Source organism: Rhodococcus gordoniae, from assembly GCF_001646655.1.
In the GTDB taxonomy this organism is placed as follows: Bacteria; Actinomycetota; Actinomycetes; order Mycobacteriales; family Mycobacteriaceae; genus Rhodococcus; species Rhodococcus gordoniae.
In genome coordinates, this window is the sequence record NZ_LPZN01000044.1 from 1 (window position 1) to 57,231 (window position 57,231).

Below are 57,231 nucleotides of genomic sequence, written 5' to 3' on the forward strand. Positions count from 1 at the left end.
TCGCCGCGAGTACTTCGACCTTCTTCTGTTGCTCGGCAAGCAGTTTCGTCCCGGCTCCCCGGCGATCACGGAACCATTGTTCGACGTCTCCGAAACGGGTGGTGTCGAACAGTCGCTCGAGCAGCCTGCCGCGCTCCTCGCTGCCTGCGCGCAGGAACCGGGCGAAATCGCCCTGCGGCAGAAGCACCACCTGGAAGAACTGTTCGGCGCTCATTCCCAGCAGCGACTTGACGACATCGCCGATCTCCGGGATCCGCGACAGGTTCTCCCCCGAACCGTCGAGCCACGTGAGAGTGGCTTTGGCCTGTTGCTTGATCGTGCCGGTGCCGCGCAGCTTCGGGCGCTCGAACTCGGGGCTGCGTTCGATACACAGCCGGCGACCCGCGATGGTCGCTTCGAGCCGGACCTTCGGCACCGCACCTACACGCGCGTGGTCGGACAGCAACCGACGGCCGTCGGCACGCGCCCCGGGGACGGTGCCGTAGAGCGCGAATGCGACCGCGTCGAGGATCGACGTCTTACCCGCGCCCGTCCGACCGTGCAGCAGGAACAGGCCGTCGGCGCCGAGTTCGTCGAAGTCGATCTCGACGGTCTCGGCGAACGGACCGAAGGCCGCGATCTCGAGGTGGTGCAGTCTCATGCCGACACGTCCGTTCGCCACGACGCGCCGTTCTCGTCGCCGATACCGCGACGGCGGTCGACCTCCCTCAGCGCGTCGTCGATCCAGTCGCGCTCGCGCTCGGACGGTTCGGAACGCACATCGGTGAGGAACGACGCGGCGATGTCGCGGTCGCTGCGCCCGCGCACCTTGTCGCGATAGCTGCCCTCCGTGGACCCGGCCGGTCGCTGCCATTCGACATGCACGGCACAGGGGAACCGCTCCTGCAGGCGACGCATGGCATCGAGCGGGCGGATCGCGTCGGTCAGCACCGCGGAGACGTAGTGATCCTCGACCCCGGCATGCGCCGGATCGGCGAGCAGATCGTCGAGTTCGCCTTCGAGACGGGTGAGTTCGCGGATCACCGGAAGGTCGACACGCTCGACGGACGCCGCACCGGATGCGTCGAGATCGACGACGAACACCGCCTTGCGGTGCGAGCGCTCGCCGAAGGAGTACGGCAACGGGGATCCCGAATACCGGACCGTCTCGCTCACCGTCTGAGGAGAGTGCAGATGACCGAGTGCGACGTAGTCGGCGCCGTCGAACGACGACGCGGCGACCGTCTCGACGCCACCCACGGAGATGGACCGCTCGGAGTCGCTGGGCTCGCCGCCGACGACGAAGGCGTGGGCCAGGACGACGGTGCGGGCGTCGCGACCCGCGGCGTCGGCGTGCACGCGTTCCATCGCCGCGTCGAGGATCTGCTGGTGCGAGCGGGCCTCCGGGACACCGAGCTCGGCCCGGGTGATCTCGGGCTCGAGATACGGGATGCCGTAGAAGCAGACCGGGCCGTGTTCGTCGTGCAGGACGACCGGGCTGCCGATCTGCGACACGCGGGTGATCAGGTGCAGACCGCCGTGCGCTGCGAAGGCGGCCCCCGCCCCGAGCCGGACCGGCGAATCATGGTTGCCGGAGGTGGCGACGATGATCGCCCCCGCTTCGCGGATGGCCTCGAGTCCTGCATTGCACACGGCCACCGCATCGGAACTGGGGATGGACCGGTCGTACACGTCGCCCGGCACGACCACCACGTCGATCCCGCGTTCGGCCACGAGATCGGCGACGGCCCGCAACGCACGCGCCTGGTCGGCGAGCAGGTCGACACCGTGGAAAGTGCGGCCGATGTGCCAATCGGAGGTGTGCAGGATCCGCATGGCACAGACGGTAGAGGAGAGGACCGACATCCCCGGATGTCGGGTGGATGTCGCCTCGATGCGGCATCATCCGCCCCATGACAGCACTCACGGCACTCGGCCTGCTCGTCGCACTCGGTCTCGGGGTGGTGCTCGGCTGGCTGCTCCGAGCCTCCCGCGACGGCGAACGCGCAGTCCGTGCCGAGGCCCGGCTGGCGGCCCTGCGCGACAACGAGGAGCAGTTGCGCCAATCGCTCGCTGCGGTGAGCGAGGACGCCGCCAGGCGGCAGTCCGGTGCCATCGGCGACCAGGTGTCGCGACTCGTCGGCCCGCTGAACGAGGCGGTGGGGGCGCTCGCCCGGCAGGTCGAGCACGTCGAACACAACCGCGTGCACGCCTACGCGGGGTTGAGCGAGCAGGTCGAAGGCATGCACCGCGCGTCGCAGCTGCTGTCCACACGCACCCAGCAGCTGGTCACCGCTCTGCGCGCGCCGCAGGTGCGCGGACGGTGGGGCGAGATCCAGCTCGAACGAGTCGTCGAGCTCGCCGGGATGGTGCGGCACTGCGACTTCGACACCCAGGTGAGCAAGGACGGCATGCGCCCCGACCTGGTGGTCTACCTCGCCGGGGGCAAGCAGATCGTCGTCGACGCGAAGGTGCCCTTCGCCGCCTATCTGGATGCCGCCGAGTCCGAGGATCCCGACGAGCGCGACCGTCACCTCACGCGCCACGCACGGCAGCTGCGCACCCACGTCGACCAGCTGTCGGGCAAGGCCTACTGGGAGTCCTTCGACCCGACGCCCGAGTTCGTCGTGCTGTTCGTGCCGGGCGATCCGTTCCTCGACGCCGCGCTGGGTGCCGATCCCGATCTGCTCGAGCACGCCTTCGCCCGGAACGTCATCCTTGCCACCCCGACCACGCTCGTGGCCCTGCTGCGCACCATCGCCCACACCTGGCGGCAGGAAGCACTCTCCCGCGATGCGGCGACCATCCACCGGCTGGGCCGTGAGCTGTACCAACGGCTCGGTGTGGTGGGTTCGCACCTCGACCGGCTCGGCAACCAGCTCGGCAAGGCGGTCGATTCGTTCAACCTGACGGTCTCGTCGATGGACACCCGGGTGGGAGTGACGGCCCGCAAACTCCACGACCTGGAGATCTTCGACGGCGAGGTGCCCGAGGTCCAGCGTGTCGACGCGTGGCCGCGTCGCAGCACCCTGACAGAACGAGCCGTCGCGGACGGTCCTGTCGACGAAGCGAGCTGACATCGTCACGCTAATGTCTACGTTGTGTCTGCAACCCAACGTGCACGTTCGGCGGTGCCGCTCGACATGCGGTCGTTGGTGCCTACGGTGCCCGGTGTGCCCTGGTGGGGTGCCGTGGCGATCGCAGCCGGAACGACGCTTCTCGGGGTGCTGCTCGACAGCGCACGCGGGAACGAACTGACCACTGCGTTCACCGTCTTCTATGTGCTCGGCTGCCTCGCGGCCGTGGTGGCGGTGCGCTATCGCGGACTGTTCACGGCCATGGCCCAGCCGCCCCTGCTGCTGCTCCTCGCGGTGCCGATCGGTCAGGAGCTCGTCTCCTCCGGCAGCACCGGTGGCTTGAAGGATCTCGCGCTCAACGTCGCCTATCCGCTGGTGAACCGTTTCCCGGCGATGCTGCTGGCAACCGTCCTGGTCTTGGCCATCGGCGGTTTCCGGATCTTCGCGACCCGCCAGAACACCGGGGTGCGGGCCCGGGCGCCGCGCGAGCGCGCGAAGCCGCGTGCCCCGAAGGACCGCCCGTCCCGAGCCGCGGACGACCGTCCGACCAGGCGCGCGACCCGGGGACGACCGTCGACCGCCACCCCGGGCCGGGGGGCGCCGGCCGCGAAGGCGTCGGTCCGGGAGGTCGCCGACACCCGTCCGCGTCGCCGCGCCCGCCCCGAGCCTCCGGCGGCCGAGCAGCCCGCTCCTCGTGCACAGCGTGTCCGCGCCGAAGGATCTGCTCAGCGTGCTCGCGCTTCCCGACCTGCCGATCCGGTGCAGCCGGAGAGGCGCGAGCCGCGGCGCCGTCCGGCACCCGAGCCGGAACCCGGCCGGCCACCCGCACCCGCACCCGCACCCGCACCCACGCAGAGTTACGAGCCCCCGCGTGTGCGGTACCGCGACCGCTACGAGGACTGACCCGCACAACGACGAAGACGACCGGTCACCTGCCGATTCACGGCGGTGACCGGTCGTCTTCGCTTCAGGGACTACCTGTTCAGGAACGACGCGACGCGCGCAGTTCGCGCGGCAGGGCGAACACCAGGGTCTCGTTGGCGGTCGTCACCGACTGCACGTCGTGGAAGCCGCGCTCGTCGAGGAACTGGACGACGCCCTGGACGAGGATCTCGGGGACCGACGCACCCGAGGTGATACCGACGGTCTCGACGCCCTCGAGCCAGGCCGGATCGATCTCCTTGGCGTAGTCGACCAGGTGGGCCGCCCGGGCACCTGCACCGAGGGCCACCTCGACGAGTCGCACGGAGTTGGACGAATTCCGCGACCCCACGACGATCACCAGATCGCACTCGGGCGCCATCGCCTTCACCGCGACCTGCCGGTTCTGGGTGGCGTAGCAGATGTCGTCGCTCGGCGGATCCTGCAGCTGCGGGAACTTCTCGCGCAGGCGCTGCACGGTCTGCATCGTCTCGTCGACGCTCAGGGTGGTCTGGGACAGCCAGATGACCTTCTCCGGGTCGCGCACGGTCACCGAGTCGACGGCGTCGGGGCCGTCGACGAGCTGCACGTGGTCGGGGGCCTCACCTGCGGTTCCCTCGACCTCCTCGTGCCCTTCGTGACCGATGAGGAGGATGTCGAAGTCGTCGCGGGCGAAACGCTTGGCCTCCTGGTGGACCTTCGTCACCAGCGGGCAGGTGGCGTCGATGGTGCGCAGCTGCCGGGCAGCGGCGGATTCGTGGACCGCGGGAGACACACCGTGCGCCGAGAACACGAGGACGGCGCCTTCGGGCACTTCGTCGGTCTCGTCGACGAAGACCACGCCGCGTTCGGCAAGCGTGTCGACGACGTGGCGGTTGTGGACGATCTCCTTGCGGACGTAGATCGGCGCGCCGTACTTGTCGAGCGCTTTCTCGACCGTCTCGACCGCACGATCGACGCCGGCGCAGTAACCGCGTGGCTCGGCGAGCAGAACGCGCTTTCCGGAGGCAGAGGGGCCGGCGGACCGTGTGATCCCGACTTCGAGTGGAACAGGCGCAGACATGCCTCCAGACTACGGGGCGCGTCGGAGAGGGGCTTCCCAGCTCGCAACCGAGGGGCTCACCCGGCTACCAATCACGCCGATCATCGGGCAGTCTTGGGGCATGATCCGTCCACCGTTCCTGGCACGGGTGGCTGCCGGCGTTGCTGTCACCGCGTACGAAGAGACCCTCAAGCTGCCGAGCACAGCCGTGTCGTTGCCGATGACGACGGTGAGCCAGATCCTGCAGACGACGATGCGGGTGCAACAGGTGATGACCTCGCTCGCCATCAAGGGCGACCAGTTCTTCGAGGTCTTCGGAGGAGAGCCCGCCGAGACCGCACAGTGGGCGACCTTCGACGACGACGGCTCCTCCCCGTCGGACGACGCCGCTCCCTCGACGAATGCCGCCTCGAACGGCGCTCCCGGCCGATTCGCCCTGTACTCGATCCCGCCGGAGACCGAGCCCGATGCGCCTGCCGCCGAGACCGCGGTCACACCGGCGAAGTCCGGTGCGGCGACCTCGAAAGCACCCGAGAAGACGGCCGCAGCGGAGAAGGCCGGCACGAAGTCCGCCGCCGAAGGCACGGACACGAAGGTCGCCGACGCCTCCGGAGACCGGTCCGAGATCGTCGAGTACCTCGATTACGACTCGCTGACCCTCGCCCAGTTGCGGGCCCGTCTGCGCACGCTGTCGGTGGACGAACTCACAGCGTTGCTCGACTACGAGAATGCTCACGCCGCGCGTACTCCGTTCGTGACGATGCTGTCGAACCGGATCACCAGCGCGCGTAACAAGTGACGGCCGGACAGAACGCGGGACGACCGAACTCCGCGGAGCAGCCCTGGCCCGTCCGCACCGTCGCCCAGAAGGTCGCCGGGTGGGTCGACAAGCTCGGCACCATCTGGGTCGAGGGTCAGGTCACCCAGATCAACGCCCGTCCCGGCACCCGGACGGCGTTCCTGACCTTGCGCGACCCGTCGGTGGACATGTCCCTGCAGGTGACCTGCTCACCGCAGCTCCTGCAGCAGTCGGGGGTGCCGATCACCGAGGGCAGCCGCGTGATCATGTTCGGGAAGATGACCTTCTGGCCCGGTCGCGGCAGCCTCGCGCTGCGGGTCACCGAGATCCGGGCCGTCGGCATCGGGGAGCTGCTCGCGCGCCTCGAGCGGCTGCGCGCGTTGCTCGCCGCCGAGGGCCTGTTCGACCCGCGGTTGAAACGACCCTTGCCGTTCCTGCCGCGCCGCGTCGGCCTGGTCACCAGCCGCGGCAGCGCAGCCGAACGCGACGTGCTGTCGGTCGCGCAGCGTCGCTGGCCGGCCGTGCGGTTCGACGTTCGCCACGCGACGGTGCAGGGCCCCACCGCGGTCACACAACTCATCGAGGCTCTCGAGGCGCTCGACAGCGATCCGGACGTCGACGTGATCGTTCTTGCCCGTGGCGGTGGCAGCGTCGAGGATCTGCTGCCGTTCTCCGACGAAGCGCTGTGCCGCGCGATCGCCGCATGCACGACCCCCGTGGTCAGCGCGATCGGCCACGAGCCCGACAGTCCGTTGTGCGATCACGTCGCCGACCTGCGGGCCGCGACCCCCACCGATGCCGCGAAGCGCGTCGTGCCCGATGCCGTCGCCGAACTCGATCTGGTCGACGAGCTGAGGGCGCGGTCGGCGGCCGCGCTGCGCAACTGGGTGCGCCGGGAGGAACACGTCATCGCGCAGATGCGCGAGCGTCCCGTCCTGGCCGATCCGTTCCGCGACCTCGACCGGCGATACGAGGAGCTCGAGCGGCTGCAGCAGGCGGCACGACGCGACGTCACCCGGCTGATCTCGTCGGAGTCGTCGACGCTCGAACATCTGCGGGCGCGGCTGGGGACCCTCGGCCCCGCGGCGACCCTGGCGCGTGGCTACGCCGTGGTCCAGCGGATCGTGCCGGGCAGCGACCCGGAGGTGGTACGCACACTCGGCGAGATGCCGATCGGCACCCAGCTGCGGGTGCGGGTTGCGGACGGCGCGGCCCGCGCCGCCGTCATGGGACACGAACGACAAGGAAGACAGGAACAGTGACGAACGCGGGAACCGACGACGCGAACGCCGATGTGCGGGAGTTCGGCTACGAGCGAGCTCGGGACGAACTCGTCAACGTCGTGAAGATGCTCGAACAGGGCGGCCTCGACCTCGACGACTCTCTGCAGCTGTGGGAACGCGGCGAGGCCCTCGCGAAACGCTGCGAGGAGCATCTCGCCGGCGCCCGCGAACGCGTCGAGCAGGCACTCTCGCTCGCGGACGACGAGGACGAAGACGACGAGGACTGACCTCGATCGCCCCGGCCCGGATCAGGGTTCGAGCGGTTCGGCCCTGCCCGCAGCGGTGGCCAGCGCAGTGAGCTCGGCCTCGTCGCCGGAGCCGCCGATCAGGATGCGCACGTCGCCGAAGTCGGACACCCAGAGCGCTTCGACTCCCTCGCCGCCGTAGACCACCCAGTCGTGCCCCTCGATCGAGCGGCTGTCGGTGGCGGTGCGGGCTCCCCCGGCGACGAATCGCACCAGCTCGTCCTCACCGGCATCCGACTGGGTGAAACGCACGTAGCGACCCTCCGGAGTGATGAAACCGACGGTGCTCGAATCGCCGCCCTGGTTACCGGAGACGATGCTGCGGCTACCGGAGTTGGGCTGCCAGCCCTCGGGGACCTCGGGATGACGGATGGGGAATGCGAGTTCCGTCGCGTCGTACTTCAGACCGGCATCGATGTCGAAACTCGGCACCGGGCCCGCTGTGGGTCCGCCGGGCTTGAACTCGCACTGGCTGGCGATCGCGGCGATGAACAGAATCAGCACGAGCAGCGGGATCAACGACCACGCCATATCGCGACCGTCTTGCAGGATGCGAGGTTTCTTGGATGCCACCCGTCCAGTCTGACAGCTGCGGAACAGGCATGTTCAGGCCGGGCGGGTCCGACAGCCCACACCATCGGCCGTGATGAGACAATAACCGTGCGACACACACGGATCGTGCGGACGCCCTCGGCGACCGCTCCCTCTGCCGGCGCAACCCGCGTCGACCGAAAGTCTCCAGGAGGCAGTAGCCCATGACGGCCAGCACCCCACGCCGCGAAGCGCCGGACCGCAACCTCGCACTCGAACTGGTCCGCGTCACCGAGGCCGCGGCGATGGCGGCCGGCCGGTGGGTCGGGCGCGGCGACAAGGAAGGCGGCGACGGCGCCGCGGTCGACGCGATGCGCCACATGGTCAGCTCCGTGTCGATGCAGGGTGTCGTCGTGATCGGTGAGGGCGAGAAGGACGAAGCGCCCATGCTCTACAACGGCGAGGAGGTCGGCAACGGCGACGGTCCGCTGTGCGACGTCGCGGTCGACCCGATCGACGGCACGACACTCATGTCGAAGGGTGCTCCCGGCGCGATCGCGGTGCTCGCCGTGGCCGAGCGCGGTGCGATGTTCGACCCGTCCGCCGTGTTCTACATGGAGAAGATCGCCGTCGGTCCCGAGGCCGCCGACGTCATCGACATCACCGCTCCGATCGCGGAGAACATCCGCCGCGTCGCGAACGCGAAGAACATCGCGCATGCCGACCTGACCGTGACGATCCTCGATCGTCCGCGCCACGCGCAGATCATCAAGGAGGTGCGTGAGGCGGGTGCCCGCATCCGTCTGATCTCCGACGGCGACGTCGCCGGTGCGATCGCCGCTGCACGTCCGGGTTCGGGTGTCGACATGCTGCTCGGCATCGGCGGTACCCCCGAGGGCATCATCGCCGCAGCCGCGATGCGCTGCATGGGCGGCGCACTGCAGGGTCGCCTGGCGCCGAAGGACGACGCCGAGCGTCAGAAGGCGATCGACGCCGGACACGATCTCGATCGCGTCCTGACCACCACCGATCTCGTCACGGGCGAGAACATCTTCTTCTGCGCGACCGGCGTCACCGACGGCGAGCTGCTCCGCGGTGTCCGCTACTCCGCGGGTGGCGCGGAGACGCAGTCGATCGTGATGCGCAGCAAGTCGGGCACGGTGCGCATGATCGAGGCGTACCACCGTCTGCAGAAGCTCAGTGAGTTCTCGTCCATCGACTTCCACGGTGTCGCCGGCTCGCCGCCTCCCATGCCCTGATCGCCACCGATCGCTCCCGAGGAGGGGCACTGCCACGAGTTCTCGTCGCAGTGCCCCTCCTCGTTCGTTCCGGCGGCATAACGTGGAGGACATGACCGACACCGAACAGTCTTCTCAGCAGTTCCGTATCGAACGCGACACGATGGGCGAGGTCCAGGTTCCGGTCGACGCCTTGTGGCGCGCCCAGACGCAGCGCGCCGTGGAGAACTTCCCGATCTCGGGGCGCGGACTCGAACGCGCACAGATCCGCGCGCTCGGTCTGCTCAAGAGCGCCTGCGCCCGGGTGAACAAGGACCTGGGTCTGCTCGATCCGGAGAGGGCCGATGCGATCATCGCCGCCGCCGATGCGATCGCCGCCGGCGAATACGACGACCAGTTCCCGATCGACGTCTTCCAGACCGGTTCGGGCACGAGTTCGAACATGAACACCAACGAGGTCATCGCCTCACTCGCCGCGAAGGCCGGGGTCACGGTCCACCCCAACGACGACGTGAACATGTCGCAGTCGTCGAACGACACTTTCCCCACCGCGACGCATGTCGCTGCGACCGAGGCGACGGTCAAGGACCTGATCCCTGCCCTCGAGCACCTGCACGGAGCCCTCGCCGGGAAGGCGAAGGAGTGGCGCACCGTCGTCAAGTCCGGCCGCACCCATCTGATGGATGCGGTCCCGGTGACCCTGGGCCAGGAATTCGGTGGATACGCCCGTCAGATCGAGGCCGGGATCGAACGTCTGCGTGCGACACTCCCCCGCCTCGGCGAACTGCCGATCGGTGGCACCGCGGTCGGCACGGGACTCAATGCGCCGGCGGATTTCGGTCCGCGCGTAGTGGCCGTGCTCGTCGAGACCACCGGACTCGAGGATCTGCAGCGGGCCCGCGACAGCTTCGAGGCGCAGGCCGCACGTGACGCCCTGGTCGAGGTCTCCGGTGCGCTGCGCACCGTCGCCGTGTCGCTGACGAAGATCGCCAACGACATCCGCTGGATGGGATCCGGTCCGCTCACCGGCCTGGCCGAGATCCGGCTCCCCGATCTGCAGCCCGGCAGCTCGATCATGCCGGGTAAGGTCAATCCCGTTCTCCCCGAAGCGGTTACCCAGGTCGCCGCGCAGGTCGTGGGCAACGACGCCACCGTGGCGTGGAGCGGTGCGGCGGGAGCCTTCGAACTCAACGTCTACATTCCGGTCATGGCGCGGAACGTCCTCGAGTCGATTCGGCTGCTCGCCAACGTCTCCCGGCTGTTCGCCGATCGCTGCATCACCGGGCTGGTCGCGAACGTCGAACATCTGCGCACGCTGGCGAAGTCGTCGCCGTCGATCGTCACTCCCCTCAACTCGGCGATCGGCTACGAGGAGGCCGCGGCCGTCGCCAAGGAGGCTCTGAAGGAGAAGAAGACGATCCGTCAGGCCGTCGTGGACCGCGGCCTCGTCGGCGACCGTCTGAGCGAGGAGGAACTGGACCGTCGCCTCGACGTCCTGGCGATGACGCGGGTGGACGAGGAGTCCTGACCCGCAGAGTTCCGACCGACCGTCCCCGTCTGCATTCGCTACGAATTCGGCCATCCGCTACAGCAACTTGCTGTAGCGGATGGCGAAGACGTGAGCGAACAGCGAGGGGTCACCGACCCGAGCCGGTTGGTCCGGAAGTCACCTCACTCCTGGACCACCTCGGTCCCGGCTCGGGGCGACCAGGTGATGTACCCGAACTGGAAGTTGCTCCTCGCACCGTCGGCGTTCTTTTCCTCGTCACTGATCGGGAAGCCCAGGTCGCCACCGGCACCGCCCGCGGCCTCCCAGGCCGTGCGGATCTCACCCCACACGATGTGGGAATCGGTATCGGGACTCCACGCGATGATGCCGCCCTCGAACTCCGCGACGTAGCCGTCGCCGACCTCCTCCTGCTCACCGGTCGCCGCACCGAGGGGGCTCGACGCACCACCGACCTCGTTGTACTTCTGCAGGATGGGTCCGCTGAGTTCGACCTGCTCACCGCCCGGACCGGGCACGGCGCTGGACTGATCCGCTGCGGGTTCCGAGGCCTCGGGCGAATCGTCGCCCTGTGTGATCGATTCGACGGCGCTCTGCGCCCCGGACGCCACGCCCTCCGCGGCAGACTGGACCGCGCTGGTCGCGCTGCCCACCGTATCCTCCGCCGATTGGTCGTCGCTGCAGCCTGCGACGACCAGTCCGACCGCCGCCGCGGCCGCCACCAACGCCGCTCTGCGTCGGGGAATTCGCTTCATCGGTTCGCTCCTGTCGCTGTGAGGACGGGTACCTGATGTCAGGGTGCCCGACTCGCCCGCGACACAACCCGGTTTCGGGCGATTCTGTGGCATGCGCGAATCCGGTTCCACCACCGGTCCGTGCCCGTTACCATGCGACGCAGCCGACGCCGAGGAGAGCGATGAGCACACCGACCGCCACCGGACAGAACGCCGTCGCGACGGTGACCGACTTCCTGGAGGCGACGGCCGCGGAGGACATCGACCGCGCCGCCTCGCTGATCACCGACGACATCGCGTGGCACAACACCTGGCTCCCCACCATCCGCGGCGCTTCCCGGGTGCGGCAGATCCTCGCCGGTCTCGCACGACCTGCGGTGGGATTCGGTGTCGTCGTCCATCACATCGCGGCCGACGGCGACACCGTGCTCACCGAGCGCACCGACATCCTGCGCTTCGGCCCGGTGCGCATCGAGTTCTGGGTGTGCGGCACCTTCGAGTTACGCGACGGACGGATCGCCGTGTGGGACGACCACTTCGACGTCCTCACCTTCCTCCGCGGCACCGCCGTGGGGGTACTGCGCGCCGTACTACGTCGTTCCTGATCGTCGACGCCCGCATAGAATCCGTTCGTCACCGAACCGTTCGGTGACGGATCAGCAGGGAGCGATGACATGTCCGACGCCGAGCACACTCCGGGATTCACGACGGGTCTGGAGATCCGGCGCGAAGTGATGGGTGACGACTTCGTCGAGCGAGCGTTCGAACGCTCCCGCGGCACCGACTCCGAGGCGATGCAGGAATTCGTCACCGAACATGCCTGGGGTGCCGTGTGGTCGCGCCCCGGTCTCGACCGGCGCAGCCGCAGCCTGCTCAACCTCGGCATGCTCATCGCGTTGCGTGCCGAGAACGAGTTGCGCGGCCATGTCCGCGGAGCGCTGCGCAACGGGCTCGGCCGCGCGGAGATCGTCGAATCCGTCATCCACTGCTCGGCGTACTGCGGTGCCCCCGCCGGACTCGCCGCGATGCGCGTGGTCCAGGAAGTCCTCGAGGCCGAACTCGGCCCCCTCTCCGAGAAGACCGCCTCCGACGAGGCCTGACGACGACGGCGCGCCCGGCGGGATGCCGGACGCGCCGTTCGATCGCGCTCGGGGTTCAGGCGCCCGGAGCGAACTCCTCGAGCATCTCCGTCACCAGCGCCGCGATCGGCGAGCGCTCACTGCGCGTGAGCGTGACGTGTGCGAACAACGGATGCCCCTTGAGTTTCTCGATGACCGCCGCGACACCGTCGTGCCGGCCGACACGCAGGTTGTCGCGCTGGGCGACGTCGTGGGTGAGCACGACGCGCGATCCCGCACCGAGCCGCGACAGGACGGTGAGCAGCACGTTGCGTTCGAGCGATTGCGCCTCGTCGACGACGACGAACGAATCGTGCAGCGACCGGCCACGAATGTGCGTGAGCGGCAGCACTTCCAGCATTCCGCGGCTGAGCACCTCTTCGAGCACCGCCGGACTGGCGAGTCCTTCGAGGGTGTCGAAGACCGCCTGGCCCCACGGATTCATCTTCTCGGCCTCCGTACCCGGAAGATAGCCGAGTTCCTGCCCGCCGACCGCGTAGAGCGGCCGGAAGACCACCACCTTGCGGTGGGTTCGTCTTTCCAGGACGGCTTCGAGTCCGGCCGTCAGTGCCAGCGCGGACTTTCCGGTTCCGGCCTTGCCGCCGAGGGAGACGATGCCGACGGATTCGTCGAGCAGCAGGTCGAGGGCGACGCGCTGTTCGGCGGAGCGTCCGTGCAGTCCGAACGCCTCCCGGTCGCCGCGGACGAGCTGCACCCGCTTGTCGGCGGTGACCCGGCCGAGTGCGCTGGAGGAACCGCCGAGGAGCCTGATCCCCGTGTGGCACGGCAGATCCCGAGCGTCGTCGATGTCGACGATGCCCTCGGAGAACATCTCGTCGATGAGCTCCCGATCGACCTCGAGTTCGGTCATGCCCGTCCATCCCGAGATCACCACGTCCTGGGCGTGGTACTCGTCGGCGTCGAGGCCGACGGCCCCGGCCTTGACGCGTAACGGGATGTCCTTGCTGACGAGCACCACGTCGCGTCCCTCGGTGGCCAGGTTCAGGGCGCACGCGAGGATGCGGGAGTCGTTGGTGTCGGTGCGGAATCCGGCGGGCAGGACCATCGGATCGGTGTGGTTGAGCTCCACGTGCAGGGTGCCCCCCTCGTCCCCGATGGGGATGGGCTGATCGAGGCGTCCGTGCCGCTGCCGCAGGTCGTCGAGCAGCCGGAGGGATTCGCGGGCGAACCAGCCGAGTTCGTGGTGGTGCCGCTTGCCTTCGAGTTCGCCGATCACCACCAGCGGAAGGACGACTTCGTGCTCGGCGAACCTGGTGACCGCCCAAGGGTCGGAGAGCAACACAGAAGTGTCCAGCACGTAGGTGCGTACAGCGGGTTCTTTCGCAGCGGCAGGACCGGAACGGGTGGGGACGGAGCGTGTTGCGTTCACGTGGGGCTCCTCGGCCCGGACGGCACCGTCCGGACGTATTCGGTGGGCCGGTGGGTCCCCGGTGTCGTCACGACCACGGAGGCCCGGTGCCGGCCCCCTCGTTCGGACTGTGTCAGCCACACGATCAGGGACCTCCCGTGTAGTCGGCACCTGCGCCGCCTACACCCCAGACGCTAACGCCGATCCGGACGATTCGCTCGCTGGTGGAGTATGCGTGTCGGTGAAGTTTCCGTAAACGTCGTCTCGGGAGTGTTCGTGCGCCTCAGAGGTATGCACGAACGTCGTCGATCCGACCCCGCTCGCCGGGGTCGGATCCGCCGAAATCCGGATTCGGGTCAGCGCAGCGACGCGGTGAGTTCTTCGGCCTCGCGGTCGCGGCAGCGCGCCGACGCGACGATCGATTCGATCAGTGCGTTCGTGGTCTCGACGCGGCCGACCCGCTTCGCGACGTACTGCAGCGCCGTGAGGTGCTCGTCGCGGGAGAAGTCGGCGGTGGCGTCGAGGGCCATGAACGGTGCCACGTCGCTCATGAAGGCGTCGGCGGCGCTGAGCATGCAGCCCATGTGGGCGTAGACACCGGTGACGATCAGCTGGTCGCGGCCGTTGTGCGCGAGCAGCTGACGGAAATCGGTGCGCTGGAACGCCGAGTACCGCCACTTGGTGACCTGGATGTCGTCCGGGCCGGGGGTGAGTTCGTCGATGACCTCGGTGTCGCGACCGGTGCTCAGGCCGACGCCCCAGAAGTCGGCGAGGATGCCGCGACGCGACGGATGCTGGTCGCCGGGCTGCATGGTGTAGACGACGGGGATACCGGCGGCCAGGCACGCTTCGCGGAGGCGGACGATGTTGGGTACCACGGTCGCGAGCGGCTCGGCGTCGCACCGGTAGGCGTCGATGAAGTACTTCTGCATGTCGTGGACGAGCAGTGCGCAGCGGGACGCATCGAGCGTCCAGTCCACCCGAGCAGCGGGAATCTCGTCGCCGGTGGGCAACTCGTACGGATCGATGCTCGGGATGGCCATGCGACTTCCTTCTGCTGGTCGGGGTGCACGTGCGACGGCCGACGATGTCGGCATGCGTAGGCTACCCTAACCAACTCGCGCGGTGGGATGCGTCCCGTCCCGGATACGCGACCGGCCCGCACCGAAGGTCGGTGCGGGCCGGTCGGCGACAGGAGGAAACCGTCAGATCAGACGCCAGTCCTCGAGGCCCTCGTACAGCGGCACGGACTGTGCCAGGGCGCTCACGCGGGTGCGCAGCGACTCGGCGTCGGCGCCACCGATGAGCGTCTGCGCGATGATCTCGGCGACCTCGGTGAACTGTTCGTCGCCGAAACCGCGGGTCGCGAGCGCCGGAGTGCCGATGCGCAGGCCCGAGGTGACCATCGGGGGCCGCGGGTCGAACGGCACGGCGTTGCGGTTGACGGTGATGCCGACCTCGTGGAGCGCGTCCTCACCCTGCTGGCCGTCGAGCTGCGAGTTGCGCAGGTCGACCAGGACCAGGTGCACGTCGGTGCCGCCGGTGAGCACCGAGATGCCCTTGTCGGCGACATCGGACTGCGACAGGCGCTCGGCGATGATCCGGGCACCGGACAGGGTGCGCTGCTGACGGTCCTTGAACTCGTCGCCGGCGGCGATCTTCAGCGCCACGGCCTTCGCAGCGATGGCGTGCATCAGCGGTCCGCCCTGCTGACCGGGGAAGACAGCCGAGTTGATCTTCTTCGCCCACTCCTGCTTGGCGAGGATCAGGCCGGAACGCGGACCACCGAGGGTCTTGTGCACAGTGGTGGAGACGACGTCGGCATAGGGCACGGGCGAGGGGTGCAACCCCGCGGCGACCAGGCCGGCGAAGTGCGCCATGTCGACCCACAGGTACGCACCGACCTCGTCGGCAATGGAGCGGAAGGCCGCGAAGTCCTCGTGACGCGGGTAGGCGGACCAGCCGGCGACGATGACCTTCGGCTTCTCGCGCACGGCGATGTCGCGGACCTCGTCCATGTCGATACGGTGGTCGTCCTTGCTGACCCCGTAGGACGCGACGTCGTACAGCTTGCCGGAGAAGTTGAGCTTCATGCCGTGCGTGAGGTGGCCGCCGTGCGCGAGGTCGAGGCCGAGCAGCTTCTCGCCGGGCGTCATCAGCGCCATGAGCACCGCGGCGTTCGCCTGCGCGCCCGAGTGCGGCTGGACGTTCGCGAACTCGGCGCCGAACAGCTCCTTGGCGCGGTTACGGGCGAGGTCCTCGACGATGTCGACGTTCTCGCAGCCGCCGTAGTAGCGGCGGCCGGGGTAACCCTCGGCGTACTTGTTGGTCAGGACGCTGCCCTGGGCCTGCAGCACGGCGCGCGGCACGAAGTTCTCCGACGCGATCATCTCGAGCGTGTCGCGCTGACGCGACAACTCGCCGGCCATGGCCTCGGCGACCTCCGGGTCGAGGTCGTTCAGTGCGGCAGTGTTCACGTCGGCGCCGGGCGCAGCGGTCATCGAGATCTCTCCAAGCAGAGGGCGTCAGGGATACGACCTCCAGTCTACGAAGGCCGTCCACCGCCCCGGTAGCCGGTACCCGACCGACCTGCGGTTCACCGCAGGCTGCTGGGCACCAAGGGTTCGTCGAGCAGGCGCCGGAACCGTTCGGCACGCTCGGCTCCGACCGGAACCTGCCCGAGCCAGCCGCCGAGAAGCCGGTAGCCCTCGACGTAGGTGCTGATGTAGGCGCGCCACAACGGTGACGACAGGAACCGCAGCGACTGCCGGGCACGTTCGGGGCTCGACAGCGACCAGCGCTGCAGGAATTCGACCACGTCGTCGTGACTGCGCCCGCGGTCGTGGAGCAGCAACGCGGCGTCCTGACGCACCGGCAGCAACTGCTCGGACGCCTCGGCCAGTTCCTCGGCGAGTTCGCCGTCGAAGCGGAGCCCGAGATCGGCGTAGATCTCCTGCGCCCACTTCCCCCAGCCCGGGCCGACGATCGCTTCGAGCGCGAGATCGGCGAGGCCTTCGGCCATGAGGCACTGCGGGGTGTTGACGAGGAACAGCGTCTGCTCGGCCTGCCCGGCGGCGACGAGACCGGCCTCCTTGCGGCAATGCTCGGTGTGGTGCCCCGGATACGCCTCGTGCGCGATCAGCCGCGGCAGGTGCGCCATGGTCTGTTCGAGATCGGAGTTGATCGCGACCCGCGAACGGTAGTCACCGAGGTAGTAGTTGAAACCCGACCACGGCTTGTCGCCGACGACCTCGTACTCGACACGTTCGGTATCGGGCAGCGGGTAGACCGCCCGCACCTTCTCGCGCAGCGCGCCCGAGAACGCCTCGACGCAGTCGGCGAGGCGATCCGCAGGGATCACCTCGGACTTGCGGTGGGCCTGCATCCGCTCGGTGAGCGAACCCGGGCCGGGAAGCAGCGCATCGAGGCGACGGTGCGCGTCGCGGTAGGTGTCCTCGTCGCCGGGAGCGATGCGCACGTCGAAGTACGCCTCGACCTCGTCGACGAAACCGATCTCCTCCCCTGCGAACTTGCGGGCCGAGCAGTCGAGTGCGCGCAGATGCACGTCGAGGAAGCGGGTGCGCTCGTCGGACAGACCCGCACCGCGCAGTTCGTCCCGCAGGCGCCGCGCGATGTGCGATAGATCACGGGGATCGGGAGCCGGAGCGTTCTCGACCTTCCGCCGCAGCGCGGGATCGCCGGTGTAGGCGTCGACGAATCCTTCCTCGAGCCTGTCGAAAGCCAGACCCAGCAGCAGATATTCGTTCACGAAGTCGTCGGCTCCCATACCGGCCGAGCCTAGTCTCTCGTCGGCGGCCCGACACGGGAGAACTTGCCGGAGTGGGGACCCCGACGCGGCATCACCGTGTGTCAGCGAGCACAATCCGTTACATGGACATGCAACGCCGCATCCACCGCGCCGCCGGGAAGCCGTGCCGATGGCTCGTCTGAACGAACCGAGCCCGTACATCGAGTTCGACCGCAAGCAGTGGCGGACGCTGCGGAAGTCGACTCCCCTCGTCCTCACCGAGGACGAACTGGTCGGGCTTCGGGGCCTGGGCGAGCAGATCGACCTCGCGGAGGTCGCGGAGGTGTATCTGCCCCTCGCCCGGTTGATCCACCTGCAGGTCGCGGCCAGGCAGCGGTTGTTCGCGGCCACGGCGACCTTCCTCGGGGAGAAGCATCCCGATCAGCAGGTGCCGTTCGTGATCGGCGTGGCCGGCTCGGTGGCTGTCGGTAAGTCCACGACGGCCCGTGTGCTGCAGGCGCTGCTGGCACGGTGGGACCATCACCCCCGGGTGGATCTCGTGACCACCGACGGCTTCCTCTACTCCACCAAGGAATTGGTGCGGCGCAACATCATGCATCGCAAGGGCTTTCCCGAGAGCTACGATCGGCGCAAGCTGCTGCGGTTCGTCACCGAGGTCAAGTCCGGCGCGAAAGAGGTTGCGGCGCCGATCTACTCACACATCTCGTACGACATCATCCCGGGGCAGTACCACATCGTCCGTCAGCCGGACATCCTCATCATCGAGGGCCTGAACGTGTTGCAGACCGGGCCACGGTTGATGGTCTCCGACCTGTTCGACTTCTCGATCTACGTCGACGCGCGGATCGAGGACATCGAGAAGTGGTACGTGGAGCGCTTTCTCGCGCTGCGTAATACGTCCTTCGCCGATCCGGAGGCGCACTTCCACCACTACGCGAACCTGTCGGACCGGGACGCGATGAGTGCCGCGAAGGAGATCTGGCACTCGATCAACCTGCCGAACCTGGTGGAGAACATCCTGCCGACACGGCCGCGCGCGACCCTGGTCCTGCGCAAGGACTCGGATCACGCCATCAACCGGCTCCGGTTGCGCAAGCTCTGAAGCGGCCCGCCGTTCCGCGCCGGACCGGGCAGTCCGGTCAGGCGCCGAAACGGCGGTGCCGTGCGGCGTAGTCGCGCAGGGCGCGCAGGAAGTCGACCCGGCGGAACTCGGGCCAGTACGCCTCGGTGAACCAGATCTCCGAGTAGGCGGACTGCCAGAGCAGGAAGCCGGACAGCCGCTGCTCGCCGGAGGTGCGGATGACGAGATCCGGATCGGGTTGACCGGACGTGTAGAGGTGACTGTCGACGCCGTCGACCGTCACGGACTGGACGAGGTCCTCACCGCGCAGCCCCTGCGCGTAGCGCACCCGCAGGAGCGACTGCACGGCGTCGACGATCTCCTGGCGACCGCCGTACCCGACGGCCACGTTGACGTGCGTGCCCGTGCGTCCGGCGGTTCCGGCCGCGGCCTCGTGCAGTCGCTTGGCGTGATCGGACGGGAGGAGGTCGGTGGTGCCGACGATCTTCACGCTCCAGTTCTGCCCGGGCGCGGAGATCTCCTCCACCACGTCGGAGATGATCTCGAGCAGTGCGTCGAGCTCCTCCGGCTCGCGTCGGAGGTTCTCGGTGGACAGCAGATAGATCGTCGCCCTCTCGATGCCGGCGGCGTCGCACCAGCCCAGCAGCTCGGCGATCTTCTTGGCACCTTCGCGGTGGCCGTGACTGACATCGGTGAAGCCGTTCTCGCGCGCCCAACGCCGATTGCCGTCGCACATCACCGCGACGTGCCGCGGATGCCGTGCCCCGTCGAGTTCCTTCAGCAGCCGGCGCTCGTAGAGCCGGTACAGCAATCCGCGGACGCTCACCCCGTCATCACCACCCGAGTCACATTACGCCCAGGGGTACCGGCGGTCGCGGCGGCGGTCACAGAGTCTCCCGCCACAGGGTCCCACGTTGTAACGTGTCGACGGAACGAACCTACGGGCGCGTAGGTTACCGTTCGGTACAGGGAGGAGCGCACGTATGACGGCCTTCGGCCTCGAGGAACTGCCCGTCACACCGCGGATGCGCGGATGGATCCACGCCTGGGCGTTCGGTGTGGCCGTCATCGCCGGCGCCGCACTCGTCTCGGCCGCGGCCTTCCTCGCCGCCCGCCCGGGCGCCGTGCTTCCCGCGACCGTCTACAGCCTCACGGTGTGCGGCGTGTTCGGGATCAGCGCGCTCTACCACCGCCTCACCTGGAGTCCGCGGGCGCGCGTGTGGATGAAGCGTGCCGACCACTCGATGATCTTCGTGTTCATCGCGGGCAGCTACACCCCGTTCGCGACGCTGGCACTGCCACCCGGATCCGGACGGCCGTTGCTCATCGTCGTGTGGTCGGGAGCGCTCGCGGGTGTGGCACTGAAGATGTTGTGGCCGACCGCGCCGAGATGGGTCGGCGTACCCCTGTATCTGGTGCTCGGATGGGCGATCGTGCCCGTCGCCGGACAGCTGGTCGCCGAGGTCGGGCTCACCCCGATGCTGTTACTGCTCGTCGGCGGCCTGTTCTACAGCGGCGGAGCGATTCTCTACGCCACGCGCTGGCCCGACCCGTGGCCCGCGACCTTCGGACACCACGAGTTCTTCCACGCGGCCACGGTGGTCGCGGCCCTGTGTCACGCGATCGCGGTGTGGCTTGTGATTCTGGACTGAAACCTCACAGGTCACTTCGTGCAACTTCTCACACCACCCGAAGCGACTGTCACGCGTTTGTAGACTCGCGAGGGATGTCTATTCCGTTGCTCGCCTTCGAACTGACCGAGACCAACCGGGACTGGCTGATCCACCGGCCGCTGGCGATCCTGAGTTACATCGTCGTCGCCGTCGTGCTCCGCTACGTCCTCCACCGGCTGATCGACCGCATGACGAAGCCACGCGTGCGATCCGGGACACCACGACGATCGTTCCTCGCGCCGCTGCAGGAACGAGCCGAGCGTGCCATCGGCGACCCCCAGGCTCGCGAACGCCGGGTCCAGCGCGCGCAGACGATCGGTTCGGTGTTCAAGTCCGGTGTATCGATCGTCGTGCTCGCCTGGGTGGTGCTGCAGACGCTCGACACCCTCGGTTTCAACGTCGCCCCGTTCATCGCCTCGGCCGGTATCGCCGGTGTCGCGCTCGGTTTCGGTGCGCAGAACCTCGTGCGGGACTTCATCTCGGGAATGTTCATGCTGCTCGAGGACCAGTACGGCGTGGGCGACGTGGTGGACCTCGGCGACGCGGTGGGCACCGTCGAGTCGGTCGGTCTGCGCGTGACGACCGTGCGCGACATCGACGGCACCCTGTGGTTCTGCCGCAACGGCGAGATCCTGCGCGTCGGCAACATGAGCCAGGGACATGCCGTCTCCGTGGTCGACGTCCCGATCGCGCCGAGCGTCAACGTCGAGCGCGCCTGCCGGATCGCACTGCGCGCCGTCCTCGACGGCGTGGAACGCGAGGACATCGCGCCGGACGTACTCGAGAAGCCCGAACTACTGGGCGTCAACTCCGTCACCGCGGGTGCGGTGACCCTCCGCCTGACGGTGCGCGTACGCGCCGGCAAGCAGTGGGCCATCCGCCGCAGCCTCACCCGCGCGGTGCTCGAGGCCTTCGAGCAGAACGACATCGAGACCCCGAACATCGCGCTGGCGGCCGCCCCGGTCTCCTAGCTCCGCACCGCCCCGGCCACGTCCTCCGACTGCTCGCTCGACTCACCGCTGCGTGCAGCACGGATGCGATCGATGACGATGACGCACAGCAGCGACACCACTCCCCAGATCGTGAACGTGACGAGGTGCGGGCCGACGGCGTCACCTCCGAAGTAGAGGACCGACCGCACCGATTCCACAGCGGCCGGCATCGGCAGCACACCGTGCAGGAACCGGAAGACCTCCGGCGTCATGTACACCGACATCGCACCGTTCGAGGCGGGCACGCCGACGAACATGAGGATGCCGACGGCAGGGACGACGGCGAGCAGCCCGAACAGGCGGTGCAGCGCCAACGTGAACATCGAGGTGGTGAACGTCGCGAGGATCCCGATACCCCACAGCGGGAGGAAGTGCCCGTCGACGGCCCCGGTGATCGGGTCGGCGATCACCCACAGCACGGCGGACATGAACAGCGCCCATCCCGCGGCGATGGGCACGATCTGCCGCAGGACCATCGCGGCGGGCTGCGCACCGCCGGCCACGACGATCACCATGAAACCGGACATGATCCAGCCCATCGCGACGTAGAGCGTCACCGTTCCCATGGTGTCGGAACCCGGCAGCGGTGCGATGTTCTCGACGGTCAGGGGCAGATGCATGCCCCCGGCGACCTGCTCGAAGACCCGCTGCGCGACCTGCTGCTGGCTCGTACCCGCAGCCTCGTTGGTGATCAGCGTCGCGGTGGGCGACTGGGCGGACGGCAGGACGAAGGCCGCGACGATCTCACGGTCCTGCACCTCGGCGCGCGCGTCGTCGACCGAATCCGAGATTCGCAGATCGAACAGACCGGCCATGCTCTGTTCGAGACCGGCGACCGTCCGGTCCGCCTGTTCGGCGGTCGCGCCGACGACGGTGACGGGCATCTCACGCGGGGTCGGCTGGTACATCGCGCCGAGCATGATGGAGAGCATCAGCACAACCATGGCGAACGGAAAGAACGCCAGGGTCAGGTACCGCACTCGGTCGCTCTGCGGACGCGGCCCGGTGGTGAGCGAGGGCATCGTGATCTCGGGATCACCGGCATCGGGGTTGCGGCGACGCTTCAGGGCGTCGACACCGAGTGTCGCGGCGAGGGCCAGCACGGTACCGACGACCAGCACCAGGATGTGGCCGCCGAGGCCTTCACCGCCGAAGTAGACGACCGACCTCAGCGATTCGCCGGCGGCCGCGGTGGGCAGGAAGCCGTGCAACCACGGGTAGATCGACGGTAGCGAGTAGACCGACATTCCCAGGTTCGACGCGGGGACGCCGAGAACCATCACGAAGAGCATTCCCGCGAGGACAGCCATCGGTCCGAGGATCCGGGTGAGGAACACCTGCACCGAGCCCACGGCGAAGATGGAGAGCCAGCAGATTCCCAGCACCGTCGCGATCGGGCCTTCGATCGCGCCGAGGATCGGGCCGGCGACGAGCCACACGAGTGTGCCGATCAGCACCGACCATCCGGCGAGCAGAGGCACGATGCGACGGAATCGCAGCAGCTCGGGCGAGTTGGACAGCATGATGCTCAGGGGCATGTAGCCCGCGAGCATCAGCGCCTGCACCATGAACATCACACCCAGGCCGGCCATGTCGTGGTCCGGCAGCGGGGCGAGGTCCTCGGCGGTGAGATCGAGACCCTGCGCGAGCACCTGCGGAACCACCAGTCCGGTGACCACGGACGACTGCGACGCCCCGGCCGCACCCGCGGTGTACACGGTGGCAGTGCCCTGCGGGGACAGCGTGACCGCACCCGCAACCTCCCGCGAGAGCACGAGGTCGCGCGCCTGATCGTCGGTCCCGATCACGCGGACGTCGACCGCCTCGGCGTCGGCGTCTTCGAGCGCGCGGGCGAAGTCGTAGGCCTGCTGCTGCGACGATCCGGCGACGGCGATCGGCATGTCGTGCGGGGCGGGCGCGTGCATCGCGTACAGATAGCCGGTGATCATCATTCCGACCATCAGGAACGGCATCACGAAGATCGCGATGTAGCGGCCGATGTGCTCCTTCCGCGCACGGGCGAGTTCGGCCTCGGTGAGGCCGTCGCTTCCCGGCGGCTCGTTCTTCTCGCTGGTAGCGGTATCGGTCATGAATGAACTCCTCGATATCCGGACACGGACTGCACGCTTTCCGGCCGATATCGGCTCCACAGAAATACGCTACGTGACTTAAAAATTTACGCTGCGTGTCTTGAATATGCCAAGCTGAGACACTGGTGACGCTCGTTCCATCCATCAGCGGGCCGTTCGGCCGAGAAGAAGGCGACAGGAGAAGCGTGAGCACCCACGGGGACCAGGCGCGACGAGCGCTACTCGACTCGGCGGAAGAACTGTTCGCCACCCACGGCGTCGACGGCGTGTCCAATCGGCGCATCGCCGAACACGCCGGTAACGCCAACCACTCCGCCGTCAACTACCACTTCGGTGACCGCGAGGAACTCGTCCGCGCCATGCTCACCCGCTACGCGGAGGACACCCGCCGGCGACGAGTCGAACTCCTGGCCCTGCTCGGGCCCGAACCCGACCTCCGCGACTACCTGAGCTGCCTCATCCTGCCGTTCACCGACCAACTCGCCTCGATGCCGGTCCCGAGCTGGCGGGCTCGATTCCTACGCCAGTTGAGAGCGGTACCGTCGATGGCCGACATCGCGGCGAGAACGACCGTCGAAGATCCGTACCTCGACGTCCTGATCGAACGAGCCAGAGCATGCGTCGCCCACCTGCCCGACACCGTCGTCACCGGACGGGCGCGACTGCTGGGCAAGCTCGTCGTCGATGCGTGTGCCGACTACGAGGCACGCCTCGAACGCGAAGGCATCGAACCCGATTGGACGGGATTCGCCCGATTCCTGATCGACGCGAGCGCGGGAATGTTCGAGGCGCCGGTGACGAGCGAAGGCGACTTCCTCGACTCACGCACAGCGTCCGCCTGGCCCTGACCGATCAGACCGCGGACAGGACCTCGCGGAGACCTGTCGCCGTCGTCACCGGACGGTCGCATACGAACCCCCTGCACACATAGGCCGCGGCGCCACCGTCGACCAGGGGACGACCGGCGAGCAAGGGCGACGAGTCGGGTTCGCCGCCCACCACGATCGCTCCCCCGGGCGCGAGGCGGCGGGCCACGTCGAGGAGTTCACCGCCGCCCGCTACGGCGACCTGGAGCGGCCCGCGCACCGACGCCTCGGCGACCGTCAGCCAGTGCCCTCCCGCCCGTGGCGCCTTCTCGAACAGGATCGCCGCCGTCGACAGCGACAGCGCGGCGGAATCGGCGTAGCGGGAGTCGTCGTGCACGAGCGCGGACAGGCCGAGCAGCGCCTCGGCGATCAGCGACGCTCCCGACGGCGTCGCCCCGTCGACCGGATCGCGGGGCCGGGCGACCAGCGATTCGGCGTCGTGTGCGGTGTCGAACCAGCTACCGGGACGTTCCGGATCCGCGAACTGCGCGAGCGCGACGTCGGCGAGTTCCGTCGCACGCTCGACCCAGCGCCGGTCCCCCGTCCCCTGGTGCACGGCGAGCAGCGCCGTGACGAGAGCCCCGTAGTCCTCGAGCACACCCGCCGGTGATCCGACGACACCCCCGAGCGACGCGCGGCGCAGCCGGCCGTCGATCAGGTGCCGGTCGAGCAGGAACTGCGCGCACCTCGTCGCGGCGTCCATCCAGGCAGGTTCACCCAGCGCGACGCCTGCCTCGGCCAGCGCGGTGATCGCGAAGGCGTTCCACGCGGTGACGACCTTGTCGTCGCGTCCGGGCTGGGGGCGCCGTGTGCGAGCGGCGAACAGGCGGGCCCGCACGTCGGCGAGTCGCGCCGGATCGTCCGGCTCGTCGAGCAGCTGCAACACCGAGGTGCCGTGCTCGAAGGTGCCGCCGGGGGTGACGGTGAACGCGTCCGCCGCCCACCGGCCGTCGTCCGGGCCCAGCACCTCGACGAGCTGGTCGGGCGTCCACACATAGGTGAGGCCTTCGACCCCGTCGGTGTCGGCGTCGAGGGCCGACGCGAATCCGCCGTCGGGGGTGATCAGGTCGCGCAGCAGGAACTCGGCGGTCTCCCGCGCGACGCGCGTCGGCAGTTCCGCACCGGTCACCCGCGCGAGGTGCGCGTACAGCCGCAGCAGCAGCGCGTTGTCGTAGAGCATCTTCTCGAAGTGCGGCACCGTCCACGCGGCGTCGACGCTGTAGCGCGCGAACCCGCCCCCGAGCTGATCGTAGATCCCGCCCCGCGCCATCGCGCCGGTCGTGCGCTCGACGAGACCGAGCGTGTCGGCGGAGCGGGTGCGCTCGTATCCGCGCAGCAGTCCCTCGAGGAGGTTCGACGGCGGGAATTTCGGTGCGCCACCGAAGCCACCGTGTTCGCGGTCCTCGTCGGCGGCGATCGCGGCCGACGCCGCGTCGAGCAGAGCACCGTCGATCGCGACACTCCCGGCAGGCAGTCCACCGCCGCTGCGACGGAGTTCGGAGACGACGGCCTCGGCGGCCTGCGCGACCTCGTCACGACGGTTGTGCCACGTGTCGGTGATCGCATGGAGCAGCTGCGTGAAGGACGGCATGCCCCCACGCGGCGTGCTCGGGTAGTACGTGCCGCAATAGAACGGGCCACCGTCGGGCGTGAGGAAGCAGGTCATCGGCCACCCGCCCCGGCCTGTCGTCGCGACGGTCGCGTTCATGTAGATCGCGTCGATGTCCGGTCTTTCCTCGCGGTCGACCTTGACGCACACGAAGTTCTCGTTCATGACGGCGGCGGTGGCCTCGTCCTCGAACGACTCGTGCGCCATGACATGACACCAGTGGCAGGCCGCATAGCCGATCGACAGCAGGATCGGCACGTCGCGCTCGACCGCCTCGGCGAGAGCGGCTTCGCCCCATTCCTGCCAGTGGACCGGATTGTCGGCGTGCTGCCGCAGGTAGGGACTCAGGGCGTCGGCCAGTCGATTCGCCATGCCCCCACGCTACGGAAGGAGAACCCTCGGCGGCGGAGGGTCGTCAACTTCCCTTGGTGGGTTCGGGACGCTCCGGGCCGGTGACCTTCTTCGGCTCGCCCGCCCCCTCCGCATCCGCGGTGCCGGGGATCGCACCCGGCAACGTGCCGTCGTCCACGGCCTGGTCGGGCCCGGGATGCTCCGGCTGGAAACTCTCGGGCAGCTTCTTCAGCCGCTTGTTCATGTTCCGGATCAGCAGCGCGGTCGCAACCAGCAGGACCACCACGATGGCGAGTCCGAGCGGGGACGCCTTGCCGAACTCGGGGCCGGTCGGCTCCTGGGCCAGAATCTCGACGGCCAGAACATCGACCGCGAGCGTACCTATCGTCATTCGCCCTGTCCGTCCTCGATGCCCGCGAACAGATCCGTCTCCGGAAGCTCCGTGGTCACGCGGGTCTTGGCCAACTCGAACTCTTCGGTCGGCCACACCTTCTGCTGAATGTCCAACGGCACCGCGAAGAACGATCCGTTGGGGTCGATCTGGGTGGCGTGCGCCCGCAGCGCGTCGTCGCGCTTCGGGAAGTAGTCGCCACAGGTGATCTGGGTGGTCACGCGTCCCATGATGTCGCCCTGCTCGGTGCGCCACTTGCTGAGCCACTGCTCCATGGGGAACGGCTCCCCGCGACGCTCGTACTCCTCGCGGAACAACTCGAGCCGCTTACGGATGAAACCGTGCGAGTAGTACAGCTTGCGCACCGCCCAGGGCTCGCCCAGCTCCGGATGGAAATCCGGATCGGCCGCCGCCTCGTACGCCGCGACCGACACCTCGTGGCACCGGATGTGGTCGGGATGCGGGTAACCGCCGTTCTCGTCGTAGGTGGTCATGACGTGGGGACGGAACTCGCGCACCTCCTGCACGAGCCGGCGGACCGGTTCGTCGAGCGGGATGACCGCGAAGCATCCCTCGGGCAGCGGCGGCTTGGGGTCGCCCTCGGGCAGGCCGGAATCGACGAAGCCGAGCCACTGCTGGCGCACTCCGAGGATGCGGGCCGCCTCGGCCATCTCCTCCTGACGCACCTCGCTCATGCGTTCGCGAATGCCCGGTACGTCCATCGCGGGGTTCAGGATGTCGCCGCGCTCTCCGCCCGTGAGCGTGACCACCAGGACCTCGTGCCCCTCGGCCGAGTACCGGGCCATCGTGGCCGCGCCCTTGCTCGACTCGTCGTCGGGATGGGCGTGCACGGCCATGAGCCGTAGTCCGCTCACGTGTATTCCTCCACCTCAGGTCGTCTGCTTCGCCGGAACCGTCCCCGCGCCCGCGTCGCGGTCGCACCGGATCCGTCCTCTATAGTTCCACCTGATAATTCCGTCGTCAGCCGTGGCCCTGCGGCGACGCCCGATCCATTCTCCCGCTGCGAAAGCAAAGTGATGAGCAACACCACCCCCACCGACCGGTACCCGTCGTCCCGATACCCCGGCTCCGGCGTATCGACACGCGGCAAACGCTGGGGTTTCACCGTGGCCGGCCTGCTCGCGGGGCTCGTCCTGGCGTTCGTGTTGTTCCAGAACAACTCGACTCCGATCGAGTCGGAGGTCGTCGCCTTCGACATCATCGACGACAGCACCATCGACATCCAACTCAAGGTCACGCGCGACGATCCGTCGCAGGATTCCGTCTGCATCATCCGGGCCCGCTCGAAGGACGGGAGTGAGACGGGCCGGCGCGAGGTCCTCGTCCCCGCGTCCGATTCGCAGACCGTCGTGCTCACTTCCACGGTGAAGACGTCCCAGCGTCCCGGTATGGGCGACAGCTACGGTTGCAGTACCGAGGCGCCCGACTATCTGCGCGCACCCTGATCCTGCTCCCACACCCGCCTTCCAGCGCTTTCCCGGAGTGCGGACCGCAAAGATGCTAAAATGGCCGGATACACGGTTCCACCCTTTGGGGCCGTGTATTGCTGCATAAGAGCATCAACAGACAGTACGACTTCCGTTCAGCCTGAAGCCATGGGGGGACGACGGCGGTCGTGCTGTTGCGGTCGTTGCATGTGCACGACTTGTCCACGGAGCCGGGGGCTCCAACCCGAAGGAAGTGATCGAGGATGACCGAGACCCAGGTGACCTGGCTGACGCAGGAGTCGTACGACCGACTCAAGGCCGAGCTGGACCAGCTCATCGCGAATCGTCCTGTCATCGCCGCCGAGATCAACGAGCGTCGCGAGGAAGGCGACCTCAAGGAGAACGGCGGCTACCACGCGGCCCGCGAGGAACAGGGCCAGCAGGAAGCCCGCATCCGTCAGCTCCAGGAGCTGCTGGGCACCGCCAAGGTCGGCGTCGCTCCGACCGAGTCGGGCGTCGCCCTCCCCGGTTCCGTCGTGACCGTCTACTACGGAGGCGACGAGACCGACACGGAGACGTTCTTGATCGCGACCCGCGAAGAGGGTGCCCGCAACAGCGAGCTCGAGACCTACTCCCCCAGCTCGCCCCTCGGTGGCGCCCTGATCGACGCGAAGGTCGGCGAGACCCGCGAGTACAACCTGCCCAACGGCAACACCATGAAGGTGACGCTGGTGAGCGCGGAACCCTACCGCGGCTGATCCCGTGAAGCAGAGCTCCTAGGCAGAGCTTCGTGCAGAGGGCCCGACCGGATGTTCTCCGGTCGGGCCCTCGTGCATTCCCGGCAGGTTTCCGGAAGGTGCGCCTTCTCAGAAGATGCGGCGCGCCTTCATGCCGGGGAAGACCGGCCCCACCCGCACGACATCGCCGGTAGTGGGTGCGTGCACCATCTGCCCGCCGCCGATGTAGATCGCTACGTGGCCGGGACCACCGGCCTGCCAGTTGCCGAACAGCAGGTCGCCGGGACGTGCCGCGTACAGCGGTATCTCGGTGCCGACGTGCCACTGGGTCTCGGACGTACGCGGCAGCGCGACACCCGTCGCGGCGAAGACGGCGTACGAGGTCAGGCCCGAACAGTCGAATCCGCCACCGGACGGCCCGTTGATGTTGCCGCCACCCCAGACGTACGGCAGGCCGAGGTACTTGAACGCGAGGTCGACGACGCGGTTGCCGATGTCGCCGGCGCCGCCTCCGATACCCCGGCCCAGGAACGGCGAGAGCATACGCGCGAAGACGTGCTCGGTCGCCCGGATCTTCGCGACGTAGGGCTTCGTCTGGTTCTCGTAGTCGGGATGACCGGACGGCATGCCACCGGAACGTTTCACCGCGCCGACCCCCGCGTTGTAGGCCGCGAGGGTCAGATCGAGCGTGTCGCCCTCGACCAGACCGCGCTTCTTCCAGTCGTCGATGAGCTTGTAGTTGTCGCACAGGAGTTTGCCCGAGGCCATGACGGGGTCGGCGATGCCGAGGACGTCGGCCTTGCCGTCGCCGTCGGCATCCTTGCCGTACTGGTCCCAGGTACCGGGCATGAACTGCCCAGGGCCGCGCGCACCGACCGGGGAGACCGGGGCGGCCGGGCCGTATCGGAAACCGTTCTCTGCGGAGTAGAGAGCGGCGAGGACCGGCGCCGAGACACCCTCGCACAGTTCGCCCGCTTTCTTCAGCCACGGCGCGAACACCGCGATCGCGCCGATGGGCGCGAGCCGCGTTCCGGGAAGGATCGCCGGGATCGACGGCAACGTGATCCCGGTGCCCGGGATCGTGGCTCCCGGCTGCGGGTTTCCGACCGTGCCGGTGACCGGTGGCTGCACCGGTATCCCGAACGGCGCCGGCCGGGCGGCCGGAGGTTCGGGCGCCAGGGCGGGCGGAGCCGCTTGCGGATCGGCGGGATGCAACTCTGCGGCCGCTTCCTCGGGCAGGTGGGGCTCGATCGCCCCCGCGACCGCCGTTGTCGCGTCCGCGACCGCCTGCTGGGCACCCTGCTGCATCGGTTCGGGCAACGAGGCGACGAAATTCGCCACGTCCGTGTCGGTGTTCTCCGCACCTGCCTCGAACGACTCGATCGCCCCGTCGATCCGATCCTTGATCTCTGCCGGTAGGTCCACGCCCTGCACGAGCGCACTTGCTGCCGTAGCCACTGCCACGATGACCGCAGACGGGTCCATCGACATCCGCTACCCCCACATCCATCCATCAACCGCTCCCACCGTAACTGTGAGGTCGATCACCAGTACGGCTTCCGAATGTTCTTATCACATATATTCAGGAACACGTTCCAGTATTGAGACCGGTGGGATTCGTGTGACCGGAGTGACCTGAACTACGGAGCCGGATAGAAGTCGGCGGCGTCCGGGTGGGTCAGGACGTCCATGATGTCCACGGGATCGACCGTCTCTTCGGTCAGCAGGGCGACGAGCGTCTCCCGTTGGTCCTCCGTCACCGGCTCGCATCCGCCCGGCATCACCCATCGCCCTTCGCCTACCGGCATGACGCGGGCACACAGCAGCGTGCCGGCGGGTATCTCACCCGTCAGCCAGGGCGCGGACACCTCCACCACCCGGTCGGTGCGGACGTCGCGCAGCGCGAGTGTCTCCCCCGGCACACTCGCCTCGACCTCGAAGACCGACCGCGCGACGGCGAGCCAGGAGCGGGCCAGCTCCGACTCGTCCTCGGGCAGCAACTCCCCGCGACGCTCGACGAAATCGGCGAACGCGCCGGCGTCGAACAACAGGACGTCCTCGACGAGCGGATCGGCGACCGCCTCGGCCACGGCGTCGTCGTCCCCGTAACCCGAACGGGCCTCCGCCAGGGCGACCCGGTGTTCCGCCCACGCCGGTTCCAGGGCGTGCATGGCCGCCTTCATATACAGCCAGTCGGATCGCTCCTCGAGCGAATGCTCGGCGCGTCCGAGGTGACATGCCTTGTACTTGCGGCCCGACCCGCACCAGCAACGGTCGTTGCGGCCGAGGCCCGGGACCTCCTTCGGCCGGTACCGGTCGAGCAGTTCGTAGAGGGGATGTTCGTCGCCACCCGGCACCCTGGCGAGCAGGGACAGACCCCGCACCGCATCCCCGCGGTCGGAGGCGAACCGTGCCAGATCGAACAACGGCAGGTCGAAGGCGGAATCGAGATCGGCCGAACGTTCGTAGTGCCGTTCGGCCTCCGCGATCCGTCCGGTGGACTCGGCCGCGCGGCCGGCGATCCAGTGCGCTGCGCCCGCCGCGCGCCGGGGCGCGTGATCGAGCAACCACAGCGCAGCCTGCTCGATCGCCTCGGGGGCAAGCTTCTCCCCCACCAGCTCGTCGTGGACGGTCTCGGCGATCTCGGGATCGGACAGCACCGAGTACAGACCCGACTTCCCCACGGCGAAGCGTTCTTCGAAATCGTCGTCGTCGCCGCGTTCGAATGCTTCGACCAGCGACGCGAACAGGGCCACACCCGGCACGGCGTCGACGGGTATCCCGAGTTGTTCGGCGTAGATCTCGAACATCGCCCGGTCGAAGTATCCGTCGAAGTCGAATCCGTTCGGCGCCACCAGATCCCCACTGCGCACCAAGCCGGCCTCGGCGAGAAGTTCCCCGAGCGGCAGGGACGGCGCGGAGAACGTCCCGGACGATTCGGCGAGTACGTCGACGAACGCGGTCTCGAGGCTCGCCACCTGTTCGCGGGCGATCCCCTGCTCGAGCGCGTGCACGAATTCGCTCACGCCGCTTCGGGCTTCACCGTGGACCGGCGCGAACGACAGGCGGCCGTCCCGCGCGGTGAGGGCGATCAGATCTCCCGGTCCGTGACCCGCCAGCGCCCCGTCGGGAAAGACGATCATCTCCCGACGGCCGCCCACCCCCGCATCCGGGTCATCCTGCGTTGCAGTCTCTTCGGATTCTGCCGGTTGCACGAGATCGAACTCGTCGTCCTCGGAGACGAGTATCAGGAGCGGTTCGATGTCGTCGACCGGGATCGAGTTCCGGGCGAGATCGTCGGCCGTGAGACGGTGCGTGAGCGTCCTGCCCTCGAACAGCACATCCGTCGCCGCGACACGGTCGTCGGACAACCACAACAGCAGCGGATGCGGTTGCGACTGTTCGAGGTCGATCATCACCTGCTCGGCGGAGCCGAATCCGTGGTCTTCGAGATGGTCGGCCACCTCGTCGATCGTCATGGGTCCGTGGCGCCGTACGGTATCGAGCACGGTGTCCCACAGGGCGGATTCGGGATGTTCGCTGTCCGTCACCACTGGATCGTACGGCCCGCGGCACTGCTTCCGGGGACGATGCGGTTTCTCCGCACGTCGCCCCCGACCTTCACCTGCACGACCGGACGCAGAACATGGCGACCGGCATCTCCGGTCGGTGTGGTGATCGCAACGGTCGTGGATCCGGCACTCGCACAGGGACCGTTCTCTTCATGCGGACGCAACGAGAAGAAGGCGCCCCGGAGGACGCCTTCTTCTCGTGTTCTCGTGCGAGTTACCCGGACGGGCCCGTCAGCCGAGTGCCTGCTCGACGTCGGCGAGCAGGTCGGCGGCGTCCTCGATGCCCACCGACAGGCGGACGAGGTCCTCGGGGACCTCGAGCAACGAGCCTGCCGTGGAGGCGTGGGTCATCGCGCCCGGATGCTCGATGAGCGACTCCACGCCACCGAGCGACTCGGCGAGGGTGAAGATCTCGGTGCGCTTGCAGAAGTCCAGCGCGGCCTGGCGGCCCCCGGCGAGGCGCACGGAGATCATGCCGCCGAAGCGACGCATCTGCTGAGCCGCGTACTCGTGGCCCGGATGCGATTCGAGCCCCGGGTACAGCACCGTGCTCACGGCGGGGTGTCCCGACAGGAAGTCGACGAGCTTCTCGGCGTTGTCGGAGTGCTTCTCCATCCGCACCGCGAGCGTCTTGATGCCGCGCAGCGTGAGGAAGGCGTCGAACGGACCCGGCACGGCACCCGCGCCGTTCTGCAGGAACGCGAAGGCGGTGTCGAGCTCTTCGTCGTTCGTCACCAGCGCGCCGCCGACCACGTCGGAGTGCCCACCGATGTACTTGGTGGTCGAATGCAGCACCACGTCGGCACCGAAGGTGATCGGCTGCTGCAGGTAGGGCGACGCGAAGGTGTTGTCGACGACGAGCTTGGCGCCGCCCTCGTGCGCGATGTCGGCGAGCGCCGAGATGTCGCCGATGTTGAGCAGCGGGTTGGTGGGCGTCTCGACCCACACGAGCTTGGTGTTCGGGCGGACGGCCGCGCGCACCTCGTCGGCGTCGTTGACCGCGGCCGGGGTGTACTCGATCCCCCACTGCGTGAACACCTTGTCGATGAGGCGGAAGGTGCCGCCGTAGGCGTCGTTGGGGATGACCAGGTGGTCGCCCGGACGCAGCACCGAACGGAGCAGGCAGTCGGTGGCGGCCATACCCGAGCCGAACGCGCGGCCGTAGGCGCCGTTCTCGAGCGCTGCCAGGTTCGCCTCGAGGGGACGCCGGGTGGGGTTGCCGGTGCGGGCGTACTCGAAGCCGTTGCGCATCTCGCCGACGCCGTCCTGGGCGAAGGTCGACGACGCGTAGATCGGCACGTTGACGGCACCGGTCTGCGGATCGGGCTCGTACCCCGCGTGGATGGCGCGGGTCGCGAAACCGTGCTGGTTCTGGTCGGTCATGAAGATCTGTGTCCTATCGGCCTTGAGAGATGAATCCGAGCAGGTCGTGGCGGGTGATGACGCCGACGGGCTTGCCGTCGTCGATCACCATGAGCGCATCGGTGTCGCCGAACGCCTTGGTGGCGGCGTCGATGGACTCACCCACGCCGATGTTCGGCAGCGGCGGGCTCATGTGCTTCTCGACCGGATCGGCGAGGTTCGCGCGCCCTTCGAAGACGGCGCTGAGCAGCTCGCGTTCGCTGACCGAGCCGGCGACCTCACCTGCGGTGACGGGCGGTTCGGCGCCCACGACCGGCATCTGCGACACGCCGTACTCGCGGAGGATCTCGATGGCGTCGCGCACCGTCTCGGAGGGGTGGGTGTGCACGAGATCGGGCAGGTCGCCGCTCTTGCCGCGCAGCACGTCACCGACGGTGGAGTCGTCGGGCTTACCGTCGAGCGGTGCACGGAGGAAGCCGTAACTGGCCATCCACTTGTCGTTGAAGATCTTCGACATGTAGCCGCGGCCACCGTCGGGCAGCAGCACGACGACGACCGCGTCGGGGCCTTCGCGCTCGGCGACCCGCAGTGCGGCGACGACGGCCATACCGCACGAGCCCCCGACGAGCAGCCCTTCCTCACGGGCGAGGCGACGGGTCATCTCGAACGAGTCGGCGTCGGAGACGGCGATGATCTCGTCGGGGATCGACGGGTCGTAGGCGGTGGGCCAGAAGTCCTCACCGACACCCTCGACGAGATACGGCCGGCCGGTGCCCCCCGAGTACACCGAGCCCTCGGGATCGACGCCGACGACCTTCACCGCACCGTTGGAGACCTCCTTGAGGTACCGACCGGTGCCGGAGATGGTGCCACCGGTGCCGACGCCCGCCACGAAGTGCGTGATCCTGCCGTCGGTGTCGTTCCAGATCTCCGGGCCGGTGGTCTCGTAGTGACTCGCCGGGCCACCCGGGTTGGAGTACTGGTTCGGCTTCCAGCCGCCGGGGAGCTCACGGGCGAGACGGTCGGAGACGCTGTAGTAGCTGTCGGGGTGCTCCGGCGGGACGGCGGTCGGGCACACGATCACCTCGGCGCCGTAGGCCCGCAGCACGTTGCGCTTGTCCTCGCCGACCTTGTCGGGACACACGAACACGCACTTGTAGCCGCGCTGCTGCGCGACCAGGGCCAGGCCGATGCCGGTGTTGCCGGAGGTGGGCTCGACGATCGTGCCGCCCGGCTTCAGTTCACCCGACGCTTCGGCCGCATCGATCATCTTCACCGCGATGCGGTCCTTGGAGCTGCCGCCGGGATTGAGGTACTCGATCTTCGCCGCTACGAGCCCCGAGCCGGGTTTCACCACCGTGTTGAGCTTGACGAGAGGTGTGTTTCCGATGAGGTCGACGACGGAATCCGCAATGCGCATGACTCCATGTTCCCACGTCGTGACTTTTCGTCGGGGTGATGGTGTACACGCTCCCCTGCCGGCCCGGGAACACGGTCCACCTCCGAGGACGACGAAGACCCCGGACCGTGGCCCGGGGTCTTCGTGGAGTCCTGCTAGTCGTTCTGGAAGTAGCTGAGCAGTCGCAGGATCTCGACGTACAGCCACACCAGGGTGACGGTCAGGCCCAGGGCGACGCCCCACGCGGCCTTCTCCGGAGCCTGTGCGCGGATCAGCTGATCGGCGGAATCGAAGTCCAGCAGGAAGCTGAACGCCGCGATGCCGATGCACACGAGGCTGAAGACGATGGCGAGCGGGCCACCGTCGCGCAGGCCGAGACCACCGTCGATGAAGAAGCCGGCGATGAGGTTGCCCAGAGCCAGGACCAGGACACCGACGAGCGCGCCGACGATCATGCGGGTCAGGCGCGGGGTGACGCGGATGGCGCCGGTGCGGTACACGACGAGCATGCCGAAGAACACGCCGAAGGTGCCGAGGACGGCCTGAGCGATCAGGGTCGCGCCGCCCGTGCCACCGAAGGTGATGTCGGTGAACATGAACGACAGCGCGCCGAGGAAGAAGCCTTCCGCCACGGCGTAGGCGAGAACGATGGCCGGGTTGTCCATCTTGCGGCCGAACGTCGCGACCAGCACCAGGACGAGGCCGATCAGACCGCCACCGATGACGAACGGGGCCGCCAGGTCGACGTTGGAGTTGACCAGCACGTAGGAGATGAGGGCCGAGACAGCGAGCACGCCGAGTGTGATGCCGGTCTTGGTGACGACATCGTCGATCGTCATGGTCCGCTGGTCGGTGGGACGTGCCCACGGATCCGTCTGCGGCTGCCCGAATTGCTGAGTGGCCTGCGCGGCGCCCGCCGTCGCAGAGCCGAACGTGGCGTATCCGCCGCCCTCTTGCTTGGGCAGGTTGCGGAACACCGGGTTACTGGTGGTGCGCACCGTGCACTTCCCTTCTCGTGGTCGCTTCTGTCCGTTCAACGAGGCAGTGACCTCACGAGTTCCCGATCGTCGGGAAAGCTCGGACTAATCGGACTCTACCGGCTCCGTACCGACCGGGTCACGGTGAACTTGCGGTTGCGGCCCTCGACGCGGGTCGCGCCGACGATGCCGGACAACGCGGGGCGGTAGTCGAGGTGACGGTTGTAGACCGTCCACATCTGTCCTCCCGGCCGGAGGATCCGGGCCGCGGCGTCGAACATCTTGCGGGCGGCGCCGGTGTGCACGGCCGCGCCGAGGTGGAAGGGCGGATTGCACACCACGAGGTCGACCGACCCGGCCGGGATCGAGCCGGCGGCGTCGTCGCGGAGTGTGTCGACACGGTCGGACAAGCCGTTCGCGGCGGCGGTCCCCGCGGCGGAGGCGACCGCGGCGGCGGACTGGTCGGTCGCGATCACCCGGGCGTCGGGAAGCTGCCGGGCGAGCATCGCTGCAAGGATGCCGGTGCCGCAGCCGAGATCCACCGCGACCTGCACGTCCGCATGGATGCGGGGGAAGAAGTCGAGGAGGAATCGGGTACCGATGTCGAGACGGGGGCCGGCGAAGGCAGCGCCGTGCGCGACGACCGTGAGGTCGAGTTCGGCGAGGTGCTCACGGACGGGATACGAGGCGGGTCCGGGCGTCGTCCCGCGCGCGGTGAGCACCCGCGACTTCTGGCGTCCCCGGGACGCACGGACTTCGGCGAAGGACGCACCGAGCACGTCGTTCATCGCGAGGCCGATGTGCTTGTCGCGGCCACCGGCGAACACGACGACCTCGGGGTCGGCGTGGCGGGCGATCGTCTCGGCGATCTCGGTGAGCGCCGACAGCGAGCGGGGAAGCCGTAGCAGCACCACGCGGGCCCCGGCGAGCAGATCGGGGTCGAGAGCGCCGGAGCGGTAACGATCGGTGAGGCCCTCACGCTCGGCGTTCGCGGCCAGGGCGCGCTCGGCCACCACCGAATCCTGATGCACCCGGATCTCCTCCACCCCGAAGCGGACGACCGTGCCCAGGGTCAGCGCGCCGTACTGGTCGTCGATGACGACGACGGTGCCCGGCGAGGCCGAGTCGAGGACGGGGGCGGCTTCGTCGAGGAGCAGACGGTCGGCCCCGTCGACGGCGAACAGGTTGGGCGCTTCCACGTCCGGGAAGCGCCTCAACCTGTCGTACAACTCGTCGATCAACACTCGACCGTCAGCACTCGCCCTTCCCGGCGTTCTCGATGGCACGCAGGGTGTCGGCCTGCTCCTCTTCGCTGAGGTCCTGCCATGCCGGGAGCTGCTGCTGCGCGTCGGCGACGGCCTGGGCCGCTGCGGCGCGGTCCTGACCCCACCCCTCGAGCTCGTCGAGGTAGGGCAGCAGTGCCTCGCAGTTCTCTTCGTAGCTCTTGCCGAGTTCGACGGTGGTGCCCGTGGTGCCGGCCTCCGCCGAGGCCGAGGCGGTCGCCGTCGTGGTGGTGGTCTCCTCGGCCGAGCCCGATCCGTCCGAGGATCCGCACGCCGCCGCGAGCAGGACCACACCTGCACCGAACAGCGCCGCGAGAGTCTTCTTCATCTATGTCCCACTTCTGGTCGCAGTGTCGTTTGTCCGTTCCCGGTGAGGCACCGTGGTCCGGCCGGACCACGGTAGACCAGGGGCGACGCACGATCTGCGGCGGGCGTGCACATTTCGAGACTATCCTGGGGAAACAGCTCCCCGAGGTGATCGCGCCGATGCCCGAGAACGATCCGGCCACCACTCAACGCGCACCGATCGTCGACGTGGCCGAGTCCGCGATCGTGCGTGCGCTGCACGACGCCGGTTTCACCGGCGCCGAGGAGATCGGCCGCGGCGGTTTCGGTGTCGTCTACCGCTGCAGGCAGGAATCGCTCGACCGCGATGTCGCCGTCAAGGTCCTCCGGTGGGCGCCCCAACCCGCGGATCTGGAGCGATTCCTGCGGGAGCAACGGGCGATGGGACGGCTGTCCGGGCATCCGCACATCGTCACCGTGCTTCATGCAGGTGCCACGGACGACCTGCCCTATCTGGTGATGCACTACCACCCGCACGACTCGCTCGACACCCGCCTGCGCCGGTACGGGGTGCTGTCGTGGCCCGAGGCGGTCCGGCTCGGCGTCAGGATGGCCGGTGCTCTCGAAACCGCGCACCGGTCCGACGTGCTGCACCGCGACGTCAAACCGGGCAACATCCTGCTCACCGAGTACGGCGAGCCGCAGCTCACCGACTTCGGCATCGCGCGCATCGGCGACGGTTTCCGTACCACGGCCGGGGAGATCACCGGCTCCCCGGCGTTCACCGCACCCGAGGTGTTGCGCGGCCGGGCACCGACACCCGCGGCCGATGTGTACGGACTCGCCGCGACGCTGTTCGCCGCGATCACCGGGCACGCGGCCTTCGAGCGGAAGGAGTGCGAGAGGGTCGTCGCACAGTTCGTCCGCATCACCTCCGAACCGATCCCCGATCTGCGCGACGACGGCATCCCCGACGACGTGTGCGCCGCGCTCGAAAGCGGAATGGCCACCGACCCCGACGACCGGCCCCAGACGGCGGCCGCCTTCGGCGAGATCCTGCGGAACATCCAACGAGCTCACGGCCTACCGGTCGACGAGATGGCCCTGCCCGGTCCTCCTCCGACGAGTCCACCGCAGACACCGGCGGATCTGCCCGTCACAGGGCCGTCGTCGGGGGTGCTCTCGGGCCCCACGGGACCGACCGTCGCGCCGTCGACCAGGTTCCGTCCGCCGTCGACCACCCGTCCGCTCGTCGAACGCCGTCGGCTGATCTCGCTGTTGCAGGCCGGACGACGACGTCGTCTCATCGCCATCCACGCCCCTACGGGTTTCGGGAAATCCACTCTCGCCGCGCAATGGCGGGACGTTCTCGCCGACGAGGGTGCCCAGGTCGCCTGGCTGACGGTCGACGACGACGACGACAACGTGCTGTGGTTCCTCGCGCACCTGATCGAGGCGATGAAACAGGTGCGGCCTTCGCTGGCACGCGAACTCGCCCAGATCCTCGACGTTCACGGGAACGACGCCGAACGTTACGTACTGTCCACACTGATCGACGATCTGCACCGATCCGACACCGCCGCGACACTCTTCGTCGACGACTGGCACCGGGTGAGTTCGCCCGAGACGTGCGCCGCCCTCGACTTCCTGCTCGACAGGGGCTGCCACCACCTGCAACTCGTCGTGACCAGCCGCAACCGTTCCGGCCTTCCGCTGAGCCGCATGCGGGTGCGCGACGAGCTCGTCGAACTCGATTCGACTGCACTGCGTTTCGACGTCGACGAATCCGATTCGTTCCTGCGCGGCGTGAGCGGCATCGACCTCGGGCCGGAGGACGTCCAGGACCTGAACCGAAGCACCGAAGGCTGGGTGGCGGCACTGCAACTCGCGTCGTTGTCGTTGCGCGACAGCGACGATCCGTCATGGATGATCGAGAACATCACGGGACGGCACCACGCGATCGGTGAGTTCCTCGCCGACAACGTGCTCTCCACACTCGAACCCCGGATGTACGAGTTCCTGCTGGCCACGTGCATCACCGAATCCGTCAGCGGCAGCCTTGCCGCAGCATTGACCGGTGACCCGCGCAGTCAGGCCGTCCTGGAGGAAGCAGAGGAACGCGACCTGTTCCTGCGGCACCTCGACGACGAGCGTGTCTGGTTCCGGTACCACCACATGTTCCTGGACTTCCTCCGGCGCCGCCTCGAGCGCGACCATCCGGAGAAGATCGCCGGACTGCACCGCACGGCTGCCGACTGGTTTGCGCGGCATCACATGTTGCGTGAGGCCGTCGACCACGCGATGGAGGCCGGCGATACGGATTTCGCCGTCGATCTGCTCGCCGCCGACGGCATGTATCTGATGGAGCACGGGCACATCGCTCCCCTGCTCGCGCTGATCGACACGTTGCCGCCGCAGGCCGTCGCACGCGAACCGCGGTTGCTGCTGGCGCAGGCGTGGGCGAACAGCGCGTTGCAGCGGCTGAGTCTCGCCCGGAGCGCTCTGGCGACCGTGCGCGACCTCGTGGACTCGGGCGTCACGGCCGGCCAGGATCCCTACGCGTTGCGCCTCGAGGCCGATGCGGTCGAAGCCTCTCTGCTCATGAACTCCGATCGGATCGACGGCATCGACGCGCTCGTCGCTCCATGTCTCGACGATCCGTCGGCCGTGCATCCGTGGGTCGTCTCGGCCGCAGCGGATTTCGCGTCCTACGCCGACATCTTCCGTTTCGACTTCGATTCGGCCGTGCGTCGTCAGGAATGGGCGGCGCCCTTCCATCGCGAGACCCGAGGACCCTTCGCCGCGATCTACGGGCAGTGCCTGTGCGGCATCGCCGTCAACGAACAACTCGACGTCGAGGGCGCGGAGAAGTACTTCCGCACCGCGTTGCGGCGAGCCCGCCGCCACGGCGGCATCCATACGCATTCGGGCCGGCTCGCCGCGGCGATGCTCGGCGAGTTGCTCTACGAACAAGGACGGACCGCCGAGGCCGAGACACTGCTCGACGAGAGCAACCTGTTGGGAATAGACGGCGGGGCAACAGATTTCATGATCGCACGCTTCGCGACTGCAGCACGCATGAAGATGATGCACGGCGATCGGAAATCCGCGACGGCACTGCTGGACGAAGGACTGCGCGCAGCAGCGCTCAACGACCTGCCGCGGCTACGGGCACGCCTCGAGAACGAGCGAGTGCGTCTGGGACTGGGCGCTGTGCCGACCCCGACCCGCACGATGCCCGGTTCCGACCGCCCGAATCCGGACGGCACCGTGGAGATCAGGCTCCAACTCGAGGACGCCACCGCCATCCGGTTGCTCTGCGAGAGCGACGAATCCGGCGCCGCGGAACGCGCGGTCGATTGGGCACAGCTGTGGGTACGCCGCACCGCGGACCTGCGTCCCCGCGCACACCTGCAGGCCATCAGGCTGCTCGTCTGCTGCCTGAACGCCGACGGACGCACGCAGGAGGCCGAACGCACGCTCGCCATGGTGGCTGCGGAGTGCGCGTCGCGCGGGATGGTGCGCTATCTCGTCGACGGCGGCCCACGAGCGACCCGCACTCTCGGGGCGCTCCACCGACGGATGCAGGAGGACCGGTGGCCGGACGATTGGGCACGGGTCGACGCGCAGTTCCTGGAACGCGCGGTACGACTCGCCGAGGACGAAGATCGTCCCGTGGTGTGAACCCCGCGGGATTCGGGGACACTGCCGAGGTGACGGACCGAAACGACAGACCTATCCGGACCCGGCGATGGACCGACGGGAAACTCGTCGACGAGGGCTTTCCCCTCTCCGCGGTGTCGGATCATCTTGCCGACGCCGACGCCCTCGTGTGGGTGGACCTGTGGAACCCCGAGCACGCGGACCTGCTCGAACTCGCCGAGGAATGGAACCTCGACCCGTATGCGGTCGAGGATTCGCTCGCGCAGGGAGAACGGACCAAGGCCACCCGCTACGCCACGCACACCTTCCTCACCGTCTACGCGACACACCTCTCTCCGGATTCCGAGGACGAGGATCAGGCTCACGAGTCCCGGTTGCACACCACCCGCATCTCCGCGTTCGTCCTGCCCCGGGGTGTCGTGACGGTACGGCGCGGCAGCCCGTTCGACATCGACGAGGTGGTGCGCCGGTGGGACGAGAACTCGGACCTGCTCCAGTACGGGCCCGGGGCGCTGGTGCACGGCCTGCTCGACACGGTCGTCGACGGGCAGTTCGAGACCATTCAGGAACTCGACGACGCCGCGGAGGACCTCGAGGACTGCCTCTTCGAGGATCAGGCGTCCACTCGGTACATCCAGCGTCGCGTCTACCGTCTCCGCAAGGAACTCGTGCAACTTCGGCGAGTGGTGCTGCCGATGCGCGAGATCATCAACGCGGTCATGCGCACCCGCGCCGAGAACAACCGTCACCCCGAACTCGACAGCTCGTACAACGACCTGTACGACCACGTGATGCGGGCGGCGGAGTGGACCGAGTCGCTCCGCGAGATGGTGAACACCGTCTTCGAGACGAACCTGTCGCTGCAGGACGCCCGTCTGAACATCGTGATGAAGAAACTGACGGGATGGGCCGCGATCATCGCGGTCCCCACCGCTGTGACCGGTTGGTACGGCATGAACGTGCCCTATCCCGGCTTCGGCGAGTGGTGGGGCATGCTCACCGGAGTCGCGATCATCACGGTGTCGGCGATCGCGTTGTACGTGCTGTTCAAGAAGCGGGACTGGTTGTGATCCCTCGCCGCGCTCAGAGAAGGACGACGAGCAGCACGACGATCACGACGACCACCGCGACGGTGGCGATCACCGCCCCCGCGGATCGACGGTGCTGCACGGGACCGTCGCGGACGAGTTCGGGGTCGGCGTCCGGGGCGTCACCGATCGGGTCGTCGCCCTCGGGCCCGGGGTTGGTGGGATGCGACATCGATCTCCTCCTGGCTGTCTGTCGTCGAAGTCTGACACGGACGAGTACGCCGTGTTCGGTTTCGCTCGGTTCGAGTCGGGTACTCCGTAAGGGCAACGTTCGATGACATAGGAGGACCCATGGCCGACTTCGTCGACAAGGCAAAGCACAAGGCAGAAGAAGCAGGCGGCAAGATCAAGGAGAACACCGGTCAGGCAACCGGTGATCGTGATCTCGAAGCCGAGGGTCGCGGCGACCAGACCTCCAGCGGGTTGAAGCAGGCCGGCGACAAGGTTTCGGATGCCGCCGAGCACGTCAAGGACGCTTTCAAGAAGTAGTCCCCGATACACGCGGTGCCGGTAGTTGCGACTACCGGCACCGCGTGTGTGTGGGGACTATTTCGAGGTGCCCTCGGTGTCGTCGAAGAAGTGCCAGGTACCGTCCTGTTCGTTCTGCGCTTCCATGCGCCAGCCGAGTTCGCTGTTGTCGGCGCGCTGGTCGACGAACCAGGCGTGAGCGTCGTCCGCGCTCTCGATTTCCTTGGTGTCCACGACGTTACCGGTCGGATCGATCACTCTGTAGGTAGCCATGCCGAGTGTCTTCCCACGCAACTCGCCGATCAAACGTCGCGCGAAGCTTCTGGTGTAGGGTGGGAGCATCGTTCGGCTCGCATGGGATGAGCAACCTCGCACCTCGGTGCCCGAAGGTTCCGGACCGGACGTGAGAGTTCCCCGCCGCGTGTACCGCGGCCCCTCTTCTTCGCATTGCCCCACGGCCGGGGTCTCCCCGACCGCACCCGAAAGGACGGCCATGAGCCAGAACAAAGAATTCGACAACCCTCTCTTCCTCGCGCCCACCACTCCGGAAGCCGACGCCGAGATCGACGCCGTCACCGCTGTCGCCGAGGTGAGCGGCCCGCACGACTACACCTCGCTCTTCTCCGCACGCGGCGCCTGATCGCACCTCACCCGGCCGCGTAGTCGGCCGGTGCCGGCGATACCGGCTCGGGCTGCCCGTCGTTCTGTTCGGCTGCGTTCTGTTCGGCTGCCGCAGTGAGCACGTCGATATGGTCGTAGCCGGGCAGAACCGATCTGCGTTCGTGCGGATGATCCGTCTCGGGCGGTGTGATTCCGCGCCGGCCCCGCAATCGACGTCACCTCGCTCCCCCGATCGGTGCACCGCGTTTCGTCGGGGTGACGACGCCGCTGTGCCCTCCTCGTCGTAGTCGAGCCACCGGTGGACGATTCCCGGATCTTCGAAGACCTCCGGCGACACCGTGGGTGCGTCGCCGAACAGACCGGGGAACGCCGTCGAGACCGATCTCCGTCGAAGTCCCGTTCCGCGAAGCAGCCGGTGATGAAATCGCCGAGAGACTGTCCGCCGCACAACACTTTCCGCCTCCGCTGCGCGGGATCGCGAAGTTCGTGGTGCCACAGCTCGTACTGGTCGTGCAGTGTCTGTCCGAGTCCGACCTACGAGAGGCACGCGACGCCGGTGCCGGTCCTGACACCATCGGTGCCGTCAGGGCACTTCCGACCACCGCAGCAGCTACTACGGCTCCCATCGATGCACGCACCCCCGCTCGGTTCGTGTGCATCGAACACCGCCGAAGCGGTTCGTACGCCCGAATACCGTCGAGCGGGGTCTGCTCCACGGAAAACAGCAGAAGAAGGGGCCCGTCGGGGTTCACCGACGGACCCTTCGCCGTCCTCGCGTCGCGTAGTCGTACGCAGACCGACGCCGCCCCGGAGGTGCGTGTGGGAGCCGCAGTGCTAGGGTCGCCCGTGACACGGGGTGCTCCGCACGAGCGGGGCTGAGATCACACCCGTCGAACCTGATCAGGTAATGCTGACGAAGGGATGTCCCGACATGACCGTGCCTGCCCCCATATCGTTCCGCTCCCGCTCCGCGCAGTGAACGCGCGGCGGACTCTCGCCGGACTGCTCACCCTCGTCGCCGCACTCTCCGCGGTCACCGGGTGCTCGTCCGATTCCGGGAGCGACACCATCCGATTCGCGTTGGACTGGACGCCCAACACCAACCACACCGGCCTGTACGTGGCGCAGCAGGAGGGGCTGTTCACCGATGCAGGCCTCGACGTCGAGATCCTGCCGTACAACAATGCGACGCCCGACACCCTCGTCGACGCCGGGAGCGCCGAGTTCGGGATCTCCACGCACGCCGGCTCCACCATCGCCAGGGCCGCCGGGTCGCGGACCGTCGCGGTCCTCGCACCCCTGCAGCACTGGGCGACGGGAATCGCCGTGCGGGCCGACAATGCCGAGATCACGCGGCCGGCCGATCTCGACGGCAAGACCTTCGCGGGCTTCGCGAACCCCGGTGAGGACGAGATGCTCGCCGAGGTGATCCGCAACGACGGCGGCCGCGGGGAGTTCGAGAACGTGACGCTCGGAACGTCCTCGTACGAGGCGGTCTACTCGTCCACCGCGGACTTCACCGTGTCGTACCTGGCATGGGAGGGTCTCGAGGCAGAGCACCGCGGCCTGCCGATGCGGTACTTCCGCTTCACCGACTACGGCTTCCCGGACGCGTATGCGATCGTCGTCGACGGCAACGAGGACTGGATGGCGGAGAACCCGGAGCAGGCCCGCGCTTTCGTGCAGGCTCTGGACCAGGGTTACCGGATCGCGGCCGACGACCCCGATCGCGGGGCACGCGCCCTGATCGACGCGAATCCGGGTGCCTTCCCCGACGAGGAACTCGTCTACGAGAGTCAGCGCATGCTCGCCGCCGAGTACATGCGCGACGCCTCCGGTGCCGTCGGGGTCCTCGACGCCGGGAAATGGTCGGGCTACGCCCGGTTTCTCTACGAGAACGGCCTGCTGTCCGGACCCGACGGCAGCCCGTTGACGACCGAGCCCGATTGGTCGACCTATGTCACCGATGACTATCTCGAAGACCGATAACACGGGCCGCGCACGTCGATTCGTTCCCGCCGTACTCGTCGCCGGGGTGCTGGTCGGGATCTGGCAGACGTACGTCGTGGTGAGCGGTATCCGCCCGCAGGTGTTGCCCTCCCCCGCACGCGTTCTCACGCAGGGGTGGGTGCATCGCGTCGACATCGCCGGGCACGCCTGGTCCACGCTGCAGGTGACCCTCGTCGGGTTCGCCGTGTCACTGGCACTCGCGTGGGCTCTCGCGATCGCGGTGGACTTCTCACCGTGGTTGCGACAGGCCTTCGTGCCGTTGTTCGTGGTGTCGCAGACCCTGCCGATCATCGCGATCGCGCCGTTGATGATCATCTGGTTCGGTTTCGGGTTGTTGCCGAAGATCCTCGTCATCGCGCTGGTGACGTTCTTCCCCGTCGCCATCGGTCTTCTCGAAGGATTCGCGGCGGCCGACCGGGAAGCGGGAGCGTTGCTGCGCAGCATGGGTGCGTCGCGGTGGCAGCAGTTCCGTTACGTGCGCCTGCCCGGCGCACTCCCCCGCTTCTTCACCGCCCTGCGGATCGGCATCACCTACGCGGTGGTCGGTGCGGTCTTCGCCGAATACGTCGGCGCGACATCCGGTCTGGGCATCTACATGAGCGCCCAGAAGAACTCGTTCCGAACCGATCTCGTGCTCGCGGCGGTGGCGGTCACCGCCGTCCTGTCGCTCACGCTTTACGCGCTGACGTACGTCGTCGAACGGCTGGTCGCGCCGTGGGCGCTCACGAAGGATGCGACATGAGTGCAGTGACGGTGGCGTCGGTCCACAAGGCGTACGGCGACCGGGCGGTGATCGACGGCATCGACTGTTCCGTCGCGCCGGGCGAATTCGTGTCCTTCATCGGACCGAGCGGGTGCGGCAAGTCGACACTGTTCTCGATCGTCGCGGGACTCGAACAGCCCGACGCCGGTGAGGTTCTCATCGGCGACTGTCCCGCCGCGCCCGGACGGGTCGCGCTGATGCCGCAGAAGGACCTGCTGTTCCCGTGGCGGACGGTGCTCGACAACTGCACCCTGGGCCTCGAGGTGCAGGGTGTGCGACGATCCGACGCCCGAGCCCGCGCCCGCGAGCTGCTGCCGACCTTCGGCCTGTCCGGCTTCGAGGATGCTGCTCCGCACCAACTGTCGGGTGGCATGCGTCAACGCGCGTCGCTCGCCCGCACCGTGCTGCAAGGGCGCGACGTGCTCTTGCTCGACGAGCCGTTCGGGGCGCTGGATTCGCTCACCCGCACCGAGATGCAGCTGTGGCTGCAGGAGGTGTGGCAGCAGCATCGGTGGACGGTGCTGATGGTGACGCACGATGTGCGCGAGGCGGTGCTGCTGTCCGACCGTGTCGTCGTCCTCGGTCCGCGTCCGACCCGCGTGCAGCACGAGGTGCACGTGCCCCTGCCCCGGCCGCGAACGTTGGAGACGTGCGTGTCGAGCGAGTTCGTGGCGCTCGAGCACGAACTGATGGAGGTCCTGCATCGTTCACGTCGTGAGGAGGAGCGGAGGATGTCGCCGAGATAGTCGCCCGCCTCGGGGATCTACTGGTCGACACCCTCCACGTGCCCGGCCATGGGCAGCCGCAGGGGACTTCTCTCCGGCGAGAGGCCGGGTGCGCCCTCGTCGACTTCCGGTTCACACGTCCATCCGCGACGAGAATCGTCAGCCGCTACGGCAATTGCCGAGGCGGATGGCAAGAACGGTAGCGAGTGGCTCAGGACCGACCTTCGACCGGTGCCCCCAGTCGGACTCGAACCGACACTCGGCGGATTTTAAGTCCGCTGCCTCTGCCAATTGGGCTATAGGGGCGTGGGGATCACAGTAGCGTTCGGGGCTTCCGGCGACCGCGCCGGGTCGCGATCTTCGAACATGTTTTCGTAGTCGAATCCGGGTTGTCGGCGACCTCCTTCACGACTACGGAGGTCGATCCGGCCGGATGTGAACACCCTTCGTTGTCTTGTACCCCCCGAACAGGTAGACATTCTGCGGAAGACGTACAGAACGGACAGCCGGTGGTGGCCCGGCGCGAACAGAAGGACGATGTATGGGTTTCAGGACCGCACGGCCGTCGGCCCGGCGTCTCGGTATCGCGCTCGCCGCCGCAGCGTTCGCAGTTGCTCCGGGCCTGGCGATCGCACCCTCGGCCCTCGCCGAGAGCATCGTCTATCCCGCAGCCCTGCACGACTCCTTCTACGACACCCCGCACGACATCGCCGACCGGCAGCCCGGTGACGTCCTCGCCGCCCGCGTCGTCCCCCCGCCGCTCGGGTTCCCCGGCACCGACGCGATCCAACTGAAGTTCCGCTCGACGAACTCTGCGGGCGCGCCGATCTCCGCCGTGACGACGGTGCTGTCACCGCGAGGAGGAGCGCCGGGTCGCCCGCTCGTGTCGTACCAGGCGATCATCAATGCGCTGGGGCTCGAGTGCGCGCCGTCGACCGCGCTGTACGCGACGAACCCGATGCGCGGAATCCGGGAGTCGCCCGGCCTGCTCATCGCCATCCAGCGCGGCTGGTCGCTGGCCGTCCCCGACCATCTCGGACCGAACAGTGCCTACGGTGCCGCGAAGGTCGGTGCGCAGATCACCCTCGACGGCATCCGGGCCGCGCAGCGTCATGCACCGCTGGGACTCGCGGACAGCCCGGTCGGCATCGCCGGTTACTCCGGTGGCGGGATGGCCACGGCGATGGCCGCCGCACTCGCCCCGACCTACGCACCGGAGATCCCCCTCGTCGGCAGCGCCTACGGTGGGGTTCCCATGGACATCGGCGAGATGGCGAAGGGACTCGGCGAATCCGCGCATCCTGCTTTCGGATTGGCGATGGCGGCCGCTCTCGGTCTCGAACGCGAATACCCCGACCGCATGCCCATCAGCGAGCAGCTCAATCCGGCGGGCCGGGAACTGCGCGACCGGATCGCCAATGCGTGCACCAACGAGATCCTGCTTGCCGGTGCCGGCCGAAGCATCGCCGACGTCGCCGACGCCGAGGTGGGCATGGCCCTGCTCGACAGCCCGCCCGTCCGGGAGGTGCTGAACGAGAACAGCATCGAGAAGCTTCCGGCGGTACCGAATGCCCCGGTCTACGAATGGCATTCACCGACCGATGCGCTGATTCCGTTGCATTCCGTCTCCGCCACCCTGCGTAGGTACTGCGACGCTGGGGTGCCCGTACGAACCGAACCGGTTCCGAGCGCCGACCACATCACCGCTGCCGTGATCGGCCTGCCCGGCGCGCTCGACTTCCTCGACGGCCGGTTCGCCGGCACTGCGCCGTCGTCGAATTGCGGGACGATCTGACCGACCTCCGTACATGCGTCAGGCCCGCCTCGAATGACGAGGCGGGCCTGATGATGTCTCGAATCCCCAGTGGGGACGGGAGATCGAATCAGATCACGGTGATTCCGGTGGCCTGGGGGCCCTTGGCGCCCTGACCGATCTCGAAACGCACGCGCTGGTTCTCGTCGAGGCTGCGGTAGCCGCCCGACTGGATCTCCGAGTAGTGCGCGAACACGTCAGCGCTGCCGTCCTCGGGGGCGATGAAGCCGAATCCCTTGTCGGCGTTGAACCACTTCACGATTCCCTCTGCCATGTCTGTCTCCTTCTGTCGTGTAGTCGAGCTCCGCCGAGTGTTCGGTAGAGCGAGGCCGCCATCACATGCGGTGACTTCCGAAAGGAGAACCAACCGCCCGCAACAAGGATTTGCGAGCGTGGGTAAGACGCGAACAAAAACTTCGACCGAGACACAGTCAACCACACATTCGCCGATTCGGGTGGATCGAGCCCCGGAAGGCGGGGCTGACGCCACCCGAATCGAAGACTAGTGGGCGACGGACAGGGCGATGCCGTCGAGGATGTCGTGCTCGCTCACGACCAGCTCGGTGATGCCCGCTCGACGTCCCAGTTCCTCGGCGAGGACGGTGGTGATGATCGAGCCACCGCCGATGACGTCGACGCGGCCGGGATGCATGGGACCGAGCGCCGCGCGCTTCTCGCGAGTCGCGGCGACGAGACCGTCGCACACCTCGCGCAGGCGGTCGAACGGCACCGACGACAGGTGGATCTTCTCCGAGTCGTACTCGTCGAGTTCGAGAGCGAGCGCGGCGAGGGTGGTCATGGTGCCCGCGACACCCACCCAGGTGTGTGCCTGGTCGACCGGCACCCGCTCGAGTGCTTCGCGAATCTTGCCCTCCGCGACCTCCCGTGCCGCAGCGACCTGCTCGGCGGTCGGCGGGTCGTCGTGGAGGCACCGTTCGGTGAGACGCACGCAGCCTATGTCGGTGGAGTAGGCGGCGTGCACTCCGGCGGCGTCGCCGAGCACGACCTCGGTGGACCCGCCTCCGAGGTCGACGACGACGAAAGGTCCACGCGCGGAGTCGAGTTCGCCGACAGCACCGGCGAAGGACAGGCGTGCTTCCTCGTCGCCGGTGATGACCTCGGCCTCGGCGCCGGGAATCACGGCACCGAGCACCTCGCGGGTCATCGCGAAGAAGTCCTCGCGGTTGCTCGCGTCGCGGGTCGCGGAGGTGGCCACCATGCGCACCGCGGCGGCACCGGTCTCGCGGATCAGGTCGGCGTACTCCACCAGCGCGACCCGCGTGCGTTCGATCGCTTCCGGCGCGAGACGACCGGTGGCGTCGACGCCCTGGCCGAGCCGCACGACCTTCATCAGACGGGTGACGTCGGTGAGACCGCCGTCCTCCGCAACGTCGGCGATCAGCAGACGAATGGAGTTGGTGCCGCAGTCGATTCCCGCGACCCTCACTGCTCTTCTCCGCGTAGCTCGGCGTAGGTGGGCCAGTCGGCGGGAATCGCGGTACCGCGCAGACCCGCATCGGCGGCGAGTGCGACGGATTCGTCGCCGAGCGGATTGACACCCGGCCCCGTGGCCAGCGAGTGCGCGATGAGCACGTGCAGGCATTTGACGCGCTCGGGCATGCCGCCGCCGGTGAAGTCGGTGCCGAGCGACTCGATCGCATCGCGCTCGGCCAGGTACGACTCGTGAGCGCGCTGATAGGCCGCGGCCAGCTCCTCGTCGGCACCGAGACGCTCGGTCATCTCCCTCATGACCCCGGCGGATTCCTGCCGGCTCGCCTCGGCCGTGAGGCGCGGGTCGGTGAGGTAGTAGAGCGTCGGGAAGGGCGTGCCGTCGGGCAGCTTGGGCGCGGTCTTCACCACTCCGGGCGCACCGTCGGGGCAACGGTAGGCGATGGCCAGGACCCCGCGGGGTTCGCGCCCGAGCTGGGCGGCGACGGCGTCGAGGTCTTCTTGCGTGACTGGATCGGTCACCCGGGGACATCTCCTGGTTCTGGGGGTGCCACAGGCATCTGCTGCGGCACGGGTTCGGGCAGGGGTTCGGGTGCCGGCTCGGATACCGACAACCACAGGTCGCTGTACCAGGCGCCGGTCGTCGGCCGTTCGGGTTCGCGCTCCTCGCGTTCGGGTGGAGCGTCACCCGGAAGCTGCACCTGATAGGGGGTCTCACCGGGCACGACGAACCGCAGCCGCTCACGGGCCTGGGCGCGGACCCAGGCCGGGTCCTCCATGCGGGCCTTCTGCTCCTCGAGGGCCGCGATCGCCTGTTCGAGCTGCACGCGTTCGGCCGCGAGTTGTTCGGCTTCGGAGCGCTGGCTCACGTAGGTGCGCAGCGGCACCGCGAGGGTGAGGGCGAGACCGCACACGACGAGGGCGAGCACCACGGCGCGACCGGTGGACAGGCCCAGGACGGTGCGTTCGGTGCGGGGGCGGCGGGAGTCGCGGGGCGCACCGACCCGCGTGGGCCGGGCTCGCCCGGAACCGCCCGGTCGGCCGCGACCGGGCGACGAATGAACGGGGTCCTCGCGGCCGGCAGGCCGGGCACCCGCGTTCTCGGCCGAGTGCTCGGCCGGGGCGGTAGATCCCGCGGGCCGGGCCCGGCCCGGACGCCGGGCACCGGGCACACCCTCGGTGCGGATACGCCTCGCGCCGGGACGGGATCTACCGCGCTGACTCATGCCGCCGGTCAGCCCTCGACGGAGAACCGCGGGAAGGCGAGCTCGCCGGCGTAGCGAGCGACGTCACCGAGGGACTCCTCGATGCGCAGCAGCTGGTTGTACTTCGCGACACGCTCGGACCGGGCGGGCGCGCCGGTCTTGATCTGTCCGCTGCCGACGGCGACGGCGAGATCGGCGATGATGGTGTCCTCGGTCTCGCCGGACCGGTGGCTCATCATCGTCTTGTAGCCGTTGCGGTGCGCGAGGTCGACGGCGTCGAGGGTCTCGGTGAGGGTGCCGATCTGGTTGACCTTCACGAGCAGCGCGTTCGCGGCGCCACGGACGATGCCGTCCTCGAGGCGCTCCGGGTTGGTGACGAACAGGTCGTCGCCGACGAGCTGGATCTTGTCGCCGATCGCCTCGGTGAGCGCGACCCAGCCCTCCCAGTCGTCCTCGCTGAGCGGATCCTCGATGGAGACCAGCGGGTACTGGCCGAGCAGCTCGGCGTAGAAGGCGCCCATCTCGGCGGCCGTCCGGTTCCGGCCCTCGAAGGCGTAGCCGGTGCCTTCGGTGTAGAACTCGGTGGCCGCGACGTCCAGCGCGAGCGCGACATCGCTGCCCAGCTTCAGGCCGGTCTTGGCGATGGCCTCGCTGATCAGGTCGAGCGCGGCCTTGGTGCCCGCGACGTCGGGGGCGAAGCCGCCCTCGTCGCCGAGGCCGGTGGCCAGGCCCTTGCTCTTGAGCACGGACTTGAGGGAGTGGTAGACCTCGGCACCCCAGCGGAGGGATTCCTTGAAGGTCGGGGCGCCGATCGGCGCGACCATGAACTCCTGGACGTCGACGCCGGTGTCGGCGTGGGCGCCACCGTTGAGGATGTTCATCATCGGAACGGGGAGGATGTGGGCGTTCGGGCCGCCGACGTAGCGGAACAGCTCGAGCCCGGACGACTCCGCGCCGGCCTTCGCGACGGCGAGCGACGCGCCGAGGAGGGCGTTCGCGCCGAGACGGCCCTTGTCGGGGGTGCCGTCGGCGTCGAGGAGCGCCTGGTCGACGGTGCGCTGCTCGGTGGCATCGAGGCCGATGATGGCCGGGCCGATCTCGGCGAGGACAGCCTCGACGGCCTTCTCGACGCCCTTGCCGAGGTAACGCTCGCCGCCGTCACGCAGCTCCACGGCCTCGTGCTCGCCGGTGGAGGCGCCCGACGGCACTGCAGCGCGGGCGAAACTTCCGTCCTCGAGCAGCACCTCGACCTCGACCGTGGGGTTGCCACGGGAGTCGAGGATTTCGCGGGCTCCTACCTGCTCAATGATGGCCACTGGCTGATTCTCCTTCGATGGACTTTCACGCTGCGGTGTCTGCACGCTGGGGACAGCCTAACGGTCGCGACCTGCGTGTGAGGCACAGGCGCGCCCGAGGCCCGGCGCGGTGCCGTCTACGGCCGCACTCCCACCCCGTAGGCGGCGGCGCGGTCGCGGACGAGCATGAGGTACTCGGTGGACCGGTTGTAGGCCATCAGGGCGTTCGTCCACCCCTCCGCGGTGGTCAGGTCGCCACCGCGATCGCACAGATAGCGGCCCGCGGCCAGGGCCGCGTCGTCGATGTTGTCGGGGTCGGCGATCCCGTCGCCGTTCGCGTCGACTCCCCACCTCTCCCAGGTCTCGGGGATGAACTGCATCGGCCCGACCGCCCGGTCGAGGACCGGGTCGCCGTCGAGTCGGCCCCCGTCGGTGTCGCGGATCTCGGCGTTGCCCCGGGTGCCGTCGAGCGGGACACCCCGGATGGGAGGAGAGACGCTGCCGTCGGGTGCGAGGGACGCGCCGCCGAACCGGCCGTGGCTGCTCTCCACGTTGCCGATCCCGGCGAGGGTCGTCCACGACAGGCCGCAACCCGGCGTGCCGACGGCCAGGACGACCGCCGCGTGCCCGTACGCCTCGAGGGCGGTGACGGGGATGCCCAGCTCCCGCGATTGGGGTTCGGCCCAGTCGGCGAGTTGCGCGGCCGTGCGGCCGGGACCGTTCACATCGATGGGTGGGACGGGGAGGCCGGGCGCCGGGGGGACACCGTCGGGGATCTCGACGGACGGCTGCCGAGGTGAGTGCAGGGCGGACTCGACCGCCACGAAGACGACGGCGATCAGCGCACTGAACAGGACCACCGGCCACAGCCAGCGTCGGGGTTCTCGATCGGACGGCACCCTTCCATCTTCCACACGGGAGAAAGAGCAGGCCGGCGCCGACAGTCCCCCGAAGACCGCCGGCACCGGTCGGGAAGGTGGAGTCCGCGAGGGGACGGACTCCCCCGGAGATTCCCGAGACGCACCGTTGCGCTCAGCACGAGTCGACGAGAACCCTGCGTCGGAGCCGGAGCATCCTGCCGTCAAAAACATACCTTAAGATTTTTTATAGCACAATAACCAACTTTCAGAACGGTTCCCGGCATCGCCGTGCCATGGACCTTCTTGCCCCTACCCCACCTTCCGGACTCCAGGGCAGCCGGATCCTGCCGGCACGGAGCATCCCCACGAGTCGATCCGGGGTCGCGGGCCGACTCAGCAAAAATCCTTGAGCGCGCACACAACCCAGATCCAGAAGTTCTCTCACCGCTCCTGTCGACTCGACTCCTTCCGCAACGACTCGAAGTCCGAACGACGAGGCCAGACCCACTATCGAATCGACGATGACCCGATCTTCCTCGCTGTGATCGAGATTCTGCACGAAGCCCCGGTCGATCTTCAGAGTGTCCACGGGGAGGGACTTCAGATGCCCCAGCGAACTGTATCCCGTACCGAAATCGTCGATCGCGACTCGGACTCCGAGCCTCTCGAGCCGTCGCAGGGTGTCCCTCGTCCGTTGGAGGTCACCGACAACGACGTTCTCGGTGATCTCCAAGCACAACTCCGAACCTTCCAGATCGTAGCGTCGAAGGACGGACTTCACCGTCGCATCGAAATCCAGCGACACCAATTGGACCGGTGAAACGTTGACGCTCATGGTGATTCGCAGTCCCGGAATCTCACGTTTCCATCCCGCCAGTTGCGCGCATGCACGCGTGATGACCCATTCGCCGAGTTCGCCGGCAAGATTCGTGGATTCGGCGACCTCGACGAACTCTCCCGGCTGGAGAAGCCCCAGCGGCGAGTGGTTCCACCTCACCAAAGCTTCGACGCCGAGAATCATGCCCGTACGGAGGTCGATCTCCGGCTGATACTCCAAGGTCAGGTGATCATCGTCGATCGATGTCCGCAGGTTCATCTCGATGATGGTGCGCCGGTCCCCTTTCTCGTTCATGTCGTCGGTGAACACGCCGACACCGTTGCCCCCCTGGCGCTTGACCACCATCATCGCCTGGTCGGCACGGCTGAGCAGGGTCGCCGAACCTACCTGCCCCGGAGTTCCGAGTGCCACGCCGACACTGACACCTCGGCCGACGGTCTGACCGCCGAGCGCGACGGATGCCCCCACCACCTCCTGCAGCACTTCCGCCCGTTTCGTCGCCTCCGCCGGCGACGAAGGACCGGACAGTACGACCACGAACTCGTCGCCACCGAGCCTGGCGACGAGATCGTCGGACTCACTTCCCTCGGAGAGGCGATCGGCGATACGGCAGAGATACGAATCGGCGGCCTTGTGCCCGAGGAAATCGTTCAACGCCTTGAGCCTGTCGAGGTCGAGGAACAACACTCCCACGGGACCGGGAGCGCCGTCCTCCAGCCGTTTGTCGAGATACTCGAACAATGCGCGCCGGCTCGCCAGGCCGGTGAGCGAGTCATGGTAGGCCGCCCGCCGGAGATCCTCCTCTGCACGGATGCGTGCCTGTACCTGAGCGAGCAGCGCCGCGATGAGCGTCAGGGCGTTGACCTCTTCCTCGCTCCACGGCCGCGTCGTCTGTTTCACCAGCCCCAATGTGCCTGTCGTGATCCGGCCGGACACGAGCGGGACCGCCGCCAACGACACACCGGACATCCCGGAGGCGGCGAACACCCGGTCGGCATAACCCTGCGTGTCCTTCCCCGCCTGCAGACCGTTCGTATCGTTCCCCTCGGTCAACAACGGTTCCTTCATGTCCTGGGCTGCGGCCATGACGGGGTCTGCACTGTGGAAGTAGACCACTCCCAAAGGATCCGGATCCGGTACGTGTTCGCGGGGTGGCCACTCCGCCACCAGAATCGTCGCGCCGATGTCATGGTCGTTGTAGCGAAGGAAGCACGTATCGACGCCGAGGAACTCGACCAGATCGCGCAGCACGAGACGGACGACCCGGTCGTGGGATGCAGCATCTGCGGGCATGAGCCGCGCCGCAATCCGGGTGACCAGACTTTCGAGGGTCCTCTTGCCATCGGGCATGATGTCTCCGTCGTCGGGTCACCGCAGGAGAAGTCCGTCGGCGCGCAGGACACGATCGGCGCGACGCCTGCTACGGACCGGGCCCGCAGTCGTCCGACCGATACGCAACAAGAGGGCGATCCCATCGTCCTCGTCCACCTGCAGCATATCGGCGAAGTTCCGCTGCAACACCTGTAGAACGTCGGAATGGTCACGGCTCAATCGCTCGAAGTCGGCTCGCGTATCGGCATACAGGAAGATCGGAGATACGGGCTGAACGGCCAAGCCGACCGCCTGGGCCGCGATCCACACACTCTCGACGGTCGCACCGGCACGGATGTAGTCCGCCCCCGAGCGCCTGTCGGTGAACACTGCGACGAGTCCCGCGCTTCCCAGCACTCGGTCGCGGGTCATCTTCCCGAGACCACCCCCGAGCCCCCACTCGCCGAGCCGGTCGAGAGCATCGTGCCGCAGTACGACCTCGAGCATGGCCGACTCCGCCGTGTCGAGCCCGAGAGAGACCACCTCGATTCCGCTTTCCGGGTGGGAGTCGCCCGGCCATCGCAGTTCGCCGATCATCTCGGTCCGGAGCGGCCTGTCCAGATACCGCACGCGGTCCGACTCCGACAAGATCTCTGCGATCGCGGCGAGATCGTTGCTGCCTGTGAGGATCCGGATGCGTCCGTCGACGAGATCGGCGGCTGCGTGCATCGCTTCGAGCTCGCCGTGCGTGATCGTGTGATCATCACTGGGGAATCTGTTGGTGGCGCGGGCGAGCATCGGTCCGTAGAACGCCGCGAATTCGTGATCCGAACCGGTTCCCAGCTCCAGCCGGGCGAGCGGAATGCCCGGCCGAGCTTCGTCAGGACCATCGACCACCGTATGCGGACCCAGAATCCCGTGGGCGGCTGCGGCCACTCGAGCATTGTGGAGGGCGGCTCCGAGCGCAACGCAACTGCCTCGGCGATACAGATCCATCAGTACCGGTTCGGGTTCGGTGGCGAGCGCGAAGGTCAGCCGTGTCGGTTCGACGACGATCGTCCACGGCTGCGAATTTCCTCCGGACGGTGCCCGGGTCGCGGCGTCGACGACGGCAGCGACCGAGTCCGACCAGGTGTTCTCGTTCGGCTGTGTTGTCTCCGGCTCCGTTGGGACCGGAAACTGTGGCTCGGGCACAGTGAGACGAAGGTCGAGGTCGACTCGGCACCGACCGGAAGCGACGGAACCGCCGAGGACGATCCCGCGCACCGCAGTCGCGACAGTGACGCCACCGAGGCCGACGTCTGCACCGAGTTGCGGCCACGCTTCCAGCGATTCCCCTACCTCGAGAAGTGAGGCTGCAAGCCGTTCGGAGATCTGCTTCGCGTCGAGCAATC

General features: G+C 68.1%; 54 protein-coding genes, 1 tRNA gene and 1 riboswitch (1 of these 56 only partly in view). Of the genes, 23 read left to right on the forward strand and 32 right to left on the reverse strand.

The genetic code is table 11. The features are described 5' to 3' along the window. The coding region (locus tag A8G18_RS15620; protein WP_157100857.1) for an AAA family ATPase at positions 1–640 on the reverse strand (640 nt) is incomplete at its 3' end. Beyond that, positions 637–1,815: an exonuclease SbcCD subunit D gene (locus A8G18_RS15625; RefSeq protein WP_064064707.1), complete on the reverse strand. Its 1,179-nt coding sequence runs from the start codon at positions 1,813–1,815 to the stop codon at positions 637–639. The genes A8G18_RS15625 and A8G18_RS15620, both read right to left, overlap by 4 nt. 77 nt (positions 1,816–1,892) lie before the next feature. On the opposite strand from A8G18_RS15625, the gene A8G18_RS15630 reads away from it, so the two are divergent. Next, the gene (locus tag A8G18_RS15630; protein ID WP_016933348.1) at positions 1,893–3,056 is read left to right on the forward strand and encodes a DNA recombination protein RmuC; all 1,164 of its coding nucleotides are present in this window, start codon (positions 1,893–1,895) and stop codon (positions 3,054–3,056) included. A 54-nt stretch (positions 3,057–3,110) separates the two neighbouring features. Continuing rightward, a complete protein-coding gene (locus tag A8G18_RS15635) occupies positions 3,111–3,959 on the forward strand; it encodes a DUF6542 domain-containing protein (protein WP_064064588.1) in 849 nt (282 codons plus the stop codon). Between the two features lie 79 nt (positions 3,960–4,038). Here the strand turns inward: A8G18_RS15635 and A8G18_RS15640 are convergent, their stop codons facing one another. Next, positions 4,039–5,040, reverse strand: a complete 1,002-nt coding sequence (locus tag A8G18_RS15640; RefSeq protein WP_064064589.1) for a 4-hydroxy-3-methylbut-2-enyl diphosphate reductase — start codon at positions 5,038–5,040, stop codon at positions 4,039–4,041. Positions 5,041–5,140: 100 nt separating this feature from the next. On the opposite strand from A8G18_RS15640, the gene A8G18_RS15645 reads away from it, so the two are divergent. Genes A8G18_RS15645 through A8G18_RS15655 form a run of 3 tightly spaced genes read left to right on the forward strand, consistent with a single transcriptional unit; the run spans position 5,141 to position 7,328 of the window. Continuing rightward, positions 5,141–5,818, forward strand: a complete 678-nt coding sequence (locus A8G18_RS15645; protein WP_064064590.1) for a lipid droplet-associated protein — start codon at positions 5,141–5,143, stop codon at positions 5,816–5,818. Next, on the forward strand, positions 5,815–7,080 hold the full coding sequence (xseA, locus tag A8G18_RS15650) for an exodeoxyribonuclease VII large subunit (RefSeq protein ID WP_064064591.1): 1,266 nt from the start codon (positions 5,815–5,817) through the stop codon (positions 7,078–7,080). The genes A8G18_RS15645 and xseA overlap by 4 nt, the downstream gene beginning before the upstream one ends. Beyond that, the gene (locus A8G18_RS15655) at positions 7,077–7,328 is read left to right on the forward strand and encodes an exodeoxyribonuclease VII small subunit (protein ID WP_016933353.1); all 252 of its coding nucleotides are present in this window, start codon (positions 7,077–7,079) and stop codon (positions 7,326–7,328) included. Before xseA ends, A8G18_RS15655 begins: the two co-directional genes overlap by 4 nt. Before the next feature lie 21 nt (positions 7,329–7,349). Here the strand turns inward: A8G18_RS15655 and A8G18_RS15660 are convergent, their stop codons facing one another. Next, the gene (locus tag A8G18_RS15660) at positions 7,350–7,919 is read right to left on the reverse strand and encodes a DUF4245 domain-containing protein (protein ID WP_084421853.1); all 570 of its coding nucleotides are present in this window, start codon (positions 7,917–7,919) and stop codon (positions 7,350–7,352) included. Between the two features lie 182 nt (positions 7,920–8,101). Between A8G18_RS15660 and glpX the strand changes: the two genes are divergently transcribed. After that, positions 8,102–9,136, forward strand: a complete 1,035-nt coding sequence (gene glpX, locus A8G18_RS15665; RefSeq protein ID WP_064064593.1) for a class II fructose-bisphosphatase — start codon at positions 8,102–8,104, stop codon at positions 9,134–9,136. A gap of 91 nt (positions 9,137–9,227) precedes the next feature. Further along, complete coding sequence (locus A8G18_RS15670) at positions 9,228–10,643, forward strand: class II fumarate hydratase (RefSeq protein WP_064064708.1); 1,416 nt, start codon at positions 9,228–9,230, stop codon at positions 10,641–10,643. Between the two features lie 143 nt (positions 10,644–10,786). On the opposite strand, the gene A8G18_RS15675 is transcribed toward A8G18_RS15670, so the two are convergent. Next, the gene (locus tag A8G18_RS15675) at positions 10,787–11,377 is read right to left on the reverse strand and encodes an LGFP repeat-containing protein (protein ID WP_245207897.1); all 591 of its coding nucleotides are present in this window, start codon (positions 11,375–11,377) and stop codon (positions 10,787–10,789) included. Between the two features lie 161 nt (positions 11,378–11,538). On the opposite strand from A8G18_RS15675, the gene A8G18_RS15680 reads away from it, so the two are divergent. Together A8G18_RS15680 and A8G18_RS15685 are read left to right on the forward strand one after the other, a co-directional pair. Continuing rightward, positions 11,539–11,961: a limonene-1,2-epoxide hydrolase family protein gene (locus A8G18_RS15680; protein ID WP_064064595.1), complete on the forward strand. Its 423-nt coding sequence runs from the start codon at positions 11,539–11,541 to the stop codon at positions 11,959–11,961. A 69-nt stretch (positions 11,962–12,030) separates the two neighbouring features. Beyond that, positions 12,031–12,456 (forward strand): carboxymuconolactone decarboxylase family protein, encoded by a 426-nt coding sequence (locus A8G18_RS15685; RefSeq protein ID WP_064064596.1) that lies wholly within the window; start codon positions 12,031–12,033, stop codon positions 12,454–12,456. A gap of 55 nt (positions 12,457–12,511) precedes the next feature. On the opposite strand, the gene phoH2 is transcribed toward A8G18_RS15685, so the two are convergent. From phoH2 to A8G18_RS15705, 4 genes are all read right to left on the reverse strand, one after another. Then, positions 12,512–13,864 (reverse strand): RNA 5'-3' helicase PhoH2, encoded by a 1,353-nt coding sequence (gene phoH2 / locus A8G18_RS15690; RefSeq protein WP_081494094.1) that lies wholly within the window; start codon positions 13,862–13,864, stop codon positions 12,512–12,514. A 335-nt stretch (positions 13,865–14,199) separates the two neighbouring features. Beyond that, the gene (locus A8G18_RS15695; RefSeq protein ID WP_064064597.1) at positions 14,200–14,886 is read right to left on the reverse strand and encodes an isochorismatase family protein; all 687 of its coding nucleotides are present in this window, start codon (positions 14,884–14,886) and stop codon (positions 14,200–14,202) included. A 162-nt stretch (positions 14,887–15,048) separates the two neighbouring features. After that, positions 15,049–16,344: a serine hydroxymethyltransferase gene (gene glyA / locus A8G18_RS15700; protein WP_064064598.1), complete on the reverse strand. Its 1,296-nt coding sequence runs from the start codon at positions 16,342–16,344 to the stop codon at positions 15,049–15,051. Between the two features lie 95 nt (positions 16,345–16,439). After that, entirely contained in the window at positions 16,440–17,630 is a 1,191-nt protein-coding gene (locus A8G18_RS15705) for a hypothetical protein (protein WP_064064599.1), read from the reverse strand. 151 nt (positions 17,631–17,781) lie between these two features. Between A8G18_RS15705 and coaA the strand changes: the two genes are divergently transcribed. Further along, a complete protein-coding gene (coaA, locus tag A8G18_RS15710) occupies positions 17,782–18,714 on the forward strand; it encodes a type I pantothenate kinase (protein WP_064064600.1) in 933 nt (310 codons plus the stop codon). Positions 18,715–18,751: 37 nt separating this feature from the next. Here the strand turns inward: coaA and A8G18_RS15715 are convergent, their stop codons facing one another. Continuing rightward, positions 18,752–19,519, reverse strand: coding sequence for an isoprenyl transferase (locus A8G18_RS15715; RefSeq protein ID WP_064064601.1), 768 nt, complete (start codon positions 19,517–19,519; stop codon positions 18,752–18,754). Between the two features lie 157 nt (positions 19,520–19,676). On the opposite strand from A8G18_RS15715, the gene trhA reads away from it, so the two are divergent. Next, positions 19,677–20,345 (forward strand): PAQR family membrane homeostasis protein TrhA, encoded by a 669-nt coding sequence (gene trhA, locus A8G18_RS15720; RefSeq protein ID WP_064064602.1) that lies wholly within the window; start codon positions 19,677–19,679, stop codon positions 20,343–20,345. A 74-nt stretch (positions 20,346–20,419) separates the two neighbouring features. After that, positions 20,420–21,337, forward strand: coding sequence for a mechanosensitive ion channel family protein (locus tag A8G18_RS15725; RefSeq protein WP_064064603.1), 918 nt, complete (start codon positions 20,420–20,422; stop codon positions 21,335–21,337). On the opposite strand, the gene A8G18_RS15730 is transcribed toward A8G18_RS15725, so the two are convergent. Then, entirely contained in the window at positions 21,334–23,448 is a 2,115-nt protein-coding gene (locus A8G18_RS15730) for a hypothetical protein (RefSeq protein ID WP_064064604.1), read from the reverse strand. The genes A8G18_RS15725 and A8G18_RS15730 overlap by 4 nt on opposite strands. Positions 23,449–23,633: 185 nt before the next feature. Here A8G18_RS15730 and A8G18_RS15735 point away from each other — a divergent pair, with 185 nt between their 5' ends. Further along, positions 23,634–24,296, forward strand: a complete 663-nt coding sequence (locus A8G18_RS15735) for a TetR/AcrR family transcriptional regulator (protein WP_064064605.1) — start codon at positions 23,634–23,636, stop codon at positions 24,294–24,296. A 4-nt stretch (positions 24,297–24,300) separates the two neighbouring features. On the opposite strand, the gene A8G18_RS15740 is transcribed toward A8G18_RS15735, so the two are convergent. The 3 genes from A8G18_RS15740 to mca are packed head-to-tail and all read right to left on the reverse strand — an operon-like array spanning position 24,301 to position 27,522. After that, positions 24,301–26,295 carry a thioredoxin domain-containing protein gene (locus A8G18_RS15740; protein ID WP_064064606.1) on the reverse strand — a complete coding sequence of 665 codons (1,995 nt, stop codon included), beginning with the start codon at positions 26,293–26,295 and terminating at the stop codon, positions 24,301–24,303. A 43-nt stretch (positions 26,296–26,338) separates the two neighbouring features. Beyond that, positions 26,339–26,665 (reverse strand): hypothetical protein, encoded by a 327-nt coding sequence (locus tag A8G18_RS15745; protein ID WP_064064607.1) that lies wholly within the window; start codon positions 26,663–26,665, stop codon positions 26,339–26,341. After that, the gene (gene mca, locus A8G18_RS15750) at positions 26,662–27,522 is read right to left on the reverse strand and encodes a mycothiol conjugate amidase Mca (protein ID WP_064064608.1); all 861 of its coding nucleotides are present in this window, start codon (positions 27,520–27,522) and stop codon (positions 26,662–26,664) included. Before mca ends, A8G18_RS15745 begins: the two co-directional genes overlap by 4 nt. Positions 27,523–27,702: 180 nt before the next feature. On the opposite strand from mca, the gene A8G18_RS15755 reads away from it, so the two are divergent. Together A8G18_RS15755 and greA are read left to right on the forward strand one after the other, a co-directional pair. Continuing rightward, positions 27,703–28,131: a DUF4307 domain-containing protein gene (locus tag A8G18_RS15755; protein WP_064064609.1), complete on the forward strand. Its 429-nt coding sequence runs from the start codon at positions 27,703–27,705 to the stop codon at positions 28,129–28,131. Between the two features lie 245 nt (positions 28,132–28,376). Then, positions 28,377–28,871, forward strand: a complete 495-nt coding sequence (gene greA / locus A8G18_RS15760; RefSeq protein WP_016933815.1) for a transcription elongation factor GreA — start codon at positions 28,377–28,379, stop codon at positions 28,869–28,871. Between the two features lie 108 nt (positions 28,872–28,979). Here greA and A8G18_RS15765 read toward each other — a convergent pair whose 3' ends face one another. From A8G18_RS15765 to A8G18_RS15795, 7 genes are all read right to left on the reverse strand, one after another. After that, a complete protein-coding gene (locus A8G18_RS15765) occupies positions 28,980–30,341 on the reverse strand; it encodes a C40 family peptidase (protein WP_064064610.1) in 1,362 nt (453 codons plus the stop codon). Between the two features lie 149 nt (positions 30,342–30,490). Further along, a complete protein-coding gene (locus tag A8G18_RS15770; protein ID WP_245207898.1) occupies positions 30,491–32,401 on the reverse strand; it encodes an SEC-C domain-containing protein in 1,911 nt (636 codons plus the stop codon). A 252-nt stretch (positions 32,402–32,653) separates the two neighbouring features. Further along, complete coding sequence (locus A8G18_RS15775) at positions 32,654–33,805, reverse strand: cystathionine gamma-synthase (RefSeq protein WP_064064612.1); 1,152 nt, start codon at positions 33,803–33,805, stop codon at positions 32,654–32,656. A gap of 13 nt (positions 33,806–33,818) precedes the next feature. Beyond that, the gene (locus A8G18_RS15780) at positions 33,819–35,204 is read right to left on the reverse strand and encodes a cystathionine beta-synthase (protein WP_064064613.1); all 1,386 of its coding nucleotides are present in this window, start codon (positions 35,202–35,204) and stop codon (positions 33,819–33,821) included. A gap of 134 nt (positions 35,205–35,338) precedes the next feature. Continuing rightward, complete coding sequence (locus A8G18_RS15785) at positions 35,339–36,181, reverse strand: Bax inhibitor-1/YccA family protein (RefSeq protein ID WP_064064614.1); 843 nt, start codon at positions 36,179–36,181, stop codon at positions 35,339–35,341. A 95-nt stretch (positions 36,182–36,276) separates the two neighbouring features. Continuing rightward, positions 36,277–37,404, reverse strand: a complete 1,128-nt coding sequence (locus A8G18_RS15790; protein WP_064064615.1) for a class I SAM-dependent methyltransferase — start codon at positions 37,402–37,404, stop codon at positions 36,277–36,279. 7 nt (positions 37,405–37,411) lie between these two features. After that, positions 37,412–37,771, reverse strand: coding sequence for a hypothetical protein (locus tag A8G18_RS15795; protein WP_016934846.1), 360 nt, complete (start codon positions 37,769–37,771; stop codon positions 37,412–37,414). 158 nt (positions 37,772–37,929) lie between these two features. On the opposite strand from A8G18_RS15795, the gene A8G18_RS15800 reads away from it, so the two are divergent. Then, a complete protein-coding gene (locus A8G18_RS15800; protein WP_064064710.1) occupies positions 37,930–41,412 on the forward strand; it encodes a serine/threonine-protein kinase in 3,483 nt (1,160 codons plus the stop codon). A gap of 29 nt (positions 41,413–41,441) precedes the next feature. Continuing rightward, positions 41,442–42,461 (forward strand): magnesium transporter CorA family protein, encoded by a 1,020-nt coding sequence (locus A8G18_RS15805; protein WP_084421872.1) that lies wholly within the window; start codon positions 41,442–41,444, stop codon positions 42,459–42,461. Positions 42,462–42,474: 13 nt separating this feature from the next. Here the strand turns inward: A8G18_RS15805 and A8G18_RS23085 are convergent, their stop codons facing one another. After that, positions 42,475–42,651, reverse strand: a complete 177-nt coding sequence (locus A8G18_RS23085) for a hypothetical protein (RefSeq protein WP_165369246.1) — start codon at positions 42,649–42,651, stop codon at positions 42,475–42,477. A 119-nt stretch (positions 42,652–42,770) separates the two neighbouring features. Between A8G18_RS23085 and A8G18_RS15810 the strand changes: the two genes are divergently transcribed. Beyond that, on the forward strand, positions 42,771–42,968 hold the full coding sequence (locus tag A8G18_RS15810) for a CsbD family protein (RefSeq protein ID WP_016933004.1): 198 nt from the start codon (positions 42,771–42,773) through the stop codon (positions 42,966–42,968). A 57-nt stretch (positions 42,969–43,025) separates the two neighbouring features. Here the strand turns inward: A8G18_RS15810 and A8G18_RS15815 are convergent, their stop codons facing one another. After that, on the reverse strand, positions 43,026–43,220 hold the full coding sequence (locus tag A8G18_RS15815; RefSeq protein ID WP_059381617.1) for a hypothetical protein: 195 nt from the start codon (positions 43,218–43,220) through the stop codon (positions 43,026–43,028). A gap of 220 nt (positions 43,221–43,440) precedes the next feature. Between A8G18_RS15815 and A8G18_RS23090 the strand changes: the two genes are divergently transcribed. The 4 genes from A8G18_RS23090 to A8G18_RS15835 all read left to right on the forward strand — a co-directional run bounded on the left by A8G18_RS23090 (position 43,441) and on the right by A8G18_RS15835 (position 47,087). Next, positions 43,441–43,587: a hypothetical protein gene (locus A8G18_RS23090; RefSeq protein WP_167352103.1), complete on the forward strand. Its 147-nt coding sequence runs from the start codon at positions 43,441–43,443 to the stop codon at positions 43,585–43,587. Positions 43,588–44,410: 823 nt separating this feature from the next. Further along, a riboswitch (TPP riboswitch) is annotated at positions 44,411–44,507 on the forward strand. A 36-nt stretch (positions 44,508–44,543) separates the two neighbouring features. Then, complete coding sequence (locus A8G18_RS15825; RefSeq protein WP_064064617.1) at positions 44,544–45,557, forward strand: ABC transporter substrate-binding protein; 1,014 nt, start codon at positions 44,544–44,546, stop codon at positions 45,555–45,557. Further along, the gene (locus tag A8G18_RS15830; protein WP_064064618.1) at positions 45,535–46,320 is read left to right on the forward strand and encodes an ABC transporter permease; all 786 of its coding nucleotides are present in this window, start codon (positions 45,535–45,537) and stop codon (positions 46,318–46,320) included. The genes A8G18_RS15825 and A8G18_RS15830 overlap by 23 nt, the downstream gene beginning before the upstream one ends. Beyond that, on the forward strand, positions 46,317–47,087 hold the full coding sequence (locus tag A8G18_RS15835) for an ABC transporter ATP-binding protein (RefSeq protein WP_064064711.1): 771 nt from the start codon (positions 46,317–46,319) through the stop codon (positions 47,085–47,087). Before A8G18_RS15830 ends, A8G18_RS15835 begins: the two co-directional genes overlap by 4 nt. Positions 47,088–47,298: 211 nt before the next feature. Here the strand turns inward: A8G18_RS15835 and A8G18_RS15840 are convergent. Continuing rightward, positions 47,299–47,372, reverse strand: a tRNA-Leu gene (locus tag A8G18_RS15840). Positions 47,373–47,607: 235 nt separating this feature from the next. On the opposite strand from A8G18_RS15840, the gene A8G18_RS15845 reads away from it, so the two are divergent. Continuing rightward, positions 47,608–48,861 (forward strand): lipase family protein, encoded by a 1,254-nt coding sequence (locus A8G18_RS15845; RefSeq protein ID WP_064064619.1) that lies wholly within the window; start codon positions 47,608–47,610, stop codon positions 48,859–48,861. Between the two features lie 88 nt (positions 48,862–48,949). Here A8G18_RS15845 and A8G18_RS15850 read toward each other — a convergent pair whose 3' ends face one another. The 8 genes from A8G18_RS15850 to A8G18_RS15885 all read right to left on the reverse strand — a co-directional run. After that, positions 48,950–49,153: a cold-shock protein gene (locus tag A8G18_RS15850; protein ID WP_016932996.1), complete on the reverse strand. Its 204-nt coding sequence runs from the start codon at positions 49,151–49,153 to the stop codon at positions 48,950–48,952. Between the two features lie 228 nt (positions 49,154–49,381). Then, complete coding sequence (locus A8G18_RS15855; RefSeq protein ID WP_064064620.1) at positions 49,382–50,326, reverse strand: Ppx/GppA phosphatase family protein; 945 nt, start codon at positions 50,324–50,326, stop codon at positions 49,382–49,384. Beyond that, positions 50,323–50,850: a DUF501 domain-containing protein gene (locus tag A8G18_RS15860; protein ID WP_064064621.1), complete on the reverse strand. Its 528-nt coding sequence runs from the start codon at positions 50,848–50,850 to the stop codon at positions 50,323–50,325. The genes A8G18_RS15855 and A8G18_RS15860 overlap by 4 nt, the downstream gene beginning before the upstream one ends. Further along, positions 50,847–51,554: an FtsB family cell division protein gene (locus tag A8G18_RS15865; protein WP_064064622.1), complete on the reverse strand. Its 708-nt coding sequence runs from the start codon at positions 51,552–51,554 to the stop codon at positions 50,847–50,849. The genes A8G18_RS15860 and A8G18_RS15865 overlap by 4 nt, the downstream gene beginning before the upstream one ends. A gap of 8 nt (positions 51,555–51,562) precedes the next feature. Further along, the gene (gene eno / locus A8G18_RS15870; RefSeq protein WP_016934317.1) at positions 51,563–52,849 is read right to left on the reverse strand and encodes a phosphopyruvate hydratase; all 1,287 of its coding nucleotides are present in this window, start codon (positions 52,847–52,849) and stop codon (positions 51,563–51,565) included. Between the two features lie 116 nt (positions 52,850–52,965). Beyond that, positions 52,966–53,688, reverse strand: a complete 723-nt coding sequence (locus tag A8G18_RS15875) for a lytic transglycosylase domain-containing protein (RefSeq protein ID WP_016934316.1) — start codon at positions 53,686–53,688, stop codon at positions 52,966–52,968. 265 nt (positions 53,689–53,953) lie between these two features. Further along, positions 53,954–55,876, reverse strand: coding sequence for a putative bifunctional diguanylate cyclase/phosphodiesterase (locus tag A8G18_RS15880; protein ID WP_064064623.1), 1,923 nt, complete (start codon positions 55,874–55,876; stop codon positions 53,954–53,956). 18 nt (positions 55,877–55,894) lie between these two features. Continuing rightward, a protein-coding gene (locus tag A8G18_RS15885; protein WP_064064624.1) for an Rv1355c family protein crosses the window boundary here: on the reverse strand, positions 55,895–57,231 show its 3' portion. Its footprint extends 826 nt past the window's final position; only the last 1,337 of its 2,163 coding nucleotides appear in the window; its start codon lies beyond the right edge, outside the window; its stop codon occupies positions 55,895–55,897.

Excerpts from the sequence above, each read along its gene's own strand:
- A8G18_RS15625 (WP_064064707.1), bottom strand. The coding sequence starts at position 1,815 with ATGCGGATCCTGCACACCTCCGATTGGCACATCGGCCGCACTTTCCAC.
- A8G18_RS15630 (WP_016933348.1), top strand. The coding sequence starts at position 1,893 with ATGACAGCACTCACGGCACTCGGCCTGCTCGTCGCACTCGGTCTCGGG.
- A8G18_RS15640 (WP_064064589.1), bottom strand. The coding sequence starts at position 5,040 with ATGTCTGCGCCTGTTCCACTCGAAGTCGGGATCACACGGTCCGCCGGC.
- A8G18_RS15645 (WP_064064590.1), top strand. The coding sequence starts at position 5,141 with ATGATCCGTCCACCGTTCCTGGCACGGGTGGCTGCCGGCGTTGCTGTC.
- glpX (WP_064064593.1), top strand. The coding sequence starts at position 8,102 with ATGACGGCCAGCACCCCACGCCGCGAAGCGCCGGACCGCAACCTCGCA.
- A8G18_RS15670 (WP_064064708.1), top strand. The coding sequence starts at position 9,228 with ATGACCGACACCGAACAGTCTTCTCAGCAGTTCCGTATCGAACGCGAC.
- A8G18_RS15675 (WP_245207897.1), bottom strand. The coding sequence starts at position 11,377 with ATGAAGCGAATTCCCCGACGCAGAGCGGCGTTGGTGGCGGCCGCGGCG.
- A8G18_RS15680 (WP_064064595.1), top strand. The coding sequence starts at position 11,539 with ATGAGCACACCGACCGCCACCGGACAGAACGCCGTCGCGACGGTGACC.
- A8G18_RS15685 (WP_064064596.1), top strand. The coding sequence starts at position 12,031 with ATGTCCGACGCCGAGCACACTCCGGGATTCACGACGGGTCTGGAGATC.
- A8G18_RS15695 (WP_064064597.1), bottom strand. The coding sequence starts at position 14,886 with ATGGCCATCCCGAGCATCGATCCGTACGAGTTGCCCACCGGCGACGAG.
- glyA (WP_064064598.1), bottom strand. The coding sequence starts at position 16,344 with ATGACCGCTGCGCCCGGCGCCGACGTGAACACTGCCGCACTGAACGAC.
- A8G18_RS15705 (WP_064064599.1), bottom strand. The coding sequence starts at position 17,630 with ATGGGAGCCGACGACTTCGTGAACGAATATCTGCTGCTGGGTCTGGCT.
- coaA (WP_064064600.1), top strand. The coding sequence starts at position 17,782 with ATGGCTCGTCTGAACGAACCGAGCCCGTACATCGAGTTCGACCGCAAG.
- trhA (WP_064064602.1), top strand. The coding sequence starts at position 19,677 with ATGACGGCCTTCGGCCTCGAGGAACTGCCCGTCACACCGCGGATGCGC.
- A8G18_RS15725 (WP_064064603.1), top strand. The coding sequence starts at position 20,420 with ATGTCTATTCCGTTGCTCGCCTTCGAACTGACCGAGACCAACCGGGAC.
- A8G18_RS15730 (WP_064064604.1), bottom strand. The coding sequence starts at position 23,448 with ATGACCGATACCGCTACCAGCGAGAAGAACGAGCCGCCGGGAAGCGAC.
- A8G18_RS15740 (WP_064064606.1), bottom strand. The coding sequence starts at position 26,295 with ATGGCGAATCGACTGGCCGACGCCCTGAGTCCCTACCTGCGGCAGCAC.
- A8G18_RS15745 (WP_064064607.1), bottom strand. The coding sequence starts at position 26,665 with ATGACGATAGGTACGCTCGCGGTCGATGTTCTGGCCGTCGAGATTCTG.
- mca (WP_064064608.1), bottom strand. The coding sequence starts at position 27,522 with ATGGCCGTGCACGCCCATCCCGACGACGAGTCGAGCAAGGGCGCGGCC.
- A8G18_RS15755 (WP_064064609.1), top strand. The coding sequence starts at position 27,703 with ATGAGCAACACCACCCCCACCGACCGGTACCCGTCGTCCCGATACCCC.
- greA (WP_016933815.1), top strand. The coding sequence starts at position 28,377 with ATGACCGAGACCCAGGTGACCTGGCTGACGCAGGAGTCGTACGACCGA.
- A8G18_RS15765 (WP_064064610.1), bottom strand. The coding sequence starts at position 30,341 with ATGTCGATGGACCCGTCTGCGGTCATCGTGGCAGTGGCTACGGCAGCA.
- A8G18_RS15775 (WP_064064612.1), bottom strand. The coding sequence starts at position 33,805 with ATGACCGACCAGAACCAGCACGGTTTCGCGACCCGCGCCATCCACGCG.
- A8G18_RS15780 (WP_064064613.1), bottom strand. The coding sequence starts at position 35,204 with ATGCGCATTGCGGATTCCGTCGTCGACCTCATCGGAAACACACCTCTC.
- A8G18_RS15795 (WP_016934846.1), bottom strand. The coding sequence starts at position 37,771 with ATGAAGAAGACTCTCGCGGCGCTGTTCGGTGCAGGTGTGGTCCTGCTC.
- A8G18_RS15800 (WP_064064710.1), top strand. The coding sequence starts at position 37,930 with ATGCCCGAGAACGATCCGGCCACCACTCAACGCGCACCGATCGTCGAC.
- A8G18_RS23085 (WP_165369246.1), bottom strand. The coding sequence starts at position 42,651 with ATGTCGCATCCCACCAACCCCGGGCCCGAGGGCGACGACCCGATCGGT.
- A8G18_RS15810 (WP_016933004.1), top strand. The coding sequence starts at position 42,771 with ATGGCCGACTTCGTCGACAAGGCAAAGCACAAGGCAGAAGAAGCAGGC.
- A8G18_RS15815 (WP_059381617.1), bottom strand. The coding sequence starts at position 43,220 with ATGGCTACCTACAGAGTGATCGATCCGACCGGTAACGTCGTGGACACC.
- A8G18_RS23090 (WP_167352103.1), top strand. The coding sequence starts at position 43,441 with ATGAGCCAGAACAAAGAATTCGACAACCCTCTCTTCCTCGCGCCCACC.
- A8G18_RS15830 (WP_064064618.1), top strand. The coding sequence starts at position 45,535 with ATGACTATCTCGAAGACCGATAACACGGGCCGCGCACGTCGATTCGTT.
- A8G18_RS15835 (WP_064064711.1), top strand. The coding sequence starts at position 46,317 with ATGAGTGCAGTGACGGTGGCGTCGGTCCACAAGGCGTACGGCGACCGG.
- A8G18_RS15845 (WP_064064619.1), top strand. The coding sequence starts at position 47,608 with ATGGGTTTCAGGACCGCACGGCCGTCGGCCCGGCGTCTCGGTATCGCG.
- A8G18_RS15850 (WP_016932996.1), bottom strand. The coding sequence starts at position 49,153 with ATGGCAGAGGGAATCGTGAAGTGGTTCAACGCCGACAAGGGATTCGGC.
- A8G18_RS15865 (WP_064064622.1), bottom strand. The coding sequence starts at position 51,554 with ATGAGTCAGCGCGGTAGATCCCGTCCCGGCGCGAGGCGTATCCGCACC.
- A8G18_RS15880 (WP_064064623.1), bottom strand. The coding sequence starts at position 55,876 with ATGCCCGATGGCAAGAGGACCCTCGAAAGTCTGGTCACCCGGATTGCG.